Annotated in this window: 56 protein-coding genes, 1 tRNA gene, 1 pseudogene and 1 riboswitch; of the genes and pseudogenes, 7 read left to right on the forward strand and 51 right to left on the reverse strand. The window is 29.8% G+C overall.

The features are described from left to right. The 5 genes from ACTQYZ_RS08155 to ACTQYZ_RS08175 form a co-directional block, all read right to left on the reverse strand. Positions 1 to 823 (reverse strand): SPL family radical SAM protein (locus ACTQYZ_RS08155; RefSeq protein WP_441416371.1); only part of this gene is annotated, 823 nt, incomplete at its 3' end. A 460-nt stretch (positions 824 to 1283) separates the two neighbouring features. Continuing rightward, positions 1284 to 1517: a GNAT family N-acetyltransferase gene (locus ACTQYZ_RS08160; RefSeq protein WP_441022044.1), complete on the reverse strand. Its 234-nt coding sequence runs from the start codon at positions 1515 to 1517 to the stop codon at positions 1284 to 1286. Continuing rightward, entirely contained in the window at positions 1518 to 1784 is a 267-nt protein-coding gene (locus ACTQYZ_RS08165) for a hypothetical protein (protein ID WP_441021517.1), read from the reverse strand. A gap of 2 nt (positions 1785 to 1786) precedes the next feature. Then, positions 1787 to 2266: a YbaK/EbsC family protein gene (locus tag ACTQYZ_RS08170; RefSeq protein ID WP_138269531.1), complete on the reverse strand. Its 480-nt coding sequence runs from the start codon at positions 2264 to 2266 to the stop codon at positions 1787 to 1789. Positions 2267 to 2345: 79 nt separating this feature from the next. Then, positions 2346 to 3674 carry an MATE family efflux transporter gene (locus ACTQYZ_RS08175; RefSeq protein ID WP_441021519.1) on the reverse strand — a complete coding sequence of 443 codons (1329 nt, stop codon included), beginning with the start codon at positions 3672 to 3674 and terminating at the stop codon, positions 2346 to 2348. Between the two features lie 110 nt (positions 3675 to 3784). On the opposite strand from ACTQYZ_RS08175, the gene ACTQYZ_RS08180 reads away from it, so the two are divergent. Further along, a complete protein-coding gene (locus ACTQYZ_RS08180) occupies positions 3785 to 4531 on the forward strand; it encodes a MerR family transcriptional regulator (protein WP_441021521.1) in 747 nt (248 codons plus the stop codon). 23 nt (positions 4532 to 4554) lie between these two features. On the opposite strand, the gene bcp is transcribed toward ACTQYZ_RS08180, so the two are convergent. The 11 genes and pseudogenes from bcp to ACTQYZ_RS08235 all read right to left on the reverse strand — a co-directional run bounded on the left by bcp (position 4555) and on the right by ACTQYZ_RS08235 (position 11629). Further along, positions 4555 to 5016 carry a thioredoxin-dependent thiol peroxidase gene (gene bcp, locus ACTQYZ_RS08185; protein ID WP_441021523.1) on the reverse strand — a complete coding sequence of 154 codons (462 nt, stop codon included), beginning with the start codon at positions 5014 to 5016 and terminating at the stop codon, positions 4555 to 4557. Positions 5017 to 5028: 12 nt separating this feature from the next. Next, positions 5029 to 5769, reverse strand: coding sequence for a peroxide stress protein YaaA (gene yaaA, locus ACTQYZ_RS08190; protein WP_138269486.1), 741 nt, complete (start codon positions 5767 to 5769; stop codon positions 5029 to 5031). Positions 5770 to 5782: 13 nt separating this feature from the next. Then, positions 5783 to 6472: an LrgB family protein gene (locus ACTQYZ_RS08195; RefSeq protein WP_441021525.1), complete on the reverse strand. Its 690-nt coding sequence runs from the start codon at positions 6470 to 6472 to the stop codon at positions 5783 to 5785. Then, the gene (locus ACTQYZ_RS08200) at positions 6459 to 6830 is read right to left on the reverse strand and encodes a CidA/LrgA family protein (RefSeq protein WP_441021527.1); all 372 of its coding nucleotides are present in this window, start codon (positions 6828 to 6830) and stop codon (positions 6459 to 6461) included. Before ACTQYZ_RS08200 ends, ACTQYZ_RS08195 begins: the two co-directional genes overlap by 14 nt. Before the next feature lie 228 nt (positions 6831 to 7058). Then, a complete protein-coding gene (locus tag ACTQYZ_RS08205; protein WP_441021529.1) occupies positions 7059 to 7748 on the reverse strand; it encodes a cytochrome c biogenesis protein CcdA in 690 nt (229 codons plus the stop codon). A 1-nt stretch (position 7749) separates the two neighbouring features. Further along, positions 7750 to 8064 (reverse strand): annotated as a pseudogene (locus ACTQYZ_RS08210) (thioredoxin family protein); the annotation flags it as partial. A 240-nt stretch (positions 8065 to 8304) separates the two neighbouring features. Further along, positions 8305 to 9084 carry a bifunctional hydroxymethylpyrimidine kinase/phosphomethylpyrimidine kinase gene (thiD, locus tag ACTQYZ_RS08215; protein ID WP_441021531.1) on the reverse strand — a complete coding sequence of 260 codons (780 nt, stop codon included), beginning with the start codon at positions 9082 to 9084 and terminating at the stop codon, positions 8305 to 8307. Position 9085: 1 nt separating this feature from the next. After that, positions 9086 to 9730, reverse strand: coding sequence for a thiamine phosphate synthase (gene thiE, locus ACTQYZ_RS08220; protein WP_441021533.1), 645 nt, complete (start codon positions 9728 to 9730; stop codon positions 9086 to 9088). After that, a complete protein-coding gene (thiM, locus tag ACTQYZ_RS08225) occupies positions 9717 to 10541 on the reverse strand; it encodes a hydroxyethylthiazole kinase (RefSeq protein ID WP_441021535.1) in 825 nt (274 codons plus the stop codon). The genes thiE and thiM overlap by 14 nt, the downstream gene beginning before the upstream one ends. A 50-nt stretch (positions 10542 to 10591) precedes the next feature. Next, a riboswitch (TPP riboswitch) is annotated at positions 10592 to 10688 on the reverse strand. A 48-nt stretch (positions 10689 to 10736) separates the two neighbouring features. After that, positions 10737 to 11426, reverse strand: coding sequence for a GTP pyrophosphokinase (locus ACTQYZ_RS08230; protein ID WP_441021537.1), 690 nt, complete (start codon positions 11424 to 11426; stop codon positions 10737 to 10739). 23 nt (positions 11427 to 11449) lie between these two features. Next, positions 11450 to 11629: a hypothetical protein gene (locus tag ACTQYZ_RS08235; protein ID WP_138269495.1), complete on the reverse strand. Its 180-nt coding sequence runs from the start codon at positions 11627 to 11629 to the stop codon at positions 11450 to 11452. A gap of 277 nt (positions 11630 to 11906) precedes the next feature. Here ACTQYZ_RS08235 and ACTQYZ_RS08240 point away from each other — a divergent pair, with 277 nt between their 5' ends. Further along, positions 11907 to 15134: an ABC transporter ATP-binding protein/permease gene (locus tag ACTQYZ_RS08240; RefSeq protein WP_441416372.1), complete on the forward strand. Its 3228-nt coding sequence runs from the start codon at positions 11907 to 11909 to the stop codon at positions 15132 to 15134. A gap of 79 nt (positions 15135 to 15213) precedes the next feature. On the opposite strand, the gene ACTQYZ_RS08245 is transcribed toward ACTQYZ_RS08240, so the two are convergent. The 3 genes from ACTQYZ_RS08245 to ACTQYZ_RS08255 all read right to left on the reverse strand — a co-directional run bounded on the left by ACTQYZ_RS08245 (position 15214) and on the right by ACTQYZ_RS08255 (position 17297). Further along, positions 15214 to 16020 (reverse strand): histidinol-phosphatase HisJ family protein, encoded by an 807-nt coding sequence (locus tag ACTQYZ_RS08245; RefSeq protein WP_441416373.1) that lies wholly within the window; start codon positions 16018 to 16020, stop codon positions 15214 to 15216. 309 nt (positions 16021 to 16329) lie between these two features. Next, a tRNA-Leu gene (locus ACTQYZ_RS08250) sits at positions 16330 to 16416 on the reverse strand. Positions 16417 to 16439: 23 nt separating this feature from the next. Continuing rightward, on the reverse strand, positions 16440 to 17297 hold the full coding sequence (locus ACTQYZ_RS08255; protein WP_329380298.1) for a DMT family transporter: 858 nt from the start codon (positions 17295 to 17297) through the stop codon (positions 16440 to 16442). Positions 17298 to 17432: 135 nt separating this feature from the next. On the opposite strand from ACTQYZ_RS08255, the gene ACTQYZ_RS08260 reads away from it, so the two are divergent. Together ACTQYZ_RS08260 and ACTQYZ_RS08265 are read left to right on the forward strand one after the other, a co-directional pair. Then, positions 17433 to 18455 carry a glycosyltransferase gene (locus ACTQYZ_RS08260; protein ID WP_441416374.1) on the forward strand — a complete coding sequence of 341 codons (1023 nt, stop codon included), beginning with the start codon at positions 17433 to 17435 and terminating at the stop codon, positions 18453 to 18455. 51 nt (positions 18456 to 18506) lie between these two features. After that, positions 18507 to 18770, forward strand: a complete 264-nt coding sequence (locus ACTQYZ_RS08265) for a glutaredoxin domain-containing protein (protein WP_253229242.1) — start codon at positions 18507 to 18509, stop codon at positions 18768 to 18770. Between the two features lie 35 nt (positions 18771 to 18805). Here the strand turns inward: ACTQYZ_RS08265 and ACTQYZ_RS08270 are convergent, their stop codons facing one another. From ACTQYZ_RS08270 to ACTQYZ_RS08320, 11 genes are all read right to left on the reverse strand, one after another. Continuing rightward, on the reverse strand, positions 18806 to 19750 hold the full coding sequence (locus tag ACTQYZ_RS08270) for an L-lactate dehydrogenase (RefSeq protein ID WP_441416375.1): 945 nt from the start codon (positions 19748 to 19750) through the stop codon (positions 18806 to 18808). A gap of 111 nt (positions 19751 to 19861) precedes the next feature. Then, positions 19862 to 20584, reverse strand: a complete 723-nt coding sequence (gene deoC, locus ACTQYZ_RS08275) for a deoxyribose-phosphate aldolase (RefSeq protein ID WP_441021550.1) — start codon at positions 20582 to 20584, stop codon at positions 19862 to 19864. Positions 20585 to 20600: 16 nt separating this feature from the next. Then, positions 20601 to 21551, reverse strand: coding sequence for a PHP domain-containing protein (locus ACTQYZ_RS08280; protein WP_441021552.1), 951 nt, complete (start codon positions 21549 to 21551; stop codon positions 20601 to 20603). Then, on the reverse strand, positions 21544 to 22410 hold the full coding sequence (locus ACTQYZ_RS08285) for a class II fructose-bisphosphate aldolase (RefSeq protein WP_441416376.1): 867 nt from the start codon (positions 22408 to 22410) through the stop codon (positions 21544 to 21546). The genes ACTQYZ_RS08280 and ACTQYZ_RS08285 overlap by 8 nt, the downstream gene beginning before the upstream one ends. Positions 22411 to 22722: 312 nt before the next feature. Next, complete coding sequence (locus tag ACTQYZ_RS08290; protein WP_253229238.1) at positions 22723 to 22899, reverse strand: alpha/beta-type small acid-soluble spore protein; 177 nt, start codon at positions 22897 to 22899, stop codon at positions 22723 to 22725. 80 nt (positions 22900 to 22979) lie between these two features. Then, positions 22980 to 23465, reverse strand: coding sequence for a MerR family transcriptional regulator (locus ACTQYZ_RS08295; protein WP_441021556.1), 486 nt, complete (start codon positions 23463 to 23465; stop codon positions 22980 to 22982). Positions 23466 to 23552: 87 nt separating this feature from the next. Further along, on the reverse strand, positions 23553 to 24707 hold the full coding sequence (thiI, locus tag ACTQYZ_RS08300; RefSeq protein WP_441021558.1) for a tRNA uracil 4-sulfurtransferase ThiI: 1155 nt from the start codon (positions 24705 to 24707) through the stop codon (positions 23553 to 23555). Positions 24708 to 24714: 7 nt separating this feature from the next. Next, positions 24715 to 25884 (reverse strand): cysteine desulfurase family protein, encoded by a 1170-nt coding sequence (locus ACTQYZ_RS08305; protein ID WP_441021560.1) that lies wholly within the window; start codon positions 25882 to 25884, stop codon positions 24715 to 24717. After that, entirely contained in the window at positions 25885 to 26946 is a 1062-nt protein-coding gene (locus ACTQYZ_RS08310) for an alanine/ornithine racemase family PLP-dependent enzyme (RefSeq protein WP_441416377.1), read from the reverse strand. It abuts the gene before it with no gap. Between the two features lie 13 nt (positions 26947 to 26959). Next, positions 26960 to 28312, reverse strand: a complete 1353-nt coding sequence (locus ACTQYZ_RS08315) for a PFL family protein (protein WP_441416385.1) — start codon at positions 28310 to 28312, stop codon at positions 26960 to 26962. 17 nt (positions 28313 to 28329) lie between these two features. Continuing rightward, positions 28330 to 28599, reverse strand: coding sequence for an ACT domain-containing protein (locus ACTQYZ_RS08320; protein WP_441021564.1), 270 nt, complete (start codon positions 28597 to 28599; stop codon positions 28330 to 28332). Between the two features lie 111 nt (positions 28600 to 28710). Between ACTQYZ_RS08320 and ACTQYZ_RS08325 the strand changes: the two genes are divergently transcribed. Beyond that, entirely contained in the window at positions 28711 to 29379 is a 669-nt protein-coding gene (locus tag ACTQYZ_RS08325; protein WP_441021566.1) for an MBL fold metallo-hydrolase, read from the forward strand. Between the two features lie 159 nt (positions 29380 to 29538). On the opposite strand, the gene ACTQYZ_RS08330 is transcribed toward ACTQYZ_RS08325, so the two are convergent. From ACTQYZ_RS08330 to ACTQYZ_RS08370, 9 genes are all read right to left on the reverse strand, one after another. Beyond that, positions 29539 to 30258, reverse strand: coding sequence for a GntR family transcriptional regulator (locus ACTQYZ_RS08330; protein WP_138269017.1), 720 nt, complete (start codon positions 30256 to 30258; stop codon positions 29539 to 29541). A gap of 120 nt (positions 30259 to 30378) precedes the next feature. Continuing rightward, on the reverse strand, positions 30379 to 31152 hold the full coding sequence (gene spo0A, locus ACTQYZ_RS08335; protein ID WP_441021568.1) for a sporulation transcription factor Spo0A: 774 nt from the start codon (positions 31150 to 31152) through the stop codon (positions 30379 to 30381). Between the two features lie 81 nt (positions 31153 to 31233). Beyond that, complete coding sequence (gene spoIVB, locus ACTQYZ_RS08340) at positions 31234 to 32511, reverse strand: SpoIVB peptidase (RefSeq protein ID WP_441021570.1); 1278 nt, start codon at positions 32509 to 32511, stop codon at positions 31234 to 31236. Positions 32512 to 32585: 74 nt separating this feature from the next. Beyond that, complete coding sequence (recN, locus tag ACTQYZ_RS08345) at positions 32586 to 34283, reverse strand: DNA repair protein RecN (protein ID WP_441021572.1); 1698 nt, start codon at positions 34281 to 34283, stop codon at positions 32586 to 32588. Between the two features lies 1 nt (position 34284). Then, entirely contained in the window at positions 34285 to 34743 is a 459-nt protein-coding gene (locus ACTQYZ_RS08350) for an arginine repressor (RefSeq protein ID WP_138269021.1), read from the reverse strand. Beyond that, positions 34733 to 35593 (reverse strand): NAD(+)/NADH kinase, encoded by an 861-nt coding sequence (locus tag ACTQYZ_RS08355; protein ID WP_441021574.1) that lies wholly within the window; start codon positions 35591 to 35593, stop codon positions 34733 to 34735. Before ACTQYZ_RS08355 ends, ACTQYZ_RS08350 begins: the two co-directional genes overlap by 11 nt. A gap of 4 nt (positions 35594 to 35597) precedes the next feature. Further along, positions 35598 to 36401 (reverse strand): TlyA family RNA methyltransferase, encoded by an 804-nt coding sequence (locus tag ACTQYZ_RS08360; RefSeq protein WP_138269023.1) that lies wholly within the window; start codon positions 36399 to 36401, stop codon positions 35598 to 35600. Continuing rightward, positions 36398 to 36952, reverse strand: a complete 555-nt coding sequence (locus ACTQYZ_RS08365) for a hypothetical protein (protein ID WP_441021576.1) — start codon at positions 36950 to 36952, stop codon at positions 36398 to 36400. Before ACTQYZ_RS08365 ends, ACTQYZ_RS08360 begins: the two co-directional genes overlap by 4 nt. 97 nt (positions 36953 to 37049) lie before the next feature. Next, entirely contained in the window at positions 37050 to 37253 is a 204-nt protein-coding gene (locus tag ACTQYZ_RS08370; RefSeq protein ID WP_329380250.1) for a hypothetical protein, read from the reverse strand. Positions 37254 to 37326: 73 nt separating this feature from the next. Between ACTQYZ_RS08370 and ACTQYZ_RS08375 the strand changes: the two genes are divergently transcribed. Together ACTQYZ_RS08375 and ACTQYZ_RS08380 are read left to right on the forward strand one after the other, a co-directional pair. After that, positions 37327 to 37959 (forward strand): DUF421 domain-containing protein, encoded by a 633-nt coding sequence (locus ACTQYZ_RS08375; protein ID WP_441021578.1) that lies wholly within the window; start codon positions 37327 to 37329, stop codon positions 37957 to 37959. Next, a complete protein-coding gene (locus ACTQYZ_RS08380) occupies positions 37956 to 38336 on the forward strand; it encodes a DUF4363 family protein (RefSeq protein ID WP_441021580.1) in 381 nt (126 codons plus the stop codon). Before ACTQYZ_RS08375 ends, ACTQYZ_RS08380 begins: the two co-directional genes overlap by 4 nt. On the opposite strand, the gene ACTQYZ_RS08385 is transcribed toward ACTQYZ_RS08380, so the two are convergent. From ACTQYZ_RS08385 to ACTQYZ_RS08440, 12 genes are all read right to left on the reverse strand, one after another. Next, positions 38323 to 39174, reverse strand: a complete 852-nt coding sequence (locus ACTQYZ_RS08385; RefSeq protein WP_441021582.1) for a prephenate dehydrogenase — start codon at positions 39172 to 39174, stop codon at positions 38323 to 38325. The two genes, ACTQYZ_RS08380 and ACTQYZ_RS08385, sit on opposite strands and share 14 nt — an antisense overlap. Positions 39175 to 39185: 11 nt before the next feature. Then, positions 39186 to 40349: a TraB/GumN family protein gene (locus tag ACTQYZ_RS08390; RefSeq protein WP_441021583.1), complete on the reverse strand. Its 1164-nt coding sequence runs from the start codon at positions 40347 to 40349 to the stop codon at positions 39186 to 39188. 97 nt (positions 40350 to 40446) lie between these two features. Continuing rightward, entirely contained in the window at positions 40447 to 43419 is a 2973-nt protein-coding gene (locus ACTQYZ_RS08395) for a vitamin B12-dependent ribonucleotide reductase (protein WP_441416378.1), read from the reverse strand. A gap of 131 nt (positions 43420 to 43550) precedes the next feature. After that, positions 43551 to 44060, reverse strand: coding sequence for a shikimate kinase (locus ACTQYZ_RS08400; protein WP_441416379.1), 510 nt, complete (start codon positions 44058 to 44060; stop codon positions 43551 to 43553). A 2-nt stretch (positions 44061 to 44062) separates the two neighbouring features. Further along, on the reverse strand, positions 44063 to 44866 hold the full coding sequence (aroE, locus tag ACTQYZ_RS08405; RefSeq protein ID WP_441021589.1) for a shikimate dehydrogenase: 804 nt from the start codon (positions 44864 to 44866) through the stop codon (positions 44063 to 44065). A gap of 2 nt (positions 44867 to 44868) precedes the next feature. Further along, entirely contained in the window at positions 44869 to 45786 is a 918-nt protein-coding gene (locus tag ACTQYZ_RS08410; RefSeq protein ID WP_441021591.1) for a chorismate mutase, read from the reverse strand. Between the two features lie 9 nt (positions 45787 to 45795). Then, positions 45796 to 46875, reverse strand: a complete 1080-nt coding sequence (aroC, locus tag ACTQYZ_RS08415; protein ID WP_441416380.1) for a chorismate synthase — start codon at positions 46873 to 46875, stop codon at positions 45796 to 45798. After that, a complete protein-coding gene (gene aroA, locus ACTQYZ_RS08420; protein WP_441416381.1) occupies positions 46853 to 48091 on the reverse strand; it encodes a 3-phosphoshikimate 1-carboxyvinyltransferase in 1239 nt (412 codons plus the stop codon). Before aroA ends, aroC begins: the two co-directional genes overlap by 23 nt. Beyond that, positions 48092 to 49153 carry a 3-dehydroquinate synthase gene (aroB, locus tag ACTQYZ_RS08425; protein ID WP_441416382.1) on the reverse strand — a complete coding sequence of 354 codons (1062 nt, stop codon included), beginning with the start codon at positions 49151 to 49153 and terminating at the stop codon, positions 48092 to 48094. Positions 49154 to 49163: 10 nt separating this feature from the next. Next, a complete protein-coding gene (aroF, locus tag ACTQYZ_RS08430) occupies positions 49164 to 50177 on the reverse strand; it encodes a 3-deoxy-7-phosphoheptulonate synthase (protein WP_441416383.1) in 1014 nt (337 codons plus the stop codon). A gap of 104 nt (positions 50178 to 50281) precedes the next feature. Beyond that, entirely contained in the window at positions 50282 to 50404 is a 123-nt protein-coding gene (locus ACTQYZ_RS08435) for a hypothetical protein (RefSeq protein ID WP_441021601.1), read from the reverse strand. Positions 50405 to 50581: 177 nt separating this feature from the next. Next, entirely contained in the window at positions 50582 to 51067 is a 486-nt protein-coding gene (locus ACTQYZ_RS08440; protein ID WP_441416384.1) for a hypothetical protein, read from the reverse strand. Between the last annotated feature and the right edge of the window lie 189 nt (positions 51068 to 51256).

Genomic DNA, 51256 nt, shown 5'->3' on the forward strand with positions numbered 1-51256 from the left:
AACTAATATTATATTTCTTTCTTATAAAATATATCTTTTTATTAAGATTTGTTAAATATTCTTTATTTAAAGTAGAGGAACTTTCATAGAGTTTCTCTATTTTTTTATATTCTTCACTAAAATTTTTTCTAATAAAATTAAGAAAATAACTTCTCGTCTGCCCTCTTAAGTTTAAAGGACCTGTTAAAATATAATCTACGTTTATTTGTTTTCCTAAATAAAAAATTTTATCTATATTTTCTATACTATCTGTAATATATGGAATAATTGGCATCATATGAATAGCAGTATTTGCATTTGTCTTTCCTATTTCTTTTAACATATTTATCCTTTGAATACTGCTTTTAGAATAAGGCTCGATTAATTTTCTAATTCTTTCGTCCATTACTGTTATTGTTGAAGCAATATTCACATACGTTTTCTTTGAAAGTTTTTCAATTAAATCAATATCCCTTAAAATCAAATCGGACTTTGTGGAAATTATAATTGGCTGATTATATTTAATCATAAGTTTTAGTACTTCTCTCATTAGTCCATATTTTTCTTCCAAAGGCTGATATGAATCCGTTACACTTCCCATATTTATGATTTTATTGTCTTTTTTCTTTCTAAGTTCCTTTTCCAATACTTCAAGAATATTCTTCTTTACAAATATTTCATTAAAGAAGTCAGTTGAACCTAAGTAACTATTTGAATAAAGAGCATAGCAATAACTGCATTTATGAGAACATCCTCTGTAAATATTTAAATCCAGACTATAAGGAAGTCTTGAATTTGAAATCTTGTTTATGGCACTTTTACATTCAATTTCTTTTACTATCATATATACCACCTTTAGAACTTTTGTTCGTATATATTATAGCTAGAATTATATTATTTTACAATACTGATTTATACTTATTTTAAAATTAAATGTATGCTGTTAATGAGTAACAATATGTAAAATATTACTGACAATGTTATACAAAGGAAAAAACCTAATTTTATTCTCTTTTTTCTAAATTCAACTGCTTTACATACAAGTAATGTTGCAAAACACAAATAAAATAACGGTAAACTAACTAAACGGGATACCCCAGACCTTGATAAATAAAAAATAAAAATACTATGGTTAACACTTTAAATATAGCTTTTATAAAATGCATGTCATTCCTCTGTAATCCTTAATAAATTGTTCATATTGTATCATTATAAGTAGTAATTTTATGTTAACATAATCTAAAATTTTCCTAAAAAAAGAATACTTCCCTTTGAAGTATCCTTTTTTATAAGACATATGTATATTATTTTATAATTGCATAAATTAAGCTATCCATTATTTTACCATTTTTAAATATGCTTTTTTCTTTTCTGCCTTCTAATTTAAAGCCGTTATTTTGGAGAACTTTTCTTGATGGAATGTTTGTTTCAAATATTTTTGCTTCAATTCTTACTATATCCATTCTTTCAAAAGCTTCTTTTATAACCATTTTTACAGCTTTTTTCATTATTCCTTTATTTTGGAATTCTTCCCCTATTCAGTATCCTATTTCTGCAGTTTTTCTATTTACATCATTTAGTTTTATAACGGATATGCTTCCCACTGCTTTTCCGTTTACCGTTATGGCTTTTAATATATTGTTAATATCATTATTAATACAGTCTTTTATAAAAAATTCAGCATTTTCCCTTGTATAAGGATAAGGAAAAATATCTCTTAAATTATCGGCAATACGTTTATTATTTGCGTATTTTACCACATCATCTACATATTTTAAATTCCATTGTTCAATTTTAAAATCCATTATTACCAGTCCTTGCAAACATCAACCCAATCTAAAGCATTTGAATATTTAAACAAATCTTCCATATTAAGTTCTATTGCTGAATTAGAACTTCCACAAGCAGGAAATACCGTATCAAATCTTTTTAAAGATTCATCAAGATATGTTTTTACTTTTTCAGGGTTTGCAAAAGGACATACACCTCCTATTTTATGATTTGTATATTTTTCAACGTCTTCCATAGATAACATCTTTGCCTTTTGTGAAAATCTTGTTTTAAATTTTTTATTGTCAATTTTAGCATCTCCTGCAGCAACAACAAGAATACATCCTCCTTCTTCTTCATTTTTATCATAAAAAGAAAGAGTTTTTGCAATTCTTGCTCCTGTTGTTCCAAGTGCTTTTGCAGCAAGCTCTACTGTTGCACTTGAAGTTTCAAACTCCATAACTTTATCTTTCATATTAAATTTATCAAAATATTCTTTTACTAAATCTATTGCCATACTTTCCTCCAAAATATAAACTATTTTAATATTATATCACAAATAAAAAGGGATAAATTAATTTCTACCCCTTTAAATATTAAATATAATTATATCTGTTTTTTTCTTTAATTATGAAGAACAAGGAAACCATTAATGCAAGTATCTCTGCTGTCGGTATTGCAAGCCACATTCCGTCAACTCCTATAAATAAAGGAAGAAGCATAATTGCACCTGATATAAAAACGAATGTTCTCATAAATGATATTATCGCTGAAACCTTACCGTTTGAAAGAGCTGTAAACATTGCAGATGCAAAAATATTAAATCCTGAAAACAAGAATGTTATGGAGAATAACAAATATGCTCTTGTTGCTATTGGATAAACTTCGCTGTTTACAGGTATAAATATAGTTACAACCTTAGATGAGAATAACAATGATAGAATAAATATACATATTACAGATACCAAAATTATTCTAATACTGTTTTTAAAGGCTTTTTGAAGCTGTTTTTTATTTTCGCTTCCAAAGTTATAACTAAATATCGGAGCAACCCCGCTTGAAAATCCCATATAAATTGAATTAAACAAGAACTGCGCATAAAGAAGCAATGATATTGCGGCAACTCCGTTTTCTCCAAGCATTTTCATTAATGATATATTAAACATCCAGTTTGTAATACACATTGAAATATGCCCAACCATTTCCGATGCACCGTTAAACATAGCTTCAGTTATTACTTTAGGGTTTTTATCTATCTTTGAGAAATGAAGTCCTTTTTTGTTTATTATAAAAAATATTAATCCCGATGTTGCAGGAATCATATATCCAATAACCGTTCCCCATGCAGCACCTTTTATTCCCATATTTAAAGGAACCATAAACACATAATCAAGTATTATGTTTGTTATTCCTGCAAGAACAGTAAAAAATAGTCCTAAGTTTGGCTTTCCGGCAGTTACAAAAAGGCTACTAAATACAAGTTGAAGCATTAAAAGCGGAGCAAATCTTAAATATATGTTCAAATAATCATGGCAATATCCAAATAATATTTCACTTGCACCTAAAAAATTTATTATTTTATCTAAAAATAATACAGAAAAAATAGACATTATCATGCTTATTACAACAATTGTAATTACAATAAGAGATAAATCTCCATTTGCTTCTTCGTCTTTTTTCTGCCCTATCTTTTTTGCTATTATGGCACTTCCTCCGGTACCGAACATAAGTCCAACCCCGAAAAATAAATTTAAAAGAGGTTCTATTATGTTAATTGCACTTAGTCCGTTAACCCCTACTATTCTTGATATAAATACTCCGTCAACTATTGTGTAAAGAGACATGAACAGCATCATAATAATAGTGGGAAAACTAAACTTAATTAAAGATATAAGATTAAATTCTTTTGCTATATTATTATTCATTATTCATTCCTCCTTATAATTTCACTTTGAACATTATAAACCTTCAAGTAACTTGAATGTCAAGAGTAAAATATATATAATATAGATAAAATAAATTTTGAGGTAATAAAATGGAAAACAAATATAATATAGGGCTTATTTCCAAAATTCTAAATATACCAAGATCAACTCTAAGATACTGGGAAAGCGAAGGGCTGATAAACTTAAAAAGAAATAAAGAAAATGATTATAGAGAGTTTGATGTTTCATCTATATTTGAAATCCTTGACATAGCTTTATACAGGAAACTAAATATTTCTATAAAAGAAATAAAAAAAATGGAAAATCAAAATGTTAAAGAAATAGAAAAAGTTTTAATCAAAAACAAAGAAAACATAGATAAAAGCATTAACGAACTAAAATATACAAAAACATTAATTGAAAAAAGAATTAATCAAATACAAATTTATTATGAACTTATAAATAACACTTATCAAAAAGCAGATAAAATAGAAAATATAAAATATATCGTGAACTTTGATATAAATAACAAAAAAATTCTTTCAAAATATATAAACTCTCCCGAAAACTTTGTATTTTATAAAGAAAAGAACGAAGAAATGAAATACGGTTTTATATTAAATAATATAAACAAAGAAGATAAAATTCTTTGGACAAAAGAAAAAGACAAAAATAAGAAATATTTAAAATTCATTTTAAAACAAGATTATTATAACCTAAATACAAATTTAGATTTTCATATTAAAAACTTAACTGATATGGGTTATGAAACCGGAGAAATGATAGCAAAGTATTTAATGACGGATTTCGAGGGTAAAAAGTACGATTACTATGAAACATATATGGAAATAAAATAAAAAAAGGACCTAACAGTCCTTTTTTACATTATGCCAAGATCCATAAGAACATCTTCAGCATTTGTTGCAGCTTTAACTTTGCCATAAACTTTTTCTATATTTCCTTGTTCATCGATAATATAAGTAGTTCTTACTACACCCATGCTTTTTTTACCGTACATATTCTTTTCTTTCCACACATCATAAGACTGAATTACTTTAAGTTCAGGGTCTGAAAGAAGAATAAAAGGTAAATCATGTTTATTTATAAAATTAGAATGAGACTTTTCACTGTCTTTGCTTATTCCGATTACAACAATGTCGTTATCTTTGTATTTATCATAGTTGTCTCTAAATCCACAGGCTTGTTTTGTACATCCAGGAGTATTATCCCTTGGATAGAAATAAAGAACCACTTTCTTTCCTAAAAAATCAGATAAACTTACTTCTTTTCCGTCTTTATCATTAAGTGTAAAATCAGGTGCTTTTATACCTTGTTCTAACATAATATTCCCTCCTTAAATTTTGAAGAAAACAAAATTATTTTCATTTGAATATTCTTCACTAAAACTATATCCATTATAACAAAATTCTTTTAATTTATCACTATTATTTATCTTTTTATCAACTATATACCTTACCATTTCCCCTCTTAGCATTTTAGCTTCAGTTGCAATAGTTCTAATTTTCCCTTTATGAAAACTCTTAAAATCAACTGTGATAAATTTGTCTTCATCTTTTAAATATGGCGTAATAACTTTTGAATATTCCTTTGAGGCAAGATTGATTACTTCTTCATTATCCTTATATAATTCCTTATAAATACTGTCTGCCCAGAATTTATATAAATTTTTACCGTCTATATCAAGTTTACACTGCATTTCAAGTCTATAGGGACAAATACCGTCATAAGGTTTTAATATACCGTATAAACCGCTTATTACCCTAATGGTAGAGTTTACGAACTCATAATCTTCTTCCTTAAATTCTTCTGCTTTTATATGTGTATATTGAAGACCGTTATAAGATAATATTGCAGGTATTTCATGCTTAAAATCAAAGAAATCATTATAGTAAACAAAAGTTTCCATTGCTATTTTAGGATTTACTTTCATAATACTTTCTATTTCCATAGGCGAAAACTTCTTTATTATTTTAGCAAGCTGTTTTGCCTTATTAAAAAATACAGGGGTTGTAATTTCTTTTTTTTCATCATATGCTATTTTCATTTTCTTTGCAGGTGAAATTATTACTTTCAATGTTAAACCTCTTTTATAAAAAATTTACGAATGCTCCCGCAAGAACCACAGTTATAAGTCCCGATACGGCTACGGAAAGTCCGCTCATAGCCCCTTCAACCTCTCCCATTTTAAGAGCCTTGGCTGTTCCTACTGCATGAGCAGCTGTTCCTATTGCAAGCCCTTTAGATATTGGGTGCTTAATCTTAAATATTTTTAGGATATATTCTCCCATTAAATTCCCAAGTATTCCGGTTATTATTATTACGGCAACCGTTATTGAAGCAATTCCTCCGAATTGTTCACTTACAGTCATTCCTATTGCCGTAGTAATTGACTTTGGAAGAAGAGTAACATATTGCTCATGAGTCAAAGCAAATAAGTATGAAAACAATAAAATACTTCCAAGACTTGAGAGTACTCCTGCAGTTATCCCTATTATAATTGCTTTAAAATTGTGTTTAAGGGTTTCAAATTCTTCGTATAAAGGTATTGCAAGACATATTGTCGCAGGGGTTAGGAAGTAGCTTATATATTTTGCGCCCTCATAATAAACATCATAGTCAATTTTAAAAACACTTAATACAATACTTACAAAAATAATGGCAATAAGTATAGGATTAAAAACATTTAACTTTGTTTTTTTTCTTATTATATCCCCTATAAAATACCCAAGTATTGTTATCAAAACCGCAAAATAAAGAGAATTTTTAATTATTTCCATTATTCACATTCTCCTTATCTTTATTTATTACAAATTGTGAAACATGCCCCGTTACAACCATAACAATAATTGTAGTTACAAAAACGATTATTGTCATAGGAAATAAAAATTCCTTTAAAACCGCAAATAACGTAACTATTTCTACACCTATAGGAACGAACATTATAGGCATTGTATCCAGTAAAAAACTGCCAACGTCTTTTATATAACTTAATTTAAGTATATTTGATTTTAGAAGTATCAGCATTATTATAAGACCGTATATACTGCTTGGAATCGGAAGCGGTATTATATAATTTAACAGCTCACTTACAAAAGTTATTAAACAAATAATTAAAAATTGATAAAAATATTTCATATTATGCCTTTCTAAAATGTATTTTGAAAATTAATTATATATTAAATATGAAAATTTTTAAAGTTTTTTACATTACCAAACGAAACTTTTAATATTTTTTTGCTGTCTTTAATCTTATATAATTTGCCTTTCTATTATATAAAATTTAACTTAATTATTATTAAAAAGCATAAAGTATTTACTTTAATTTTACAAATATTTTAAATAAAAAAGACACATAACGTATCTTTAAAAGCTTAAATAGAACATATAGAAAGCTATAAGAAGCATTAAAATTGAAAGCAATATTTTTACTACAAACTGTACTTTTGCATATTTTTCGCTTTTGTTCAAATTTTTTGTAAATCCAATACCGGTACCTACAAGAACTGTTAATATACCGTGTCCCACAGAATAACAAAATAACATTATTATTCCCATTAATAAATTTCCCTTTGATGCAACAAAGCTTAAAATAACAACCAAAGCGGGAGTTGAGCAGGGAGAAGAAAAAACACCTGAAAGTATACCGCATATAAATGCTCCTATATATCCCGTTTTACCGTTTTTTGAAACCAAGTTTGTTGAGGGTATAAAATTATAAAGTTCCAATATTTGAAGAGCCATTAAAACCATTATTATTCCAAGAAATATATAAAACCATTTACCTGAAAGAGAAAGTATGTTTCCTATCAGTGCTAAAACTACGCCAAAAAGCGTAAATGTAAGTGCTGTTCCAAGAGCAAATACAACGCTTAATAAAAATAGATTTTTCGTTTCTTTTTTGCTGTTTAACCCTACATAACCTACTATCAAAGATATTGAGGATAAGGAACATGGAGTAAATGAAACCAATATTCCTGCCAAAAAAGCAAATAATGGAGCAAAAGCAGAGCTTGAAGCTATTATGTTTGATAAACTTTCTATTAGTTGATTCATATTATTCTACTCCCAAATATTTAAATATTGCTCTGAATTCTTCTTCGCTTAATATTCCCTCTCTTGCAGTAAATAAATGTTCATTTGTATCTTTTGAAGTATATTTTATTAAATCTACTCCCGAAGCCTGGGGTGGAGAATAAGGTTTGCCGTTTTTATCAAAGAAGAAAATAGTCGGTGTAACTCTTATTGGAAAATCTTCTATACCGCTGACATTAGCATCTATGTTAATTGTTTTAATGATAATTTTACCTTCATACTCTTTTGCAAGATCATGTATTGTAGGTTCCATTTCTCTGCATGGAGGACATGTTGAACTTGAAAATTTAGAACGATTGGAAGATTTTGTTTTTTAAGTTCATCCATATTAAGACTTTTTTATTCATATTCCATCTCCCTTCTTTTATTTAATTCATTTTATCATATAAATTGCTTTTTGTTAACATATGCAAACACGTTTTTTAGAATTATTTTAATTTACATTATTTCCTCTACATAAATTATATGCTTAAAATAATAAAAAACCTGCAAATATAAATATTTACAGGTTTCTACTTTATAAATTATACATATGATTTAAAGGTCCGCTTCCCTTTCCAAGATCTAACCCTGCCTTTAGGGCTCCTGTTATATAATCTTTTGCATTTTTAATGCTTTCTTCTTTAGAATAGCCCATTGCAAGATTACAAGCAATTGCAGAAGAAAGAGTACAGCCTGTTCCGTGAGTATTATTAGTATCTACTCTATCCCCCTTAAACCAGAAAATTTCTCCATTATCATATAAAAGATCATTTGCGTTTTTATCATAATGACCGCCTTTTATAAGAATTGCACTGTCAATGTTTTTAGATATTTCTTTTGCTGCTTTAATCATATCTTCGTCAATTTTTATACTCATACCCGATAAAACTTCAGCTTCAGGAATATTAGGAGTGATTATTGTTCCAAGTGGAAGAAGTCTGTTTATTAAAGTATCTTTTGCTTCATCACTTATAAGCTTACTTCCGCTTGTTGCAACCATTACAGGATCAACAACAATATTTTCTGCTTTATATTCAATTAGTTTATCTGCTATGGTATTGATTATATCGCTGTTTGAAACCATACCAATTTTCACACTGTCAGGTCGTATATCAGTAAAAATGCAATCAATTTGATTTTTTACAAAGTCTGCATCTGCATCTAAAACACCGTAAACTCCTGTTGTGTTTTGTGCTGTTAGAGCTGTTATTGCACTCATCGCATAAAGTTTATGAGCTGTTATTGTTTTTATATCGGCTTGTATTCCGGCTCCTCCGCTTGAATCAGAACCCGCAATTGTTAAAACCTTTTTCATATTATTCTCCTTTTACCATTTCTTTAGATAGACTTAAAAGTTCTTTTGTATCTTCAGTTATATTTTTGCTTGCAAAAATTGCAGAAACTACCGCAACACCGTCAACATGGCTTCCTTTTAATTTTAAAATATTATCCTTACTTATTCCCCCTATTGCAACAACGGGAATATTTACGCTTTGACATATTTTTTTTAGAGTTTCAAAAGATACATCATCGGCATCTAATTTTGTTGAAGTTGAAAAAACCGCACCAACTCCAAGATAATCTGCGCCCATTCTTTCGGCTTCTTTAGCTTCTTCAAGTGTGTGAGCTGAAACTCCGAGGATTTTATCTTTACCTATTTTACTTCTAACGTCAGTAGCTTTCATATCGCTTTGACCTACATGAACTCCATCTGCATCACATTTTATTGCAACATCTACGTTATCATTGATTACAAAAGGAATATTATATTTTTTTACCATGTCTTTTATTTCTAAAGCTTCTTTTAAGAATTCTTCATCATTTAATTCTTTTTCTCTAAGCTGTAAAAAAGTTATTCCACCGTCTAAAGCTTCTTTGATTTGCTGTTTTAATCCATTTTCTTCGCTCCACATTCTGTCTGTTACAGCGTATAGAAGCATATCTTTTTTATCTGTGTTCATATTTTGCACCTTCTTCAAGTTCTTCGCCTGTCATATTGTATATTGCATCAATTAAATAATTTCTAAATGAAGAGTTACCTGCTTTTGTTTCAACCATTTTTTCATATGCTTTTTCACCTGCATAACCCATTAAACAAACACTTGCAAGGCAGGCTTTTAACATATTATCTTTATTTGCACATATATAAGCACAAGTAAGAGCTGAAAGCATACATCCTGTTCCTGTTATAGAAGACATCACAGCATGTCCGTTTTTTATTATATAAGCATCTTTATCATTAGTTACAATATCAATTTCTCCCGTAACTATTATTACAGCACCTGTTTGTTTTGAAAATTCTTTTAAAGATTTTATTACATCATCTATATTTTCTTCAGTTACTTTATCAGCTATATCGGCATCAACCCCTTTTGTTGTACCGCTTCCTGCCATAAGAGTTTTAATTTCGGAAATATTACCTTTTATTACAGAAAATTTAACGTTATTCAAAAGTTCATTTGCTGTATTTGTTCTAAGAGTTGAAGCACCTGCTCCTACAGGGTCAAGAATAACAGGATGAGAAAGTTCATTTGCTTTTTTCCCTGCAAGTAACATTGAAGGAATTGTATTTTTATTTAAAGTTCCTATGTTTATATTTAAACCGCTGCAAATACTTGTTATTTCTTCTACTTCTCCTTCATCGTCAGCCATTATCGGAGAACCTCCACAGGCAAGCAGTATATTTGCACAGTCATTTACAGTTACGTAGTTTGTAATGTTATGTACAAGTGGTGTATTGTTTTTTACGTTTTCCAAAATTTCTTTTAACATTTCATTCCTCCTAATATAAAAAAACGAGAAACCAATTAGGATTCTCGTTAAAATTTACTTGTTATTTCTTCCTACGTTGGCATTATCCAAATCAGGTTTAAGGGTCGAATAAATTCCTCTCAGCAAAAAGCTCCCCTGTATATTTTATTTATAGAACTATGCTACCACAAGATAAAAAATATGTCAATAAAAGCATTATGCTTCGTTTTCCAAATGAATTTTATCTCTTATTTCCTGCATTTTTACATCTGTATAAGAAATAAGGGTTGCACATTCTTTTAATTCACTTATGATTTTTTCCTCTTCTTCTATATTTTTTTTGTATTTAAGCTGATGTTCCAAACTTGCCCAAAAGTCCATTGCTATTGTTCTAATTTGTATTTCAACTCTTAAATTTTGTTTTTTATCTGAAAAGAACACGGGTATTTCGACAATCATATGATAAGATCTATATCCGTTTTCCTTAGGGTTGTTAATATAATCCTTTACAGCTATAACCGTGATATCATCTTGTTTTGCAATCATTTTTGCAAGTGCATATATGTCATCAATAAAAGAACAAACTATTCTTATTCCCGCAATATCATTTAGATGTTCCATAGCTGATTCTACGGATACTTCATATCCTTCTTTTTTTAATTTTGCGGCTATGCTTTCAGGTTTTTTAATTCTTGACTTAATAAATTCTATTGGGCTGTTAGCTCTTTTAAGTGCAAGTTCGTCATTTAAAACTTCAAGTTTAGTTTTAACTTCTCTTATTGCACATCCATACATCATAATTGCTTCTTTAAATTCTTTTGTTTGTTCTATAAAATAATTTTTTGTATCTGCAGGAACGTTAACAGTGCTTATAAACGTCCTGTTCAGGTCTTTTTCCATGTTCATTGTAATCTTTTAATATATGATATTTATTTCCATTTATGTCCGCAGTCAAGGCATATGTAATCAGGTCTTGTTTTTTCATCTTCAAAACATCCGCCGTAAAAACCTTCATCTTTCCCCATTGCTTCACAAGCTTCAAAATACATAAGACCGTATATCATTTCTTCAATATGTTTGCTTTTACACTTTGGACATATCTTTTCCATATATTATTCTCCTTACATTTTAATATTGTATCATAAATCGACAATATTACATAGAACATTAATTAATTCTTAATTATTATTTAATTTAAAACACAACTTTATTTATAGTAAAAAATACTCCTATCTTTTTTTAAAAAAAATGATAATTAATATTCAATTAAAACTATATAAACTTATTTTTAAATATGATAAAATTACATCATATATTATAAATATAAAATTTTTTTTAAAGTAAAATAAGTTTATAGGTTCTTAATATAAAATTGGAGGTTTAGTTGTGCTTCAAATAAAAAATATAAGCAAACAATATAAAACCGGAAGTTTAGTTCAAAAAGCATTAGACGACGTAAGTTTGAATTTAAGAGACAACGAATTTGTTGCAATTTTAGGTCCGAGCGGTTCCGGTAAAACAACACTTTTGAATATTATCGGAGGGCTTGATAGATATGACAGCGGAGATTTGATAATAAATGAAGTATCAACAAAGGAATACAAAGACAGAGATTGGGATTCTTACCGTAATCATACAATAGGATTTGTATTTCAAAGTTATAATTTAATACCACACCAAACAATACTCTCAAACGTTGAGCTTGCTCTTACCATTGCAGGTATAGACAAATCAGAAAGAAAAGAAAGAGCAATAAAGGCTCTTGAACAAGTAGGCCTTAAAGAGCAAATGCACAAAAAGCCAAATCAATTATCAGGCGGACAGATGCAAAGAGTAGCAATTGCAAGGGCTCTTGTAAACAACCCTGATATTGTTCTTGCGGACGAACCTACGGGAGCTCTTGACAGTGAAACAAGCATACAAGTTATGGATCTTTTAAAAGAAGTTGCAAAAGACCGTTTGGTTGTAATGGTAACCCATAACCCAGAACTTGCCGAAAGATATGCAACCCGTATTGTAAATTTAAGAGATGGTAAAATACGTTCAGATTCTGACCCTTTTGAAATTAATGAAGAAAACCAGGTTGAATCTGTTTATAAAAAATTTGGTAAAACAGCAATGTCTTTCTTGACTTCTCTTTCTTTAAGTTTTAACAACTTAAAGACAAAGAAAGGAAGAACTATTCTTACTTCATTTGCAGGTTCAATTGGTATAATTGGGATTGCATTGATACTTTCATTATCAAACGGTGTAAATTCCTATATTAAATCAATAGAAGAAGAAACATTATCCGAATACCCTTTACAAATACAAAGTTCGGGTTTTGATTTAACTTCAATGATTAATATACAAAATACAAATAACGAACAAAAAGATTCAGAAATAAAAATAAACAAACAGCTTACAAATATGTTTTCAACTATTGGCTCAAACGATTTAAAAACACTAAAAGCATATTTAGAAAGCGATGAATGTCCTATTGATAACTATGCAAAAAATATAGAATACAAATACGATGTTTCTCCTAAGATATATTTACAGGAAGACGATGAAATAAGACAGGTTAATCCTGATATAACATTTACAAGTCTTGGTATAGGCTCCGGAACTTCAAACAACTCTTTTATGTCAAGCATGATGAGTACAAACGTATTTTTCCAAATGCCAAGTGATGAAAATTTATATATTAATCAATACGATGTAAAAGCGGGAAAATGGCCAGAAAATTACAATGAATGTGTACTTGTTTTATCATCAAATGGCGGAATGAGCGACTTTTTACTTTATACTTTGGGACTTAGGGATTATGACGAACTTGATAAATGGGTAAAAGATTTTTCAAATGACAAAAACGTAACTGTTCCTAAAAATCTTGGTGAATACTCATATGATGATATAATAGGAAAAACATTTAAACTTGTTGATAACAGCGACTGTTATGAATATGATTCAAATTATAACCTATGGCGTGATAAAACCGATAATACAGAATACATGAAAAAGGTCGTAAAAAACGGTGCAGACTTAAAAATCGTTGGAGTAGTACAACCTAAAGAAGATGCATCAAGCATGATGTTATCAATGGGAATATGTTACCCACAAAGCCTTACAACTCATGTTATGGATAATGCCAAAAACAGTGAGATAGTAAAACAACAACTTGAAAATCCTGATATAAACGTATTTACAGGTAAAAGTTTTGATGATGAAGGAAATGATAATGCTTTTGATATGAACTCACTAATGCAAGTTGATACAAATGCATTACAGTCTGCTTTTAAATTTGACCAAAGTAAGATTAAAGTAGATTTTGGTGATTTAAGCGGGCTTATTGATGAAAACTCTCTGCCTGAACTTGACTTAAATGATATTTTAAATGAAATTGATTTTACAATAACCGATAAAGACACTCAAAAGATAATTAAAGAACTTTTAGAGGGATATGAAGAATACTTAAAAAACAATCCTGACAGTGACGTAAACAAAGTAAGTAAAGGACTTTCAGAATATTTAAGTTCAAGTGAAGCTAATGATATTATAAACAAAAGGCTTAATGAAACAATAGAAAATGGCGGTTCAATTTCAAATGAGGAAATGCAGAATATATTCTCTGAAGTATTAGACGGATATAGCGAATATGCAAAAGATAATGATTTAAGTACTTCTGATGATTTAGTCCAGTCAATAAATGATTACCTTAAATCCGACGAAGCAAGACAAATCATAATAAAGAATTTATCAGAGATTATAAAATCACAAAACGTGGAAGAACAAGTTAACGCCATTATGGATAAATACATGAGTGAAGTAACAGGACAAATAAGTTATTCCATTCAAGCACAAATGCAAAAAAGCATGCAAAGTTTAAGTGAATCAATTTCAAATGCCATAAGTATCGACCCTTCAACTTTTGCGGGAGCTTTCAAAATGAACATGAGCGAAGAGGAACTTTCGGAACTGTTTACTTCCCTTCTTTCAAAAGAAAGCGTTACTTATGAAAATAACTTGAAGAAATTAAACTATGCAAATCCTAATGAACCAAGCGGTATTGATATATATCCAAAAGATTTTGAAGGAAATAAATCAATAACAAATTTACTAAACGAATATAACGAAAGAATGGAAAAAGAAGGCAATGAAGATAAAGTAATTTCATTTACGGATATGGTAGGAACGCTAATGAGTTCAGTTACAAACATAGTTGACACCGTAAGTTATGTTCTTATAGCCTTTGTATCTATTTCCCTTGTTGTTTCTTCCATTATGATTGGTGTAATAACTTATATAAGTGTACTTGAAAGGAAAAAAGAGATTGGTATATTAAGAGCAATGGGAGCCTCAAAGAAAAATATTTCGCAGGTATTCAATGCAGAAACCATTATAATAGGTGCTCTTGCGGGAGTTTTAGGTGTTGGAATCTCATTACTTGCACTTATACCTATAAATAAACTTATATATATTCTTTCCGATGGAGCAAATGTAAAAGCTTCCCTACCTATTAGCGCAGCAATAATTCTTATAATTTTAAGTATTGTGTTAACATTAATAGGCGGAATAATTCCATCTAAAAAAGCGGCAAAAGAAGATCCTGTTCTTGCCCTTAGAAGTGAATAAAAAAGGACTGCTAAGCAGTCCTTTTTTATTCTAATTTAGAAATTATATTATCATTTATATAAGTTTTAATAAATTTGTATTATCTTAAAGGCCTAATTTTATAGAAATCAGGTTTTCTATTATGATAAAATGCAATTTCTTTAAAGCCGATATCTTCAAGGATATCAAATACAATATTAAAATTATTAGCAATATCATCAGTCTTATGAGCATCTGAACCTACTGTAATTATCTTTCCTCCTAAATGTTTATATCTTCTGATTATATCAAAATTTGGATGCGGGTTACCTAGGTTATATCTAAGCCCTGAAGTATTAACTTCTATTCCTTTATCTTTTTTTATTAGTAATAGTAATATTTCATCTAATACTTCACTAAACTCTTCATAGTCTATTTTCTTTTTAGAATATCCCCCATATCTTACTACATAATCAATATGACCATAAACATCAAAATCATTATATAATTTTATATTTTCAAAAACTTCTTCAAAATATTTTAAATAAGATTCTTTTCTGGATAAACCACTAAAAAAACTTTTATCCATTGCCATATCTTTTTTACAAGTAATATGAGATGAGCCTATAACAAAATCAAAAGGATATTGCTTTACCATTGTTTCAACTTTATCTACAATATCTGGCTGTAATCCTATTTCAATGCCAAAATTTGTTTTTAATATAGAATCATCTTTATATTTTAAATATTCTTTTCTATATTCTGACACATCTAACATTGTTAATTTTGTATCTAAACCTGTATAATCATCCCAATGTTCAGTGAAAGTTATTTCATCAACATTTTTTTCTTTAGAAGTTTCGATGTACTCTTTGAATGTAGATATTCCATCATGAGACAGATTAGTATGCACATGACAATCTTTCATATAATAAGTTCTCCTTTAAAAGATTTATTTAACATAAATATAAAGCTACAAAATAATATCATGTTATCAAATTATTTAAAATATCAAACTTTAATGTTTATATAAAATTTATTATTCAAATAATTTTGCATTGAAAATTTTTAAGTTGAGTTGAAAAGAATATTTATAAACACAAAATAATTTACTTACATATTAAAAATATGTTTAATTAAATACCGCACTTTTGACCGCACTTTGAAATATTGAATAAATATTTATAAAATAAAAAAACTGTAAAACCAATTAGGCTTTACAGTAATATATCCAAGCTGGTGCCGATGGTGGGATTCGAACCCACACGATATTGCTATCGACGGATTTTGAGTCCGTTGCGTCTGCCAATTTCACCACATCGGCAAAATACCTTATGTATTATATCATCATTGACCTTGATTTTCAAGTCCAGAATTATCATTTTTGCCATTTAAAATATTATACATAACCGCTATTAAAACAAGTGCACCACCTATAAAAGTCGTTATACTTGGGATTTCCCCTATTACAAGAGCAACCCAAATTGGATTTAATATAGCTTCTAACATTGAAATTAAGGAAGCATCTACGCTTTCCGTTCTTTCTATTCCTTTTGAGAATAAAGCATAAGATACACCCATTTGGAATATACCAAGAATAATTATTCCAAACACCCCTGCCATATCAAGAGCCGGCTGATTATTTTGAAGTAATGTCGGTACTGAAATTAAAAATATTAAACCATTACCTAAAATTGTCGCATCTAAAGTATTTGAATCTTCGTATGAATTAAAGATAAATACTCCTGAATACCCGATCCCTGCAAGAATTGCAAGAATGTTTCCAAGCATTGCTCCTGAACCTACTTTTTCCATAAAGAATATTATTACACCTATAAATGCAAGTATAACGGTAAACACCTGTTTTTTTGTAGGGAAACTTTTGAAGAAAATAATTGATAAAATTATAACGAATATAGGAGCCGTGTACTGAAGTATTATTGCATTTGCGGCAGTGGTGAGTTTTGTTGCATACACAAATAAAATGCCCATTGTAATATATGATATACTGGCGCATATAACGTGTTTATTTATTTTAAAATTCATGCTTCCTTTAATTAAAATTAAAGTAATTGTAGATAAAAATGCTCTAACCCCGCTTATTGCCATTGCATCCCATGGAATGTATTTTATAAGTACACCGTTTAAACTCCATAAAAAAGCAGCCATAACGATATATATTGCCCCATTTTTTTGATTGTTCATTATAAGCCTCCCTTTTTTAAATACTAAAATATTATATCAAAATTTTTAGAATAATTATAATTTTTTTTATCATTTATTTTTTTATGTTTTTTTGGTAAAATATAAAAAAGACATATGTTAAAAGGTAGGGAATTTATGAAGTACGAAAACATAAATCCTGTTATTCTTATTCCTGCCTACAAACCCGATAAAAAACTTATCGGAGTTGTAAAAGAATTAATTGAACATGATGAGAAAATTCTCATTATAAATGACGGAAGCGGAAAAGAATTTGAGGATATTTTTAAACAAGTCGAGGATTTGGGATGTACAGTTCTTGTTCACGAAGAAAATAAAGGTAAAGGAAGAGCCTTAAAAACGGGATTTGAATATTGTATTAAACATAATTTAAGCGCTGTTACGGCTGATGCAGACGGACAACATTTACCAAAAGATATTTTGAATATCGAAAAAATATTAGATGAAAATCCCGACAAACTTATTTTGGGTGTTAGACATTTTGACAAAACAACACCTCTTAGAAGTTTATTTGGAAATACAGTAACAAGAAAGATTTTCAAATTTTTAAATAACGGAGATGAAATAGTAGACACGCAAACAGGTCTTAGAGGATTTAGTGTTGAAATGCTTAAAAAAATAATAGACATTGAAGGCGAAAGATATGAATTTGAAATGAATATCTTGCTTGAGCTTAAGAATAGACATATTGAGGTTATTCAAGAGCCAATAAGCGTTGTATACATAAACGACAACGAATCTTCTCACTATGATACTTTAAGGGATTCTTTCAGGGTATATAAAAGAATTATAAAATATATTTTATCTTCTACTTCTTCGGGAATTTTGGATTATTTAAGTTTTTGCCTATTTACTTTTATCGGTATACCCACAATAACCGCAACATACATTGCAAGGCTTATTTCTTCCCTGTTTAATTATACTTTAAACAGAAAGTTCGTTTTTAAAAATGACGGTCACGTTGGCAAAACAATGTTTAAATACTATGTTTTGGTATTTATAGTTGCAGGACTTAGCGGAATACTTACAAAGGGCGTAAATATGTATCTTGGAATAAACGTATATTTTGCAAAAATCATAGTTGATATGTGTTTATATGTAGTAAGTTATAACGGACAAAAACATTTTGTTTTTAAATAATATCACATTTTAATTTATGACATAATATAAAACAGAAAGAAGGTATTAAATATGAGTTTTAAAATGTATGGTATGAACAGTTGTATAGATTGTATAAATGCAAAAAAACTTTTAAAAGAAAAAAACATTAATTATGAACTTATTGAAATAACTGAAGATACAACTTCAATGAAAGAATTTTTAAAACTAAGAGATAATCTTAACGAATTTGCAAAGGTAAGACAAAGAAGTACAATAGGAGTTCCTTTCTTCGTTTTTGATGACGGAAAAATGACTTTTGATGTAGATGAAGCAATTGAACACTATAAAAAATAAAGGGTTATCCCCTTTATTTTTTTACAAAAGATTTTTTACAATTTAAGACTTTCTAAAACATCTTTAAGTTTAGATGCAGAATTAAATAAATTTTCTTTTTCCCTTTTGCTTAGAGGAATTTCCAAAACTTTATCAATCCCTTCCATACATACTATACTTGGAATACTTATACATATATCTTTTAGTCCATACTCACCGTCAATATAGCTTGAAACAGGAAGAATGGAATGTTCATCTTTTACAAGAGCGGTACATATTCTTTTCACGGCCATTGCAATACCATAATAAGTAGCACCTTTTCTTTCAATTATCTCATATGCACTGTTTTTTACACCGCTAAATATTTCGTTCATTGATTCTTCATGATTAAAATGTCCCCGAAGTTCACAGAAGTTATTTATTTTCATTCCTCCTATATCTGAACTATCCCATACAGCAAGCTCGCTGTCTCCATGTTCTCCTATAATAAATGCATGAATACTTTTACTGTCAACATTTAAGTGTCTTCCCAGCATATACTGAAATCTTGCACTGTCGAGAACCGTTCCGCTTCCTATTACTCTTTTTTTATCGTATCCGGATAGTTTTAGAGTAACATAAGTTAAAATATCAACTGGATTTGAAACAACAAGAAGTATTCCTTCAAAACTTGTCTTTGTAATATTTGGAATAATGGACTTATATATTTTTAAATTTTTATCTATCAAGTCAATTCTTGTTTCCCCTTTTTCTTGATTTGCTCCTGCTGTTATAATAACTACATAACAATCCTTTATATCATCATAGTCCCCTTCATAAATATTTATATTTTCACAAAAAGGTATCCCATGACTTAAATCCATAGCCTCTCCCTTTGCTTTTTTTCTGTCTTTATCTATTAAAACTATTTCGGAAAAAATTCCTTCCTGCATTAAGGAAAATGCAATACTTGAACCAACCATGCCAAGACCAATTATAGCTATCTTTTGTTTGTTTAACATAATAACTTCCTTTCTGTTTATCTTTTGCATATAGATAAAAAATATAAAAAAACATGGTAAAAATTTTCCGTGTTAAAACTTAAAAAGTTTTTATTGAAAGAATTTTATTATCTAACCTTCATATTTTGGCACAATACCAACTTCCCTCATTAAATCAAGAGCATCTATAATCATTGGAGCATCTTGTGTTCCTATAAGTTCTGCACCTGCCATCAAGTATGCATAAGCATTTTGAGGTTTTGGAGCTTTTACTCCTGAAACTTTTAATTTTGTATTTGTTCCTTTTAAGCAGTCTCTCATTAATACTGTTTGTTCAAGAGTAGGTCCTGCGTAGTGTCCTGTAGATGATTTAACATAATCAATTCCTGTTTCAGCACAAAGTTCACAGGCTATTTTGATTTCTTCATCAGTAAGCATACAGCATTCTATTATCATTTTTGTAAGTACTCCGCCTGCAGCATTAACGTAATCTTTAAATTCTTGTTTTATTTCATCATATTTTTTATCTTTCATTGCACCTACGTTCATGCAGTTATCAAGAACGGTAGCTCCCATTTTTACAGCTTCTTCAGCTTCAAAAGCTTTTATGGCACTTGTTTGTTGTCCAAGAGGGAAACCTATTCCAGCGCCTACAAGTAAGTCTGTTCCTTGTAGTTCTTCTGCAACTACTTTTGTCCAGTATGAAGAAGAAAAGCAAAATGCCTTACAATTATATTTAATTGCTTCTCTACATCCCATTCTTACTTTTTCTTCCGTTAAATCTTTTGCAAGGCTCGCATAATCAAAAAGCTTACCCACATCTTTTTTAGTTAGTTTACTAAAATCTACTGCCATTTTATTCTCCTTTTGTTTATATAAGTTTTTTTAGTAATTCGTTGTTAATGAAATAATCATAATCAATTCCGCATTCACCTATAAATCTTGGATTGTCAGAATCTTTTTTATGGTCTCCGTGGAAATCAGACCCGCCTGAAATTATTTTTACTTTATCTTTATATGTATTTCTTACTTCGTTTATTATATCTTCTTTTTTCATGTTTCCGGTGTAGCTTGTTTTATCGTAGGTATAACTTGCCTCTACGCCGTCTAAACCGTTTTTAATAAGATTTTCTATATATTCACTTCTTGATACTTCTTTTCCATCTAAAACCACTTTATCGGCTATTAAGTAAGGATGAGCAAGAACTATTATACCGCCTGCATCATGAACTATTTTTATTATGTCTACAGGATTTGGTTTTCTTCTTCTAACATTTAATCTTTCATCTTTTTTAGAAAGTTTCTTTGCGTCAGACCATGTTTTTGTATATCCTTTGTCTGCCATTAAGTTAAAAATAAGTTTCTTTTGAAGTTCTTTTTCGCTCCTTTGTTGTCCTCCGTAATTTAAAACTTCATCAAGAGATATTTCATATCCACACTCATTTAATCTTTTTAAGAAATCCTTATAGCTTTCTATTTTGCTGTTTGCTATATCTTCCATTACTTCCTTAATTTTTTTATCCTCAAAGTCACAGCCATATGCAACCATGTGAACATCATCAACATCAGTATCACATGAAAATTCACAGGCTTTTAATAAATTAACACCTTTATTTTTTGCATATTCTACACTGTCAACTTCTTTTCCGTCTACTTCTACTGCTTTTGGAGGAAGCATATCATGGTCAGAAATAGTTAAAACTTTCATTCCTGATTTTGCTGCCAAATCAATAAGTTCTTTTGGTGTGCAAAGTCCGTCTGAACGTGTAGTGTGACAATGCATATCACATAAATAATTAGGTTTAAAATTATAATCACTCATTGTTTACGCTCCCCTTTCTAAGTGTAAAGAAATTGATGTGTTTGTATGCAAGGTCATAAATTTTCTTATATACATAATCATCCAATGTTAAAGGATTATGTTCATCTCTATGAGTAGAAGAGTATTCATACATACTATCGCAGTAAGCGATTTTTATTGCTGTTGAAATATTTACCTTACTTGCTCTTAAATCAATTAAAGTATTGAACATTTCATCGCTTAAGCCTGTTCCACCATGAAGAACCAAAGGTACAGGTGAAATAGAATCAATTTCTTTAAATAAATCGTAGTTTAGTCTTATTTCTCCTTTATATACCCCGTGAGCAGTTCCAACTGCAGGAGCAAGGAAATCTACTCCGGTTTCTTTTAAGTATTTTTCGCAGTCTTCTTTATTTGCATAAGCAGCATCGTTTGCATGAACGACTATATCATCTTCAACACCTACAATACTTCCTACTTCACCTTCAAGAGTAATATCTCTACCTGCTATGTACTCTTTAACAATCAAAGTATTTTCTATGTTCTTTTTAAGAGGTGTTTTAGAACCGTCAAACATAATAGAACTCCAGCCTGCATCTATGCATTTTTTCGCATATTCAATGTCTGTGCAGTGATCCAAATGAATGGCAACATCAACCTTTGCCATTTCACATATAGGTCTTAAGAAAGAAATAAATTCTTCAATTCCAAATTGTTTTACTGTTTTTACCGAAGTTTGTAAAATAACAGGTACGTTCAAATCTTCTGCGGCACTTACCACAGCCTTTGCCGTTAAGTAATTTACTATGTTAAACGCTCCTATTGCATAAGAGCCTTCTCTTGCGTCGTTTAACATTTTTTTCATTGATACATAAGCCATATTAACGCCTCCTTATATAATATGTGCTATAACCACATATAACCACTTAATACCAGTATATGTATAAAGCCCCTTTTTGTCAATAGTTTTTAATCTTTTTAAATACATTTAACCTTTTATAAAGAGTATTTTTATAGATATTTTATATACATATTCATTAAGAAAAGAATTTATTAAAATTACAAATAAATAAAACATGAATTTAATCTTATTAAAAATACATATTTAAAACATATACAAATAATTTACTAAATTAAAAAAGGAAACGGTTTTCCGTTTCCTTTTTATATTAATCAAAATGATTAAGTCTTACTATTTCATAGAGTTTTCGTAAGATTCAACCATTCTTTTAACCATTTCACCACCGATTGAACCGGCTTCTTTGCTAGTTAAATTACCATTATATCCTTCTTTAAGGTTAATGCTAAGTTCACTGGCAACTTGTTTTTTAAATTGGTCTAAGCCTTTTCTAGCTTCTTTTTTAGTCATTTGTTTCACCTCCATTTATAAGTGTTATACTTATATTATGGACGTAATATTTTAAAATACACTGGAAAGTTATTCCTTATTTATTCAAATTTAAAAAGGCTTCTTTTTCTTGATTGTTTTAAGGCATTATATTTTTCTTTTAAAATTGAATTTTCATAAGTCTTTTCTTTTAATTTCATTTTAAGCCTTGCGTTTTCTGCAATAAGCTCATCTCTTTGTTTAAAGTTATCCTGTTTTTTTAATTCTTCTATTTCTTCTCTTAGAGAATTTATTGTCTTTATAAGGCAGGTTATGTTATTTTCTTCTTCTTTCGGTTTTTCTTCTTCAATCTCTTCAAAAATAATTTTATTTTTGCTTTCCGATAAAGTTTCTTTAATTTCTTTGTTTTTCTTTCCCTCATCTTTAAGAGCTTCTATGTAACGGAAAATATCTATTTCCCTTGTTGTATAATATCTTCTGTTGTTTGAACTTCTTGGAATTTCAAGACCGAACTCATCTTCATAAAATCTTAATAAATAAGGCTTACAATTTAAAATATTTGATGCTTGTGTAATAGTATATTTCAAAACTTAACTCCTTAAAAGGTTTTTATATATATTACTCCAAATAATTTAAAAAATAAGCCTTAATTTGTCGTTTATTCAGTTTTATTTTTATAATTTAATAATTTCAATATTTTCTACTGCTTCATCTACCAAATCATCAATATCAAGTTTTGCCTCTTCTTCCAAAACTCTCTCAAGTTTAGGTTTAATTATAGGATGTTTTGGAACGAATATTGTACAGCAGTCTTCATATGGTCTTATTGAAATGTCATAAGCACCGATTTTTCTTGATATATCCACTATTTCAGTTTTATCAAAAGCAATTAATGGTCTTAAAATAGGTAACTTAGAGCAAGCATTTGTACAAGAAATTCCTTCAATAGTTTGAGATGCAACTTGTCCAAGGCTTTCACCTGTTATAAGAGCTTTTAAATCGAATTTATCTTTTAATCTGTTGGCAATTTTAATCATATATCTTCTAAGAATTACGGTTAAATATTCGCCTTCACAGTTTTTGATAATTGCTTCTTGAATTTTTGTAAGAGAAACATTTACAAGAGTTATACCCATGTTATAATCGCTTAAAACTTCTGCAAGGTCTTTAACCTTTTCTTTTGCGTCCATGCTTGTAAAGGGATAACTGTGAAAATGAAGCCCTACAACTTTCATTCCTCTTTTATTCATTAAGTATCCTGCAACAGGAGAATCAAGTCCACCTGATAAAAGAAGTCCGCCTACTCCACTGCTATTTACAGGAAGGCCTGCATTACATCTTATATCTCCTGCATAAACATATGCATTTTCTCTTATTTCAACTTTTAAAATTGTATCAGGATTTTTTACGTCAACCTTTAAATCATCTGTATTGATAAGTACATAAGCACCTACATCTTTACTTATTTCAGGAGATTTCATAGGGAATTTTTTATCGCTTCTTTTTGTTTCTACTTTAAAAGTTTTGTAATTACCCTCTTTCATCACTTTAAGCGCTACTTCCTTTATTTTGTTCATATCCTTTTCAAGTTCGTAGCACTTTGTAAGATATACAATTCCAAATACTTTCTTAAGCCTTTCTATAATGGCCTCTTCATCAATTTCATTATATCCGCTTACTATAATTCTGCTTTGAATTGTATGCAGTTTTACATTCTCAAATTTTCTTAAAGAAAGTCTAATGTTTTTTTGAAGTAAATCTATAAAGAATTTTCTGTTAAGACCTTTTAGGCTTATTTCTCCATACTTTACCATTATTATTTTATTCATATATTTTCTACCTACTCATTTTATTTAAAAGATGTAATCTTTCTATGTTTTCTTTTAATTGTTTAATAAAAACATCAATTTGTTCTTTTGTATTAAATTCACTAAAACTTATTCTTATAGTTCCGTTTATTAATTCATCATCAACGTCTATTGCCTTTAATATGCTATTTACTGTTGTGTTTCTTGAAGAACAAGCACTTGAAACAGAAACATATATATTATCTTCTTCAAGCATATGAAGAAGTACTTCTCCTTTTATACCTTTAAAACTTACATTTAAAATATGATAAGAAATATCGGCTTTTTCATAAGGAGTATTTATATGATAATCTTTAATATCAGAAGATAGTTTACTTACCGTATATAAAAACAAATCCTTAAAAATCTTTTTATTTTCTTCAAAGTTTTTATTTGTAATTTTAACTGCTTCGTTTAAGCCTGCAATTAAAGGAGTGTTTATTGTTCCGCTTCTGTAACTTTCCTGTTGTCCACCTCCGTGAAGAAGTGGAAGAAGCGTTATGTTTTCCTTTAATACTAAAGCTCCTATTCCCTTTGGACCATGGAATTTATGAGCACTTAAGGAAATCATATCAGCATCTTTTAGTTTTAAATCAACTTTTCCAACAGCTTGAGTTGCGTCTATGTGAACAAGAACATTTTCGTTTTTTTCTTTTACTTTTTTTATTATTTTTTCAACATCCTGAACAACGCCAAATTCGTTGTTTACGTAAATTATGCTTACAAGTTTTGTATTCTTATCAATACTGTTTACTAATTCTTCTAAATTTATTACACCATTTTTATCAACTGGAACATATTTTGTTTTTACATTCAAATCTTCATAATAATGAAATACATTTGTAACACAAGGATGTTCGATATTGGTTGTAATAATATTGATGTTTTCGGGATGTTTGATTTTTCCTATTGTTCCTTTAATGGCCATATTTACACTTTCCGTTGCACCGGATGTAAAAATGACTCTTCTGTTTTCTTTTATGTTTAAAAAATCAAGTAAGTTATCTTTTGTTTCTTTTAATATTTTACCGGCTTCAAACCCTTTTTTATGAACGGCTGATGCATTTGCATAGTCATATAAAAGATATTTTTCTATTTCTTTTGCCGCTTCTTTATAACACATGGTTGTGGCGGCGTTATCCAAATATATTTCTTCCATTTAGTCTATAAACTCCTTAACAACATATTTTGAAGTAAAGGCTCTAAGTGTAGCCGTATAATACATAAAAAGTTCAAATGTATCACCGATTTTATAATCATTTTTACTGTCTGAGATATCAATAATTAAATGATCGCTGCTTCCTCCAAGGATTTTTGTATTTGTATCAAGAGGAAACATATCAAGGTCTATATCCTGTTTTCCTACAGATAAAATCGCTCTTTTTCTTATACCTTCATCAACAAATTCAGGTTTTGAATTTAAGGCAGAAAAACCTCTTTTGCCTATTGGAATTGAAGGTTTATTTTTTATTTCTATTATCTCGGCTTTTAATATGAAAGCGTCTTTTATCATACCGTCAATATGGCTTCTGTAAGTACAGTCTCTACCAAAATAAATCGTATCACCGACTCTTATATTAGTTATTCCTTCAATAGGGTTATCTTCTCTAAATAAAGTATAGCTTGTTGAATTTCCGCCTGAAACCACTTCAAGCTTTTGGTTTAACTCGCTTTCAAGAAGTTTGTTTACATTCACAAGATGAGTTAGATTTTTTTCATCAGGCAAAACTCCCCCATAACAAGTTAAGTTTGTAGCTATACCCTTTATATTAATATTGGAAAGATTTTTCATTTTCTTAGCATTTTCAACGATGTCTTTTTCTTCAAAATATCCTTCCCTTAAATCGCCCACATCAAACATTAATAATATATCGTGAGTTTTGTTTTGATATTTTGCAGCCTCGTTTAATGCTTTTACCGTATCATATTCACTGTTTAAGGACACATCGCTGTATTTTACAACTTCATCTGCCATTGAAATGCTTGGAAGTCTTATAAGCCATTTTTCAACATCTAAATCCTTAATATTTTCAAGATTTTCTATTCTTGAATCCCCAAACTTCTTTATTCCCGCTTCCATTAATGTTTTAACTATTCTTTCATTGCAGGAATGAAGCTTCGTAACAGCTGTTACGTCTACACCGTATTTTCCAAGCGTTTCTTTAACGGTTATTGCATTATCGTATATTTTGTTTAAATTAATCTTTAATGTAGGTCTCATACTTTTCCCTTCTTTAGTTTTTGAATGAATGTACAGGAGATGGAATTCTTCCGCCTCTTTGAATGAAATCAGAACTGCTAAAGCTGTTTACTTCCATAATAGGTGCACTTCCGAAAAGTCCACCCCAGTCAACTTTATCACCGACTTTTTTGCCATATACAGGAACTACTCTAACAGCAGTTGTTTTATTGTTTATTACACCAATTGCAGCTTCATCGGCAATCATAGCTGAAATTGTATCTTCAGGTGTTTCCCATGGAATTGCAATCATGTCAAGTCCAACAGAGCAAACGCTTGTCATTGCTTCAAGTTTATCAAAATGTAGGCAGCCATCTTCAACTGCAGTAATCATTCTGTTGTCTTCACTTACAGGAATAAAAGCTCCACTTAATCCTCCAACGTGACTTGATGCCATGATACCGCCTTTTTTAACTGCATCTGTAAGCATTGCAAGAGCAGCTGTACTTCCGTGAGCACCGCATCTTTCAAGTCCCATTACTTCAAGAATTTCAGCAACACTATCGCCTATTGCAGGTGTTGGAGCAAGAGATAAGTCTAAAATTCCGAAAGGAACATCAAGTCTTCTGCTTACTTCGTGTCCTATTAAAGAACCGGCTCTTGTTATTTTAAATGCTGTTCTTTTTATTGTTTCAGCAATTTCGTCAACTGTTGCACCTTTCATTCCTTCAAGTGCAGTTTTAACAACACCAGGACCGCTTACACCGACGTTTATAACTTTTTCAGCTTCTCCTACACCATGAAAAGCTCCTGCCATAAATGGATTATCTTCAACGGCATTTGCAAATACTACAAATTTTGCACAACCGAATGAGTTATTATCTCTTGTCATGTATGCAGTCTTTTTGATTATAGGACCCATTTTCTTAACAGCATTAAAGTTTATTCCTGATTTTGTACTTCCAAGGTTTACGCTTGAACACATATTTGTTGTTTCTGTTAGGGCATATGGAATTGATTCAAGGAATGAAACATCACTTGTTGTACATCCTTTTTGAACAAGAGCAGAATACCCGCCGATAATATCAACGCCAACTTCTTTTGCTGCATTGTCAAGTGCTTTTGCATACTCAACCCACTCTTCAACGCTGTTTGCACAAGCAAGAGCTATTGGAGTTACGGAAATTCTTTTGTTTACAATTGGAATACCATATTCATCGGCAACAGTATCCGCAGTTTTTACCAAGTCTTTTGCAATTGTTGTTATTTTATCGTAAATTTTGTTTGTTGCAACTTTATAATTTCTGTCAAAACAATCAAGCAAAGAAATACCAAGAGTAGTTGTTCTGATATCCAAATTTTCGGTATCAAGCATCTTGATTGTATCCATTACATCTTTTTTTTGTATAATCATTGTTTTACTCCTTAAATTTTATGCATTGTATCAAATATTTCTTCTTTTTGAATTCTTATTGATAAACCAATTTCTTCAGATAATTTATCAAGTTCTTCCTTAATTGTTTTAAAAGAAGCTTTATTTTCGTTTATTTTAACAAGCATTAACATTGTAAAATAATCTTGCATAACTGTTTGAGAAATATCTTCAATGTTTACGTCATAGTCGTTTAGTACTTTTGCAACATTATAAATAATCCCTGTTTTATCTTTCCCGATTACTGTGATAATTGCTTTCATATCTTCCTCCGATTTAATAAAAATATTTTTAAACTTAAATTATATATTATCATATTTACCTTTATAATTAAACCCTTGTTTGATATAATTTGGTGAAGCGGAGGTTAAAAAATGAAAGTAAAATATTTATATAACAGCGGATTTTTAATTGAACTTGATGATTATATTTTTGTAATTGATTCCATGAACAAAATAAAAATTGAAAGTAAAGATAAAAAAGTAATTTGCTTTGCCACTCATTCTCATATGGATCACTTTAACGATTTTATTCTAAAAGAAGGATTATGTGTTTTAAGCGATGATATAAAAGTAAGAAAAAAAGATAATATTATATTTATAAAGCCTTATGATGAAATTAAAACAAATGGAATAAAAATAAAAACATTTGGTTCAACGGACCATGGAGTAAGTTTTTTAATAAAAGCAGAAGGAAAAATATTCTTTCACAGCGGAGATTTAAACTGGTGGCACTGGGAAAATGATGATAAAAAAACACAAGAAAAAGAAGCTAAAGACTATCAAGATGAAATAATGAAGTTAAAAGAATATTTACAAAATGAAGTTATTGATTATGCATTTATTCCAGTGGACAGAAGATTAAATGAAAACTCAACACTTGCCATTAACTTCTTCTTAAAAGAAATTAAAACAAAAAATGTTTTTCCTATGCATTTTAGAGAAGATTTAAGATATATTGAGGATTTAAAAGAAATAGAAGAAAAATATAAAAATGTAAATATTTATGAAATCACAAAAGAAAATCAAGAATTTATATTTTAAAACTACTTAGATATATTATATTTTAATTGATATTATTTAATATTCTACTAATATATGTAATATTAATATTAAATTATAAAATATTCTGTAACACTAATTAATATAATATATTAAATATTTTGTTAATTAGATAAAAAAAGAAACGCCATGCGTTTCTTTTTATTTTTCTCTACCAACCATTTCTATTTCAAGTTCATATTTACTTCCAACGATTTTTGAATGGTCTATACATATAGGTTTTTGTCCCATATAACATGTTCTTTTAAGTTCGATTAAAGCTGTTCCAACCGCAACATCAAGCATTTGGCTTTCTTCAAAAGTTGCGTTCTTTGCAGAAATTAATTCTGTTGCAGAATCGAAGTTTATTCCATATTCTCTTTCAAGGAATGCATATAAAGATGTAATTTCATCTTGCTTTTTAATGATATCCGGAACATCTTCTTTTCTTAAATAATTTTTTACTATTGCTATTGGAATATTGTTTGCAAGCTGTATTCTTTGGATTCTTATTATTACAGTTCCGTTTTCTATTCCAAGTTTTTCACTAATAAAATCATCCGCAGCAACGGAATCTATAAATATATTTTTAGGTTTAACTTCATAACCTTTATGTCGTAATGTTTCAGAAACAGACGTTACATGATTTAAACTTTGCATTGTTTTATTGTCTGTTACAACCGTTCCTTTACCTTGTTGAGCTTTCAAAAATCCTTCTCTTGAAAGTAGGTCAACAGCCTTTCTTACGGTAGTTCTGCTTACACCAAACATCTTTTCTATTTCAGGTTCCGGAGGTATTAAGTCTCCCGGCTTATAATATCCGTTTTCTATTTTTTCTTTAAAATATTTGTAAAGTTTGCTGTATTGATATACTTTTTCCATATTTCATACCTCCCTTTATCAATATTTTAATATAAAAACGTACTTAAATCAACAAAAAAGATACAAAACATCATTATCACTATGATTTTTATAAAAAAAGACGTGCCTTTTGCACGTCTTTTAAGCATACTGTCCAATATCAAGTCTCATTTTATCGGCAACCATTGCAATAAATTCCGAATTGGTAGGTTTGCCTTTATTTTGGTCTATTGTATAACCGAATATTTTATCTATTGTCTCAACTCTTCCTCTATTCCAAGCAACTTCTATTGCATGTCTTATTGCTCTTTCAACTCTGCTTGGTGTTGTACCGTATTTTTCTGCAATCATAGGATATAAAGTTTTTGTTATTCCTCCAAGTAATTCAACATTATCAATAACAAGTTTTATTGCTTCTCTTAAATAAATATATCCTTTTATATGAGCAGGAACACCTACTTCATGAAGTATTGATGTTACCATAACTTGATAATCTTTATCTTTCTTTTCTTTTTCTTCCTTTGTTTCTTCGTTCATATCGGGAGAAAAATATGCATCTATCTCTCTCGTTAATTCATCAAAATTAAAAGGTTTTAAGAAATAATAGTCAGCTCCTAAATTTACTGTTTGTCTTGTAAATGATTCTCCTCCTACAGCTGACATCATAACAACATGAGGGTCGTAGTTACCCATATCACTTTTGTTTAATTTTTCAAGTACACCGATACCGTCAAGCATTGGCATTATTGTATCCAAAAGTAAAATATCCGGCTTTTCGCTTTGTACAACATCCAAAAGGTCGCTGCCGTTTCCGACTACTCCCACTACATTAAAATTTTCTCTTCCTTCAAAATGGTCTTTTACAGCCAAAGCAAATTTTTCGTTATCATCTGCAATTGCAACTTTATATACCATAATTTTTCCTCCCGATTTAATATTATTTTGTTTTATTTTAATTTCTTTTAAAGATTACTACAATTTTAATGCAAAGTTTGTCTAATTTTGTTCGGTTAACAAATCTTCTAAAAGCCATTCAATATAAATTCCATATCCTTTTGTTGGGTCTGTTACAAATACATGGGTAACGGCTCCGACGATTTTGCCGTTTTGAATTATGGGACTGCCGCTCATTCCTTGAACAATACCGCCTGTTTTTGAAAGAAGTTCTTTATCGGTAACCTCGATTAACATACTTTTTGTGTTTTTCTTGGTTTGTTTATAGGTCTTTTTAATTTTTATGTCGAAAAGTCTTGGTCCGTTATTATCGATAGTAGTAAGAATCTTCGCATCGCCCTCTTTTATTTTATCTTGAAGGGCAATTTCCATTAGAGAAGATGAAGAAGTAACTTTTTTTGTAACATCACCGTAAATTCCAAAATCATTATTAAGTTCAATTGAACCGATTATGTCTTTGTTATCTGCTTTTAAAACTCCTCTAAGCTCTCCGGGATTGTTTCTTTTTCCTTTTACAATGCTTATAAGTTCGCTTTCAATCAAATCTCCGTTTTTTACGGGCATTATTATTCCTGTATCAACATCATTTATGCTATGCCCCAAGGCAACGAATCTATTTAACTTATCATTGTAGCAAGTAAGCGTTCCTATTCCTGCAACGCTGTCTCTTACCCATAAGCCTATTTTATATTTATTATCGTCTTTTGCTTTTACGGGTTTTACTGTTACTGTCTGCTCAACATTTTCTCTTTTTATTACAACTTCAATTTCCTTATGGTCGATTTTGTTTAACTGTTCGATAACTTCATCGGCATTATAAACTTTATTACCTCCTATTTCGACTATTATATCCCCTGTTTTTATCCCTGCATCTTTTGCAGGACAAACTTCATTACCGCTAATATCTATAAAGGATTGAAACTGAACGGCAATGGCTCCTTTTGTATTCATACTAACACCAACAAGCTGACCTGATGGATAAAGCTTTGTGTTTGGTATAACGTTTATGTTATAGTTGTTTATTGGTATGATTCCAAAAAGTTTTGCCTTTAGTTTATATTCGCCAGCCGAAGATGAATAAACTTCTATTTTATTATCTTCAACATCACTTTTGGAAGAAGTCGTCCCATTTACTTTTAAATCTTCGCTTTCATTTTCAATTTTACAGTTTTTTGGCAAATCTAAAGAAACACTGGTCGTCTGAGAGGATAACACAGCAATCTCTTTAGTATTTATATTTAAGTAAGTTAGGTAAACTGAAAATATAAAAATTATAGTTAAAAATCCTAAAAGTAATTTTTTTCTTGAAAATATATTCACACTTAGTACCTCGTTTGTTTTTTTGATTTATTGTTCCCAATATTACAAAAAATATAAACGAAGCACAAAAGTGATTATTGATTTTTTAATTTGTCAGCATTTTCAATCATGTCTTTTACATACATGATTGCATTTTCACTGGTGTTTTCACCGCTTATTATTCTTACAAGTTCCTCTACTTTTTCTTCCTCATTAAGTTTTGTGAAAGATGTAAATGTCTTGTCGTCTTTTACTTCTTTTTTAATAAAATAATTTGTATCTGCCATTGAAGCAATTTGAGGAAGATGTGTTATTGCAAGAATTTGATGATTTTTTGAAAGTTCCCACATTTGTTTTCCTACGATTAAAGCAGTTTGTCCGCTTATTCCAGTATCTATTTCATCGAATATCAAACAATCAATATTATCATTTTCCGATAAAATTCTCTTAAATGATAACATTACTCTTGAAATTTCACCGCCTGATGCTATTTTATTCAGTGGTTTTAAACTTTCTCCTTTATTTGTTGAAATCATGAAAGCTATATCATCAATTCCTTTTTTAGTATAGTTTTCATTTTTTTCAAGGTCTTTAAATTCACAGGCAAAAATCGTTCCTTTCATTGAAAGAAGCTGAAGATTTTCGGTTATTTTTTTGCAGAACTCATCTGCAATTTTTTTCCTTTTTTCTCTTAATGTTTTTGCGTGTTTTAAATATTCTTTTTTCTTTTTATCTACGTCTTTTTTAAGAGAATTTAGAGTATCTTCATAGTTATCTATAAGCTCGATATTATTTTGTAGTTCCTTTTTATATTCTAAAATTTCTTCTATTGTTACTCCATATTTCTTTTTAAGATAATTTATCTTATTTAATTTACTTTCTATATCGTTTAATTCTTCGGGGTTAAATAAAATATTATCTCTGTAATCCCTTAAGAAAAACACTACCTCTTCTATTAATGTATTTGCCTCGTTTAGCATTTCTACATTTTCTTTTACGCTCTCATCATAATCAAGAACCTTTGAAAAAGAATCGTTCGCCAAAGTTAAATTTGACAAAACGTTACTGTCTGATTTATATAAAAGAGAATATGCACTGTCTATATCTGAATATATATTTTGTGAATTTAGAAGAATTTTTTCTCTTTTTTCAAGCTCTTCATCTTCTCCGATTTCAAGGTCTACTTCATTTATTTCTTCAAATTGTCTTTTAAAATTATCTAAATTATCAATGTTTTCTTTTGATTTCTTTTCAAGTTCAGTAAGTTCTTTTAAAGCCTTTTTATATTCATCATAAGATAAAGAAACATTTCTTAAATCATCTTTTATTTTATTTTGTCCATATGAATCAAGAAAACTTAAATGAGTATTTTGGTTTAGGAGTTTTTGATGTTCATGTTGTCCGTGAATATCAATAAGGTGCATTCCAACTTCTTTTAGAGTTGATACATTAACCAAGGTTGAATTTATCTTACAAATATTTCTTCCTTTTAATGAAATCTCCCTTGTTAAAATAAGTGTTTGATCGCTATAGTCAATAGATAAATCATCAAGAACTTCCTTTAATTCATGGTTATTTTCTTCAACCGTAAATAAAGCCTGAATAACGGCTTTATCTTTTCCAGTTCTTATATTTTCCGTTTTTGCATGTTCCCCAAGAACAAGCGATAAAGCACCAATAATTATGGACTTTCCTGCACCTGTTTCACCTGTTATTATGTTTAAACCTTCATCAAATTCAATACTTAAATTATCTATAATTGCATAATTGTTTATATTAAGCGATAAAAGCATTTTATTTTCCTTTCTTTAAAAGAGATTCAAACTTTTTAACCAATTCTTTTGCGTCATCTTCACTTCTTACAAGTATGAAAAGTGTATCATCTCCCGCAACCGTTCCTACAATTTCATTTAATTTTAAAGCATCAATTGCAACACCTGCAGCTTGAGCCATTCCTGTTATTGTATGAAGGCATACAAAGTTGTTTGCATAATCAATTGTTAAAACAGCTTCTCTAAAAACACTTACGATTCTGTCATCTAAATTTGAACTTTGATTTGAATATGCAGCATATTTATATTTACCGCTTTTTGTCATTACCTTTATAAGTTTCATTTGTCTGATATCTCTTGAAACTGTTGCCTGCGTTACGTTTATTCCCGCTTCTTTTAAGTATTTTGTTAAGTCTTCTTGTGTTTCAACTTCGTATTTGTTTAATATTTCAAGTATTTTTGAATGTCTGTCAATCTTCATGAACAAATTCTCCTTCTACTATTGGGTTTTTTATCTTGTTTACAAGTAAAGAATAGAAATTATAATCATCAAATCTTATGAAATTGGCTTTAAGAGCACTTTTCTTTATTATTATTTCATTTCCTTTTATATCTGGTTCAACACTATCTATGTAAACACTAGTTATTTTAGGGTTAAACCTTATTTTTACAACATCATTTGAATTAACGATAATGCTTGTTGAATTTAAAGTATGAGCACAAATAGGATTTATTATAAACAAATCACAGTTTGGGTTTACAACAGGTCCCCCGCTTGAAAGGTTATAAGCTGTTGAACCTGTAGGTCCTGATATTATTACACCGTCAGCAAGATAGTCGGCAAAAACTTCATCGTTTATAAATACCTTATATTCTGCAACTCCGTAGTGATTTTTTCTAAAAAGCACTGCATCGTTTAAGGCAAAACCAAGTTTGTTGTTATCTTTGTCATACACATCAAGAAGCATTCTTTTATCTAGTGTGTAATCACCATTTAAAGCTTTATCTATACATTCTTTCCATTCGTTTCTTTCTACATTTGCAAGAAAACCGACTTTTCCAAAGTTAATTCCAAGAATTGGTTTTTCGTATTCTCCTATTTGAGATAAGGCTTTTAAAATCGTTCCGTCTCCTCCGATTATTATAATAAAGGAAACTTTTTTTATATTTTCTTCGTTTAATATTGAAAAGCTGTCATATTCGGGATTTTTCAATGGTTCTTCAAGATACATATGTACATTTTTTTCATACAGATAATGAACTATTTGTCTTGTGAAATCCATGTATCTGTCTTTTTTATAATTTGTTATTATGCCTACATATTTTTCCATAATGTCAGTCAATCTCCTTATGCGCATTTTCAACACATTCATCTACTATATTATCAATATCTATAAGGTTTTCTTCATTTTTTGTTACATATGCAATAAATTCTCTGTTGCCTTTAGGTCCTTTTATAGGTGAAAAATCAAGTTTTTCAACATATAATCCCTTTTCTTTAAGTCCCAAAATCACATCTTTAACAACTTTTTTATGAATGTTTTTATCTTTTATTATTCCATTTCCAACAAGTTCTCTTCCCGCTTCAAACTGTGGTTTTATAAGACATATATATACACCGTCATCTTTTAAGAAATTAAGCAGATTATCTGCAAGTTTTAAAATTGAAATAAATGATACGTCCATAACGGCAATGTCAATCATTTCCCCGACTTTATCAAATTCCATATTTCTGAAATTCGTTTTTTCAAGACAAACAACTCTTTCGTCCTGTCTTAATTTATATGCAAACTGACCGTATCCGACGTCTATGCTGTATACTTTTTTTGCTCCGTTTTGAAGCAGGCAGTCTGTAAAGCCTCCGCTTGATGCTCCTACATCCATGCAAATCTTATCTTTAACATCAACATCAAAAACTTTGATTGCTTTATCAAGTTTGAAACCGCCTCTGCTTACAAAGGGATTATCATTTCCTTTTATAATAATATTTGAATAAATATCCACCTTTGTTCCCGCTTTATCGACTCTTTGGTCATTTACGAAAACAAGACCTGCCATTATAAGTCTTTTTGCTTTTTCCCTGCTTTCTGCCATTCCGCTTTCAAAAAGCAAAACATCTAATCTTTCTTTGGTTTTCATTTTTTTATCCTCCTTTTAATAGAGAAAAATTCCACAAAAACCGCCGCTTTTCTTACTATCTCGGTGGAATTGTTCATTGAAATATGTTTTCCAAAGGCTTTTCCCCCAACTGTCAAAGCAGCGACAACACCATTTAAAACAACGCTTATTACAACGGTTTCTTTTAAATTATATATGCTAGCGATTTTTACTATAATTATTGCAACCGTAGCCCCACTTATGATACCGCATATATCTCCGATAACGTCATTACATATATTTGAAACCTGAGAAGCTTTTTTAACAAGGTCAACAGCCTTTCTTGCTCCTTTAACTTTATTTGCCGCCATTGCATTAAAAGGTGCAACTCCCTCTGTCGTTACCGCAGTTCCAACCATATCGCATATTATACCTATCAATATTATTGCGAAAAGCACAAAGAGTGCGCCAACCAAACCTGCATTACCTACAAGGGACTCACTTATTACGTTAAATGTCATAGATAAAAAGAATGTTAAAAACGTAATTTTTATAGCCCAGCTCTTCCCGTCTTGTTTTTTATTCTTTGACATATTTCCTCCGATTTCTACTAATTATATCACAAAATATTTTTATTTTTTTACCATTATAAAACTCGACAATTTTTTATCAAAAATTCGTCAATTTTTATTAATAATATCCGTTTCTTTTATTGTATTCACTATCGGCAATTCTCTCTAAGCTATTTGATATTGATTTTATATCCTTAAAATATTCTTCTATTTTTATTTTTAAATACCCTAAAAATGATATTACCGAAACAAGTACCATAAATAATAAAACAGGATTTATTATATTTATTATTTTAGTCAAATAATCCAAAAAACTATTCATATTTATTCTTTCCATGTTATAAAAATACAATTATATCATATACTAAAATTAAAAAAAAAGAAAGGTTTTAATTATGTTAATTTGTTTTATTCGTGTTGCACTTATATATTTTTTGGTTTTATTCGCCATAAGATTTTTAGGAAAAAGACAGATAAGCGAATATCAGCCTTTTGAACTTGTGATAACAATAATGATAGCGGATATTGTAACTGAACCTATCGGCGACGTTAATATCCCCCTTTTAAACGGAATAATTCCCTTGATAGTTTTAATATTTCTTCAAACCTGTATATCTCTTTTAACATTTAAAAACGAAAGAATAAGGACTTTTATATGTGGAAAGCCTGAATATCTAATATACAATGGGAAGATAATGCAAAAGCAAATGTCAAAAATGTTAATAGGTATTGATGATTTGTGTGAACAATTAAGAAACAATGATATTCTTGACTTAAACGAAGTTTCCTATTTAATTTTAGAAGCCAACGGAAACCCAAGTTTTGTTGAAAAACAAGACGGTTCACTTCCAATAAGTCTCATTAAGTATGGTAAAAGACTGAGTAAAAGTCTTCCCCTTGCAAATTATACCGATGAAAGACTTGATAAGGAACTTAGGAAAAAAAATATCATAAATGATAAAGATGTCTTTTGGGCATATGTATACCAAAATCAGTTATATATAATAAGAAAGGATAGTTTAAAATGAGATCTTTTTGTTTTGCGGCGGCACTTTTGATTACACTTCTTGGGATAAATGTTTACTGTTATAACTTTATAAAAGAGTCATCAATAAAACTTGAAAACAATATTGACGAGATAGTTTATTACTTAAACAAAAATGATGATGAAAATGTAGAAAAAAGTTTTAATAAGTTAAAAGAACAAACAATAGAAAGTAAAAAAGTATGGTTTCTTATAATAAACCACGAAGAAATTGATAACGTAGATGTAAAGATAAAAGAATGTGAAGGATATATAAAAAAAGAAGCCGACAATGAATTATTGGCCTCTTTAAATTCTCTTAAATTTTATATAAACAATATCTACGAAAGGGAAAAAGTCAACATCCCTAACATTTTTTAATGTGATATTCGTTGCTTTTTTCTTTTAAAATTCTTCCTTCTCTTAAAAGCTGTTCCATTTTATCCATGTCTTCACTTTCAAGAGCATCTTTATATTCTTCTAATTTTTCTATTATATTTTCAACCTCGAATAAAAGGGCGTCTTTATTCATGATAAAAAGTTCGCTCCACATATATTCGTTTAACTTTGCAACTCTTGTTAAATCAAGAAAACTTCCCGCAGAAAAGCCTTTCTCTTCCAAAATTGAAGGGCTTTTTACATATGCATTTGAAACAACGTGTGCAAGCTGAGATGTAAAAGCGATTATCTTATCGTGTTCTCTTGGAGTTGATAAAACACATTCTTTAAACTTCATTTGTTTCACAAGCTGTTTTATAATATTTATCTTATCTTTATTTGTATTTTCCGTTACGGTAACAATAAAACTTGCTCCTTTAAATAAATCTGAAACAGCCGCATCGTATCCCCAAAGTTCTCTTCCTGCCATAGGATGAGCTCCAACATAATCTATATTTCTCTTTAATGCTTCAGGTTCAATTTTATTTACTATTTGTTCTTTAACCCCGCATAAGTCCATAAGGGTAGAATGTTCTTTCATTGTTTCCATTACTTTAAAAGCAAGGTTAATTGTATTAACAGGATGAAGAGCTATTACAACTATATCCATTTCTTTCATATCATCAATTAAAATAATATCGTCAATTGCTCCGTCTCTTTTTGCCTTAATCAACGTTTCAGAGTCTATATCATAACCGAAAACTTTATTTGTCGTATATTTCTTTACTGCTTTTGCAAAAGAGGCTCCTATAAGCCCAAGTCCCACTACTGCTATATTCATGTTATCACTCCTTAAAAAATTTGAAGAAAACTTTTAAATATGTCGGTCCCTGCAATAATCGTTCCTATTGTACTTCCAAGATTAGCAAAGGTAACAACCAAAAGTATTTTTGTTATTCTGTTTTTCCAAAGTCCTTTTAAACTCTCTAAATCAGAACTTAAGTTTTCAAAATCGGAAACTTTTGGTTTTCTTATATATGCTTCCACAAGCCCTGCAAACCACCCTGCCGCAAGAAGCGGATTAAGGGAAGTTATTGGAGCAGCTAAAAATGCCGTTATAATGGCTGGAATACTTCCAAAAGCAAGGACTACGCCAAGAGCACTTAATGTTCCATTAAAAAGTATCCAACTTATTATTTGAGAAAATCCCGTATCAGCGCTTTTAAAGAAGCTGAATATTATCATTAATATAATAAAAGCTGGAATTCCAAATCCTATAACTTTTCCCGTTTTTCCGGGTTTTGGTATTTCTTCTATTTCCTTTAAATCTATATCTTCTTGTATATTTTTTATTATTCCGTTTAAATGAGCCGCACCTACAACGGCAACTATTTTTTCGCCTTTTGCGTTTTTTATCTTTTGAGAAAGATATATGTCACGTTCATCTACAAGATATTTTTTTAAATCCGGAAATGATGTGCTTATATCAAGCAAAGCATTTTCTATATAATCCCCTTGTTTTATATTTTCAAGATCCTCTTCGCTTAATTCTTCATCTTCAAAAAAGCTCATAATAAGACCATACAGAAGTTTCATCTTTTCCATAAAAGACATCTTTCTGAATATTCTAAGAAAAGTTGTCTTAATATCTCTATCTGCTAAAGTAAGCTTTGCTCCTATTTCTTCGGCAGTATTTATGGCATTTATCATTTCCTGCCCTGAGTTAATATCAAAACTTTCAGCAATTCTTTTTTGATAAGAACTTAAAATAAGGTTTATTAAAAGAAGAGTCGTTTTCTTTTCCTTAATAACATTTACGATGTCCGTATCCTGCCATCTTTCGTTATTTTTAATTGAAGAATATCTGCCTTCGTCAAGCTCTATACAGACATTGTCGGGCTTTATTTCTCTTATCATTTCTTCAACTTGAATGGCACTTTCTCTTGATACGTGTGCCGTACCTATAAGGGTAATTTCTTTACCGTTTATATTAAGCTGTTTAACTGTTTCAGACATTTTGCCTCCGTAAAATAATTACAAATTACCCCCTTAAAAAAGGGGGTAATTTATTTTATCATTTTTTATTTAATTTATAAAGCATATTTAAAAAATTTTAGCTACAACCTGTTGTTGAACCGCAGTCTGCACATACTTTACATGTTCCGTTTCTAAAAAGTCTGTTTGATGAACAAACCGGACAAACCTCTCCGTACACTCTTGTTGTATTTGGGTCGTCTTTTATCTGTTCATAGCTAAGCTGTTCTTTTTCTTGTCTTTCTTCTTTTATTATTTTATTGCTTATGCTGTCGTTTATTTCTTCTTCTTGTGGTTTTTCCGGTTTTACTTCAACTCTTGTAAAATCCCCAAGTTCTATATCTATTATCTTACTTAATAAATCAGCAATACTTGAAGCATTTTTAATGTATGGATGTCTTGATACAAATCCGCTTGGTTCAAATTGTTGACCTCTTAGAAGTCTTGAAATTTCCTTTGCAGGAATGTTGTATTGAAGCATATTTGATATTGATTTTGAAAGAGAAGCAAGTAAGCCTTTTACTACTGTTCCTTCTTTGTCTGTTGAAACAAATATTTCAGACATTCTTCCGTCTTGGTAGAATCCTATTGTTACATATAATTCAATATCACCTATCTTAGCAGCATGAGTTCTGCTTCTTCTCATTCCGTCAGGTTTAATTCTGTGAAGTGTTCCTCTCTTACAGTGTTTTGCATAATCAAGAAGTCCTTGATATGTAAGGTCTTCCAAAGAATCGCTTTCACTTTTTATTGATGTATTAAGAGGTTGAGAAGCCTTTGAACCGTCTCTGTAAACAGAAATAGCTTTAACCCCTGACATATAAGAAAGTTTATAAATATCGCTTATATCTTCATAAGTTGCGTTAGAAGGCATGTTTACTGTTTTTGATACAGAACCGCTTATAAGAGGAGTTACTGCCGCTACCATTAAAACATGTCCGCTTGGAGAAATTTCGTTTGCAGTTTCAAATATCTTCTTATCCTCTTCTCTTAAGTGTGGTGCATCATTCAATGAATAGTGCATAAAGTTTCCTATTTCATCTTTTTCAAGAAGATAATCTTTAATATCTTTTATTTCTTCTTCTTTATATCCTAAATTTCTAAGAGCAATTTCCAATATTGGATTTACAAGTTCCATTGTTCCCCCACCTGAAAGGGATTTATAAACAACGTTTGAATAGAAAGGCTCAAGCGATGTTGCACCGCAGTCCATTGCAAATGAAATTGTTCCTGTTGGAGCAATAACAGTTGTTTGAGCATTTCTGATTCCATATGCTTCGGCATGTTCAAGAGCTTTTGTCCATAAAATTCTGCTTGCATTTAAAACTTCTTCAAGTCCCATTTCAGAAATTACATCTTCATCAAGTTTTAAAGGAACATAATCAAGCCCTTCAAAATTATCATCTAAAGCAAGAGAACATCTTGCAGAGTTTCTAAGTACTCTTAACACATACTCAGCATTAATATCAAATTTTTCAAATGGTCCGACACTTCTTGCCATTAAAGCAGAAACAAGATAAGATTGTGCGGTCATAATAGAGCATAATGCCGCAGTTAAGTTTCTTCCTTCGTCGCTGTCGTATGGATAACCGAATACCATAAGAAGTGAAGCCATATTTGCAAGTCCTAGACCTGTTGTTCTAAACATATAACTCTTTCTTGCTATTTCTTCAGTTGGGAATTGTCCCCAGTGAATTGATGCTTCAAGAACAAGTTGTATTAAAGAAATCAAATGAATATAATCATTTAATTTAAAGATTCCTTCTTCTTCGTTATAGAATCTGTAAATATTGATTGACGCAAGGTTACAAGCAGTATTATCAAGGAAAGCATACTCACTGCATGGGTTTGTTGCATTTATTCTGTTGTATTTTGCACCTACGTTTCCATCTTCACCGGCAGGGCAAGTATGCCAAGCATTGAAAACATCATCAAATTGAACGGCAGGGTCTGCACAGTTCCATGCTGATTTACAAATTAAATCCCATAAGTCTTTTACTTTAACTTCCTTATTTACTTCTTCATCAACTCTACCTTTTAGTTCAAAAGTAGCATCAGGATTTTCTCTTAAGTTTAAGACTTTTTCCATAAATTCTCTGTTAAGTCTTACAGAGTTATTTCCGTTTTGTCCGCTTACTGTTTGATAGGCTTCTCCGTCCATTGAAGTATCATATCCCATTTTTCCAAGAGCTCTTACTTTGTCTTCTTCTCTTGCTTTCCATGAAACAAAATCTTCAATTTCAGGATGATCAATATCGGCTATAACCATTTTTGCAGCTCTTCTTGTTGTTCCACCGCTTTTTATTGCTCCGGCATTTCTGTCAAAACCTTTTAAAAAGCTCATCATACCTGAAGATTTTCCGCCGCTTGAAAGTTTTTCGTTTACTGCTCTTAAATTAGAAAAGTTAGTTCCTACCCCTGAACCGCCTTTAAATAACTTTGTTTCTGTAACGTATTGCTCAGAAATAGAATTATCCCCAAGCAATGTATCTTTTATAGAAAGAATAAAGCAAGCTGATGCTTGTGTTCTTGTGTATCTGTCTTTACTCTTCTTTACGCTTCTGCTTTCAGGATCAAAGTAGAACATATTGTCACTTTCACCGCTTATGCCGTAGTTTCTCTTTATTCCTGTGTTAAACCATTGTGGAGAGTTTGGAGCCCACATTTGATTTAAAAGAGCATAAGCTACTTCATCATAAAAAATATTATATTGATTTTGAGTTGTTATAAGCCCTTCATCAACAAGAGCATCTGCCCAAAATCCTACCATTCTATCAACTACTTGTTTTATGCTTGTTTCGTGTCCGTTATCTTTTCCTACCCCTGCTTTTCTAAAATATTTAGATGCTATGATATTACAGGCATTTTTTGAATAAAATTCAGGGAATTCCAAATCATGCATTTCAAAAATGTTTTTTTGTGTTTTATAATCAAAAATCTCAACATCTACGGTTTTATATTCAAATAAATCATAAACCGTAATGCTGTTATCTTCTTCAAGTCTTTTGGTAAAACGTCTTTTGAAAATATTGTTTACACTTAAATTATCCATAAAGTTCACCTTTCTTATGTAAAATATTCTACAACATATAGTATAAATTACATGCATTAATACAATTATTAGTATATCATTTATTATTGTAATTGCAATAAGTTTTATCTAACAAAAAACAAAAAAGAACGTTATAAAACGTCCTTTTTATTTAATTCTTTTATTATGTTTTCTATGCAGTGTTTAAAATAACCATTATTGCTTACTTCAATATCACAGTATTTTTTATATAAACCAATTCTGTTATTATACAAGTTATAAATATGTTCTTCGTTATTTTTTAAAAGTGGTCTGTCTTTACCAAGATTTTTAGATTTTAATATATTTTCAACACTTCTGTTTATAAATACTATTATGCTTGTTTGTTTAAAATAATCAATGTTTTCTTTTCTTGTGACTATTCCGCCTCCTGAAGAAATAAGAGTGGCGTTTAATTTTGAAAGCTCTTTTGAATAAAAGGTTTCTATATCTCTAAAACTTTCTTCACCATCTTTAAATATTTCACTGATTTTTTTGTTTATCTTTTCTTCAATGTAATTATCCATATCTATAAAAGTTAAACCAAGCTCTTTTGCAAGTGCATTACCAATACTGCTTTTACCACAGCCCGGCATACCGATTAATAAAATATTCTTTTGCATTTTTATATTTCCTTTTTAAGTTTGGATATAATCTTATTTGTATCTTCTTTTGAAATTACAAAGTCATTCCATATTTCTTCTGATTTAAGACCTTGAATAATAAGCATTTCAATTCCGCCGCAAGTTTTCTTACCTAAGTTTTCGCCTATTTCCATAAACTTTGTTTTTAGCGGATTATAAACAACATCAATTACGTAATCAAAGTTTTTGATTATATCTTCATTAACAGGAGAAAAATCAACTTTAGGATACATTCCAACAGGTGTTGTATTTATTATTACATGAGCTTTTATTTCTTTTAAATCTTCATAGTCTATTAAATTAACGTCATTTTTTGCTTGTTTATCGCTTTTATTACGGCTTACCAAATAAACTTCTTTTGCACCTAAATCCTTAACGCAAGAAATAACGGCCTTGCTTGCGCCGCCGCTGCCTAGTATTACAACCTTACTATTATTTATTTCTACATTGTTCACGTTAAGCTGATACATAAAGCCGTAATAATCGGTATTATAACCGTAAAGTTTTCCGTTAACATTTTTTATTGTATTAACGGCACCGATTTTTTCAGCCTCTTCGCTTATAAAATCCAAACCAGCCATAACGGTTCTTTTATAAGGAATAGTTACGTTTATTCCGTCAAGATTATTTTTTTTCATAAAATCTTTTATATTTTGTGCCGTATCAATATCTATTTCATAAAGCTCATACTCATAATTTAAATTTAATACTTCAAAAGCCGTATTATGTAAAATTTTTGAAAAACTATGAGGTAATTTTTCACCAATTAAACCAAATTTTTTCATATCTATCCTTTATATGTTCCAAGAATTCTTATATATGGCAAATCACCGTCAAGTCCGTATAACATTTTTAAAACATTGTTATCTTGTAAACTGCCGTCAAAATTAATATAAATTGTAAATTCTTTTCTGTATATATTTGTTTCTTTTGAATCTATTTTATTAATGTGGATATTATAATTTGCAAAGTATCTTATTAAATGACTTAATGATTTCGATTTATTGTCGATTTTAACAAGTAAATCTACTTTAGTACAATCTTTGCAGAAATATTTATCTTTACCAAGAATTATAAATTTGTTTAAATCTTCAAGTTTATCAGATTTATTTTTGTTTATTACGTTTAAGTTATCATCTACAACAAACTTATCTTTTATATAAACATCATCGTAAGTCTCAAGAAGAGAATACATTTTTGCAACGTGCCCGTCTCCGGCATTATCTAAAGCCAAAAAGGCAAAGTCTATTTCCCCGTTTGAAACAGCTTTTAAAATATCTTCGTATTCTTCAAATTTAATTACTTCAAGGTCTTTGTTAAAATATAAATTCATTGCATCAATTGATAAATGATTTATTTTATCTATGTAACCTATCTTATTAGCACTTTCAACCAAATCAATAGTATATTTTTCTTTTATTATGTTTATTGCCTTATCGGCAATTGCTTTTCTTTGAAAATTCTTACTTATATCCATAATATGATTGAAAAAGTCGGCAATCTCTTCTGAATAATCTTTGTTTTTAAGATTGTTTATTGCATTTTCAACTACCTGTGCTTCTCTTTTGGTATTTAATACTTCGATATTATTTTCTTTTTTATACTTCGCCACGTCTACGACAGTATTCATTCTTTCTTCAAAAAGTTTAACTAATTCTTTATCTATTTCGTCAATTCTTCTTCTTGATTCTTCCAAACTCTTCATACATAACTCCTAATCACATAACAAAAAATCATATAAACAAATTGCACTTGCTGCTTCTATTACAGGAACAGCTCTTTTTACAATAACGGGATCGTGCCTTCCCACTATTTCCAAACTTGTATTTTCCTTTGTTTCGACATTTATGGTTCTTTGTTTTCTTGCGATGCTTGCAGTTGGTTTTATTACAACGCTAAAGCATATAGGCTGTCCGTTTGATATTCCTCCAAGAACTCCGCCGTTGTTATTTGTGAAAGTTTTTACATTGCCATTTTCATCATAATAATATTCATCGTTCGCTTCACTTCCAAGCATATCAGCAAAAGAGAAACCTTCGCCAAATTCAACGCCTTTAACGGCTGGAATGGAAAATAGAATATGGGACATTCTTGATTCAATACTATCAAAAAACGGAGAACCAATACCTGCCGGATAACCTATTATACCACATTCTACTATTCCTCCAATGCTGTTTTTTTCATTTTTTACATTTAAAATTACATCTTCCATCTCATTTTGCCTTGTTTTATCAAGAAGTGGGAATGATTCGTTTTTCAATCCAAGTAGAATATCTTTGTTAATATTGGTGTAATCGAAACTCAAATCTTCAACTTTGTTTATTTTTTTTATATGTGCACCTATATATACCCCTTCTTTTTCTAAAAGCTGTTTTGCAATTGCTCCTGCAAAGGTTAAAGGAAGAGTAAGTCTGCCGGAGAAGTTTCCTCCTCCTCTGTAATCATTGCTTCCGTGATGTTTTACATATGCGGGATAATCAGCATGAGAAGGTCTCATTTTTACTTTAAGCTCGCTGTAATCTTTACTTCTTGTATTGCTGTTTTCAAATATTGCACAAAGAGGAGAACCTGCTGTTTTATTATCAAAATAACCGCTTATTATCTTTGGAGTATCGGCTTCTTTTCTTGGAGTTGAAAATTTATCGCCCCCTTGTCTTCTTTTAAGTTCAAAGTCAATTTTATCAAAATCAAGGGTTACTCCTGCTGGAATTCCGTCAATAACAACACCGATTGCTTCGCTGTGAGACTGCCCGAATATAGTTACTTTAAATTTATTCCCAAATGTCGCACTCATTTATTTCTCCTCCAAGTTTCTTAAAGTCTTCATAAAAATGCGGATAAGATTTTTTAACACACATATAATCTTTTATTATGATATCATCTTTGCACCTGCTTGATGCAATGGCAAGACTCATTGAAATTCTATGGTCTTTGAAAGAATCAACATATCCTCCATTTAAAGAATCAACACCGTTTATTGCAAGGCTTTCTTCATGTTCTATAATATCAGCACCAAGTTTATTTAACTGAGTTGAAATTGCAGTTAATCTGTCACATTCCTTTATTCTAAGTCTTCCTGCATTTATGATTTCCGTTTTTCCTTTAGTTAAAGCTGCACACACCGTAAGGATAGGAATAATATCAGGGCAGTTTGTTGCGTCAATCACTTTGTTTTCATCATTTTTAAGTACTTCAAGCCATTTTAATATTTCTTTATCACCTTGAAGGGAATTTTCATCAAGACCCTTTATGTCTATATCATTGCCAATATAGTTCGCACTAAGGAAGAATGCCGCCTGAGAATAGTCTCCTTCAACGGTATAATCCATTGCCTTATATTCCTGATTTCCTTTTATTATAAATTCTTTATAGTCCTTATTTTCAATTTCTATACCGAACTTATCAAGCATTGAAAGAGTTAAATCCAAATAGCTTTTTGATTCAAGTTTTGAAGTTATTACAATTTTACTATCATCATTTAAAAGAGGAAGAGCGAAAAGAAGTCCGGTTATAAATTGAGAGCTTATGTCTCCCCTTACATAAAATGTATCAGCTTTTAATTTTCCCTCTACTTGCAAATCCAAAATATCTTTTTTATAAGAATATTTTATTCCTTGTTTGTCAAATATTTCGTAAAAAACATTAAGGGGTCTTTTGCCTAAGTTTCCTTTACCGATAAAAGTCTTTTTCTGATTAAGAAGCATTGTTATTGGAACGAAAAATCTTAAAGTAGAGCCTGATTCGTTACAGTCCACTATAAAATCTTCATTGTTTGGAGATGATAAAATCCCCTCTACCACTACTTTTCTATTATCTATTTTTATTTTTGCTCCCATGCTTCTTGCTGCGTTTATGGTTGCTATTATATCATCGGATAAGTCTATATTATCTATTATAGAATTACCCTTTGAAAGAGCAGCACATATAATCGCCCTGTGAGCCATGCTTTTTGAAGGAGGAACAATTACTTCCCCTGATAATTTTCTTGGTTTAATTAAAATATTGTCCATTTACTCATCCTTAAAAAATTGTGTATTTGTCTTATGTATATAACATTTTCCTATTTCATTTAAAAGAATTACGTTTAAAACTTTTCCTTCGTTTTTCTTGTCGGAAGAAATATGAGAAAGAATACTGTCATTATTTATTGCCCCGATATCGTATTCCATATCAAAGTTAATTAAAATATCTTTTATTTTATCGCTTACGCCTTTAGGTGTAAGACCAAGTTTTTCACTGTGTTTTGTTATTTCATACATTCCTATTGCCACAGCTTCACCATGAGTATATTTTTCATAGTTAAAGTGAGCTTCTATTCCATGAGCAAGAGTATGACCAAAATTAAGCTTCATTCTCTCCCCTGTGTCTTTTTCATCTTCTTCAACTACAATTCTCTTTAAATTACAGCTTGTGTATACTATATGTTCTATATTATTAAGTATATCTTCTTTTGTTTTAAGATTAGATAAAAATTCAAAGAAATCTTTATCAAATATAAGACCGTATTTTATTACCTCAGCCAAACCGTCTTTTATGTTTCTAAGGGACAAAGTTGTTAAGACATTTGTATCAATAAGCACAAGCTTTGGTTGATGAAAACTTCCAACCAGATTTTTGCCTTTTTTAAGGTCTATTGCAACTTTTCCACCAACAGAACTATCTACTTGAGATAAAAGAGTTGTAGGAATTTGAATAAATCCAACACCTCTTAGAAATGTAGATGCAACAAAACCGCCAAGGTCACCTATAACTCCGCCCCCCAAAGTTATAATCATGTCTTTTCTAGTCATGTTAAAATCAATAAGAGCATTATATATAGGTTCAAGAGATTCAATGGATTTTGTTTTCTCTCCGTTTGGAAGAATAATATAATCAACACTAAAACCGCCGTCTTTAAGGTTATTTATAACTTTATCAAGATAAAATCTTGCAACTATATCGTCGGTTATTATAAATAGTTTTTCTCCCTTATATACTTTTTTTATTTCTTCTGATAATGATTTTAAAATATCTTCTTTAATAATAATATCATAAGATTTTTCATTAAGATTTACATGAATTTTCTTAGCCATAATTTTTTCCTTATAAAGTTCTTCCAACGATTGGAGCAAGTTTTCTTAAATCTGTCATTAAATCGTTGAATGCTTCAGGTTTTAGAGATTGTTGTCCATCACATAAAGCGTTTAATGGGTCGTTATGAACTTCGATAATAAGTCCGTCTGCACCTGCAACGATTGCTGCTTTAGCTAAAGATTCAACCATCCACCATTTACCTGTTGCGTGTGATGGATCAATGATAATTGGTAAGTGGCTTAATTTTTTAATTGCCGGAATTGCGCTTAAATCAAGAGTGTTTCTTGTGTATGTTTCAAATGTTCTAATACCTCTTTCACAAAGGATAACATTTTCGTTTCCGCCTGCCATAATGTATTCAGCTGACATTAGAAGTTCTTCGATTGTTGCACTTAAACCTCTTTTTAAAAGAATAGGTTTTCTGATTTTACCAAGTTCTTTTAATAAATCGAAGTTTTGCATATTTCTTGCACCGATTTGGATTACATCAACATCTTCAACGAATTTTTCAAGGTCATTTGTAGACATTAATTCAGTAACAATTGGAAGTCCTGTTTCTTTTCTTGCTTCTTTTAAAAGTTCAAGTCCATCGTATCCAAGACCTTGGAAAGCGTATGGGGAAGTTCTTGGTTTGAAAGCACCGCCTCTTAAGAAGTTTGCACCTGAAGCTTTTACATCTTTCGCAACTTGTGTAATTTGTTCTCTTGTTTCAACTGAACAAGGTCCTGCGATAATTGCAAGTTTTTCTCCGCCTATAACTTGATTTCCAACTTTAATTTCGCTGTCGTTTGGGTGGAACATTCTGTTTGCTTTTTTGTAAGGTTCTTCAACATGTAAAACTCTTCTTACGATTGAGTTTGCTTCAAGTGTTTTTGCATCTAAAACAGATGTATCACCTACTAAACCAAGTACAGTAAGGTCTTCTCCTTCGATTGGTTGGATTTTTAAATTTTTGCTTTCGATTTGAGCAACCAATTTGGCTACTTCAAGTTTGTCTGAGTTGGGTTGTAATACTACTATCATTTTGATTTTCTCCTTTAAGTTAATTTTTTAATTTTGTAAAATAAAAAAGGGAACTCCTTTTAATGAGTTCCCCAAATTCTTTACTTTGCGTTTTTTAAATACATTTAAAGATTATACTCACTAAAAGGCTTATCTGTACGTGAAAAAGAACCTGCATAGAAATAAAAGTTTGCAAAGCTAAAATAGTTATAAAATTTAAAGCTATTTAGTTCTCTTAAACCTTTCATTTTAATTTTCTCCTTTGTATTCTTGTTTGATATAATACACTTATTATTTTTAATTGTCAAGAATATTTAGTAAATTTATGAAATTTTTTCATACAGTTTACTTTTTATATAACAAAAAATGATTTATTTTCATTAAGTTTTATTAATTTTTTTAATTATGAAAATTCAACAATATATTTAATATATACCATATTCTTCCGTCATATCACTAATAGATTTAAAATAATTTCCCATAATAGGATTAAGCTGATCGTTATCTAAAGGATTTACTTTACATTCTCCATCTACTTTTACAAGAGAAAATTCAACCTCTTCACTAAAAATATCTGGTTCAAAACTTTCCAAAGATTCAAAGAAATACTTTTCAATATAATCATATGTTTCTGCATCACTTAAATTTTTATCAACTTGGTCTTTTGAACCTTTAATTGTAGCATCAACCAAAACGTCACCTATATTTTCATTTGTGATTTTTACTTTTACAGTAACACTATCTCCACTCTCGTTTACATCTAAAATCTCATATTCTAGATTTTTTGTTGAACGTTCGAATACTTTTACATACATATCATCAATATTATCAAGTCCTTCTTGTATTGAATAATCTAAATATATAATATTATCCAATGTTTCTATATCGAAACTTTTATATGCATCAAGCATTGCACTAACTTTTTTCAGGTGTATTTTCTGAACTTTGAGAATTAGAACACCCAAAACCTATCAAAGCAAACGTAAAAACTAAAATTAATAAAATACTACTTTTAAATTTTTTCATATTAATTTCCCCTTATTTTTTTATTTTATTATAATACTTTACTTTAATATAATCAAAACATAATTACTATATAT

This window comes from Anaerofustis sp. LCP19S3_F7, from assembly GCF_052119445.1.
Lineage (GTDB): Bacteria > Bacillota > Clostridia > Eubacteriales > Anaerofustaceae > Anaerofustis > Anaerofustis butyriciformans.

Bases quoted from the DNA above. Each gene is read 5' to 3' on its own strand.
- ACTQYZ_RS08165 (WP_441021517.1), bottom strand. From the start codon at position 1,784: ATGGATTTTAAAATTGAACAATGGAATTTAAAATATGTAGATGATGTG.
- ACTQYZ_RS08170 (WP_138269531.1), bottom strand. From the start codon at position 2,266: ATGGCAATAGATTTAGTAAAAGAATATTTTGATAAATTTAATATGAAA.
- ACTQYZ_RS08175 (WP_441021519.1), bottom strand. From the start codon at position 3,674: ATGAATAATAATATAGCAAAAGAATTTAATCTTATATCTTTAATTAAG.
- ACTQYZ_RS08180 (WP_441021521.1), top strand. From the start codon at position 3,785: ATGGAAAACAAATATAATATAGGGCTTATTTCCAAAATTCTAAATATA.
- bcp (WP_441021523.1), bottom strand. From the start codon at position 5,016: ATGTTAGAACAAGGTATAAAAGCACCTGATTTTACACTTAATGATAAA.
- ACTQYZ_RS08195 (WP_441021525.1), bottom strand. From the start codon at position 6,472: ATGGAAATAATTAAAAATTCTCTTTATTTTGCGGTTTTGATAACAATA.
- ACTQYZ_RS08200 (WP_441021527.1), bottom strand. From the start codon at position 6,830: ATGAAATATTTTTATCAATTTTTAATTATTTGTTTAATAACTTTTGTA.
- ACTQYZ_RS08205 (WP_441021529.1), bottom strand. From the start codon at position 7,748: ATGAATCAACTAATAGAAAGTTTATCAAACATAATAGCTTCAAGCTCT.
- thiD (WP_441021531.1), bottom strand. From the start codon at position 9,084: ATGAAAAAGGTTTTAACAATTGCGGGTTCTGATTCAAGCGGAGGAGCC.
- thiE (WP_441021533.1), bottom strand. From the start codon at position 9,730: ATGAACACAGATAAAAAAGATATGCTTCTATACGCTGTAACAGACAGA.
- thiM (WP_441021535.1), bottom strand. From the start codon at position 10,541: ATGTTAAAAGAAATTTTGGAAAACGTAAAAAACAATACACCACTTGTA.
- ACTQYZ_RS08230 (WP_441021537.1), bottom strand. From the start codon at position 11,426: ATGAACATGGAAAAAGACCTGAACAGGACGTTTATAAGCACTGTTAAC.
- ACTQYZ_RS08235 (WP_138269495.1), bottom strand. From the start codon at position 11,629: ATGGAAAAGATATGTCCAAAGTGTAAAAGCAAACATATTGAAGAAATG.
- ACTQYZ_RS08245 (WP_441416373.1), bottom strand. From the start codon at position 16,020: ATGAAAGATTGTCATGTGCATACTAATCTGTCTCATGATGGAATATCT.
- ACTQYZ_RS08255 (WP_329380298.1), bottom strand. From the start codon at position 17,297: ATGAACAATCAAAAAAATGGGGCAATATATATCGTTATGGCTGCTTTT.
- ACTQYZ_RS08260 (WP_441416374.1), top strand. From the start codon at position 17,433: ATGAAGTACGAAAACATAAATCCTGTTATTCTTATTCCTGCCTACAAA.
- ACTQYZ_RS08265 (WP_253229242.1), top strand. From the start codon at position 18,507: ATGAGTTTTAAAATGTATGGTATGAACAGTTGTATAGATTGTATAAAT.
- ACTQYZ_RS08270 (WP_441416375.1), bottom strand. From the start codon at position 19,750: ATGTTAAACAAACAAAAGATAGCTATAATTGGTCTTGGCATGGTTGGT.
- deoC (WP_441021550.1), bottom strand. From the start codon at position 20,584: ATGGCAGTAGATTTTAGTAAACTAACTAAAAAAGATGTGGGTAAGCTT.
- ACTQYZ_RS08280 (WP_441021552.1), bottom strand. From the start codon at position 21,551: ATGAGTGATTATAATTTTAAACCTAATTATTTATGTGATATGCATTGT.
- ACTQYZ_RS08285 (WP_441416376.1), bottom strand. From the start codon at position 22,410: ATGGCTTATGTATCAATGAAAAAAATGTTAAACGACGCAAGAGAAGGC.
- ACTQYZ_RS08290 (WP_253229238.1), bottom strand. From the start codon at position 22,899: ATGACTAAAAAAGAAGCTAGAAAAGGCTTAGACCAATTTAAAAAACAA.
- thiI (WP_441021558.1), bottom strand. From the start codon at position 24,707: ATGAATAAAATAATAATGGTAAAGTATGGAGAAATAAGCCTAAAAGGT.
- ACTQYZ_RS08305 (WP_441021560.1), bottom strand. From the start codon at position 25,884: ATGGAAGAAATATATTTGGATAACGCCGCCACAACCATGTGTTATAAA.
- ACTQYZ_RS08310 (WP_441416377.1), bottom strand. From the start codon at position 26,946: ATGAGACCTACATTAAAGATTAATTTAAACAAAATATACGATAATGCA.
- ACTQYZ_RS08320 (WP_441021564.1), bottom strand. From the start codon at position 28,599: ATGAAAGCAATTATCACAGTAATCGGGAAAGATAAAACAGGGATTATT.
- ACTQYZ_RS08325 (WP_441021566.1), top strand. From the start codon at position 28,711: ATGAAAGTAAAATATTTATATAACAGCGGATTTTTAATTGAACTTGAT.
- ACTQYZ_RS08330 (WP_138269017.1), bottom strand. From the start codon at position 30,258: ATGGAAAAAGTATATCAATACAGCAAACTTTACAAATATTTTAAAGAA.
- spo0A (WP_441021568.1), bottom strand. From the start codon at position 31,152: ATGGTATATAAAGTTGCAATTGCAGATGATAACGAAAAATTTGCTTTG.
- recN (WP_441021572.1), bottom strand. From the start codon at position 34,283: ATGCTTTTATCGCTTAATATAAACAATTATGCAATTATAGATAATTTA.
- ACTQYZ_RS08350 (WP_138269021.1), bottom strand. From the start codon at position 34,743: ATGAAGATTGACAGACATTCAAAAATACTTGAAATATTAAACAAATAC.
- ACTQYZ_RS08355 (WP_441021574.1), bottom strand. From the start codon at position 35,593: ATGGAAAAATATGTAGGCATAATAACAAATTATAAAAAAGACAGATAC.
- ACTQYZ_RS08360 (WP_138269023.1), bottom strand. From the start codon at position 36,401: ATGAAAACCAAAGAAAGATTAGATGTTTTGCTTTTTGAAAGCGGAATG.
- ACTQYZ_RS08365 (WP_441021576.1), bottom strand. From the start codon at position 36,952: ATGTCAAAGAATAAAAAACAAGACGGGAAGAGCTGGGCTATAAAAATT.
- ACTQYZ_RS08370 (WP_329380250.1), bottom strand. From the start codon at position 37,253: ATGAATAGTTTTTTGGATTATTTGACTAAAATAATAAATATAATAAAT.
- ACTQYZ_RS08375 (WP_441021578.1), top strand. From the start codon at position 37,327: ATGTTAATTTGTTTTATTCGTGTTGCACTTATATATTTTTTGGTTTTA.
- ACTQYZ_RS08380 (WP_441021580.1), top strand. From the start codon at position 37,956: ATGAGATCTTTTTGTTTTGCGGCGGCACTTTTGATTACACTTCTTGGG.
- ACTQYZ_RS08385 (WP_441021582.1), bottom strand. From the start codon at position 39,174: ATGAATATAGCAGTAGTGGGACTTGGGCTTATAGGAGCCTCTTTTGCA.
- ACTQYZ_RS08390 (WP_441021583.1), bottom strand. From the start codon at position 40,349: ATGTCTGAAACAGTTAAACAGCTTAATATAAACGGTAAAGAAATTACC.
- ACTQYZ_RS08395 (WP_441416378.1), bottom strand. From the start codon at position 43,419: ATGGATAATTTAAGTGTAAACAATATTTTCAAAAGACGTTTTACCAAA.
- ACTQYZ_RS08400 (WP_441416379.1), bottom strand. From the start codon at position 44,060: ATGCAAAAGAATATTTTATTAATCGGTATGCCGGGCTGTGGTAAAAGC.
- aroE (WP_441021589.1), bottom strand. From the start codon at position 44,866: ATGAAAAAATTTGGTTTAATTGGTGAAAAATTACCTCATAGTTTTTCA.
- ACTQYZ_RS08410 (WP_441021591.1), bottom strand. From the start codon at position 45,786: ATGAAGAGTTTGGAAGAATCAAGAAGAAGAATTGACGAAATAGATAAA.
- aroC (WP_441416380.1), bottom strand. From the start codon at position 46,875: ATGAGTGCGACATTTGGGAATAAATTTAAAGTAACTATATTCGGGCAG.
- aroA (WP_441416381.1), bottom strand. From the start codon at position 48,091: ATGGACAATATTTTAATTAAACCAAGAAAATTATCAGGGGAAGTAATT.
- aroB (WP_441416382.1), bottom strand. From the start codon at position 49,153: ATGGCTAAGAAAATTCATGTAAATCTTAATGAAAAATCTTATGATATT.
- aroF (WP_441416383.1), bottom strand. From the start codon at position 50,177: ATGATAGTAGTATTACAACCCAACTCAGACAAACTTGAAGTAGCCAAA.
- ACTQYZ_RS08435 (WP_441021601.1), bottom strand. From the start codon at position 50,404: ATGAAAGGTTTAAGAGAACTAAATAGCTTTAAATTTTATAACTATTTT.
- ACTQYZ_RS08440 (WP_441416384.1), bottom strand. From the start codon at position 51,067: ATGCTTGATGCATATAAAAGTTTCGATATAGAAACATTGGATAATATT.